The 57,671-nt window shown below is 50.1% G+C and carries 44 protein-coding genes, 3 tRNA genes and 1 riboswitch (1 of these 48 cut by a window edge); of the genes, 39 read left to right on the top strand and 8 right to left on the bottom strand.

Features of this window, described 5'->3' with window-relative positions; genetic code table 11:
• Nucleotides 1-111: 111 nt before the first annotated feature.
• From BMW43_RS02970 to BMW43_RS02880, 19 genes are all read left to right on the top strand, one after another.
• On the top strand, nt 112-1,086 hold the full coding sequence (locus BMW43_RS02970; RefSeq protein WP_091743909.1) for a 2-hydroxyacyl-CoA dehydratase family protein: 975 nt from the start codon (nt 112-114) through the stop codon (nt 1,084-1,086).
• 6 nt (nt 1,087-1,092) lie between these two features.
• Complete coding sequence (locus BMW43_RS02965) at nt 1,093-1,857, top strand: acyl-CoA dehydratase activase (RefSeq protein ID WP_091743908.1); 765 nt, start codon at nt 1,093-1,095, stop codon at nt 1,855-1,857.
• A gap of 1 nt (nt 1,858) precedes the next feature.
• The gene (locus tag BMW43_RS02960; protein WP_091743907.1) at nt 1,859-3,526 is read left to right on the top strand and encodes a hydantoinase/oxoprolinase family protein; all 1,668 of its coding nucleotides are present in this window, start codon (nt 1,859-1,861) and stop codon (nt 3,524-3,526) included.
• 5 nt (nt 3,527-3,531) lie between these two features.
• Entirely contained in the window at nt 3,532-4,857 is a 1,326-nt protein-coding gene (locus BMW43_RS02955; protein ID WP_091743906.1) for a histone deacetylase family protein, read from the top strand.
• 14 nt (nt 4,858-4,871) lie between these two features.
• A complete protein-coding gene (rph, locus tag BMW43_RS02950; RefSeq protein WP_091743982.1) occupies nt 4,872-5,612 on the top strand; it encodes a ribonuclease PH in 741 nt (246 codons plus the stop codon).
• Nucleotides 5,609-6,199, top strand: coding sequence for an XTP/dITP diphosphatase (locus BMW43_RS02945; protein ID WP_091743905.1), 591 nt, complete (start codon nt 5,609-5,611; stop codon nt 6,197-6,199). Before rph ends, BMW43_RS02945 begins: the two co-directional genes overlap by 4 nt.
• Nucleotides 6,196-6,675 (top strand): metallophosphoesterase, encoded by a 480-nt coding sequence (locus BMW43_RS02940; RefSeq protein WP_091743904.1) that lies wholly within the window; start codon nt 6,196-6,198, stop codon nt 6,673-6,675. The genes BMW43_RS02945 and BMW43_RS02940 overlap by 4 nt, the downstream gene beginning before the upstream one ends.
• 58 nt (nt 6,676-6,733) lie before the next feature.
• Nucleotides 6,734-6,908: riboswitch (Lysine riboswitch) on the top strand.
• Nucleotides 6,909-7,018: 110 nt separating this feature from the next.
• Entirely contained in the window at nt 7,019-8,263 is a 1,245-nt protein-coding gene (locus BMW43_RS02935; RefSeq protein ID WP_091743903.1) for a diaminopimelate decarboxylase family protein, read from the top strand.
• Nucleotides 8,264-8,779: 516 nt separating this feature from the next.
• Nucleotides 8,780-9,622 (top strand): fumarate hydratase, encoded by an 843-nt coding sequence (locus tag BMW43_RS02930; RefSeq protein WP_091743902.1) that lies wholly within the window; start codon nt 8,780-8,782, stop codon nt 9,620-9,622.
• Nucleotides 9,623-9,637: 15 nt separating this feature from the next.
• Nucleotides 9,638-10,195 carry a Fe-S-containing hydro-lyase gene (locus BMW43_RS02925; protein WP_091743901.1) on the top strand — a complete coding sequence of 186 codons (558 nt, stop codon included), beginning with the start codon at nt 9,638-9,640 and terminating at the stop codon, nt 10,193-10,195.
• Nucleotides 10,196-10,259: 64 nt separating this feature from the next.
• Complete coding sequence (locus BMW43_RS02920; RefSeq protein ID WP_091743900.1) at nt 10,260-10,880, top strand: succinate dehydrogenase/fumarate reductase transmembrane subunit; 621 nt, start codon at nt 10,260-10,262, stop codon at nt 10,878-10,880.
• 77 nt (nt 10,881-10,957) lie between these two features.
• Complete coding sequence (gene sdhA, locus BMW43_RS02915) at nt 10,958-12,709, top strand: succinate dehydrogenase flavoprotein subunit (protein WP_091743899.1); 1,752 nt, start codon at nt 10,958-10,960, stop codon at nt 12,707-12,709.
• A gap of 18 nt (nt 12,710-12,727) precedes the next feature.
• On the top strand, nt 12,728-13,486 hold the full coding sequence (sdhB, locus tag BMW43_RS02910; protein WP_091743898.1) for a succinate dehydrogenase iron-sulfur subunit: 759 nt from the start codon (nt 12,728-12,730) through the stop codon (nt 13,484-13,486).
• Nucleotides 13,487-13,677: 191 nt separating this feature from the next.
• A tRNA-Pro gene (locus BMW43_RS02905) sits at nt 13,678-13,754 on the top strand.
• 15 nt (nt 13,755-13,769) lie between these two features.
• Nucleotides 13,770-13,843, top strand: a tRNA-Gly gene (locus BMW43_RS02900).
• A 16-nt stretch (nt 13,844-13,859) separates the two neighbouring features.
• Nucleotides 13,860-13,935, top strand: a tRNA-Arg gene (locus BMW43_RS02895).
• A 320-nt stretch (nt 13,936-14,255) separates the two neighbouring features.
• Complete coding sequence (locus tag BMW43_RS02890; protein ID WP_091743897.1) at nt 14,256-16,241, top strand: methyl-accepting chemotaxis protein; 1,986 nt, start codon at nt 14,256-14,258, stop codon at nt 16,239-16,241.
• 463 nt (nt 16,242-16,704) lie between these two features.
• On the top strand, nt 16,705-17,604 hold the full coding sequence (locus BMW43_RS02885; protein ID WP_091743896.1) for a DUF535 family protein: 900 nt from the start codon (nt 16,705-16,707) through the stop codon (nt 17,602-17,604).
• A gap of 318 nt (nt 17,605-17,922) precedes the next feature.
• Nucleotides 17,923-18,513 carry a DUF2238 domain-containing protein gene (locus BMW43_RS02880; protein ID WP_143050558.1) on the top strand — a complete coding sequence of 197 codons (591 nt, stop codon included), beginning with the start codon at nt 17,923-17,925 and terminating at the stop codon, nt 18,511-18,513.
• 301 nt (nt 18,514-18,814) lie between these two features.
• On the opposite strand, the gene BMW43_RS02875 is transcribed toward BMW43_RS02880, so the two are convergent.
• Nucleotides 18,815-19,525 carry a DUF421 domain-containing protein gene (locus BMW43_RS02875; RefSeq protein WP_091743894.1) on the bottom strand — a complete coding sequence of 237 codons (711 nt, stop codon included), beginning with the start codon at nt 19,523-19,525 and terminating at the stop codon, nt 18,815-18,817.
• A gap of 20 nt (nt 19,526-19,545) precedes the next feature.
• Nucleotides 19,546-20,064 carry a hypothetical protein gene (locus BMW43_RS02870; protein WP_091743893.1) on the bottom strand — a complete coding sequence of 173 codons (519 nt, stop codon included), beginning with the start codon at nt 20,062-20,064 and terminating at the stop codon, nt 19,546-19,548.
• 724 nt (nt 20,065-20,788) lie between these two features.
• Here BMW43_RS02870 and BMW43_RS02860 point away from each other — a divergent pair.
• Nucleotides 20,789-21,928 (top strand): two-component system sensor histidine kinase NtrB, encoded by a 1,140-nt coding sequence (locus BMW43_RS02860; protein ID WP_091743891.1) that lies wholly within the window; start codon nt 20,789-20,791, stop codon nt 21,926-21,928.
• Between the two features lie 55 nt (nt 21,929-21,983).
• Here BMW43_RS02860 and ppx read toward each other — a convergent pair whose 3' ends face one another.
• Entirely contained in the window at nt 21,984-23,510 is a 1,527-nt protein-coding gene (gene ppx / locus BMW43_RS02855; RefSeq protein WP_091743890.1) for an exopolyphosphatase, read from the bottom strand.
• Between the two features lie 147 nt (nt 23,511-23,657).
• Here ppx and BMW43_RS02850 point away from each other — a divergent pair, with 147 nt between their 5' ends.
• Nucleotides 23,658-25,208: a Ppx/GppA phosphatase family protein gene (locus tag BMW43_RS02850; RefSeq protein ID WP_091743889.1), complete on the top strand. Its 1,551-nt coding sequence runs from the start codon at nt 23,658-23,660 to the stop codon at nt 25,206-25,208.
• Nucleotides 25,209-25,213: 5 nt separating this feature from the next.
• Nucleotides 25,214-27,307, top strand: coding sequence for an RNA degradosome polyphosphate kinase (locus BMW43_RS02845; RefSeq protein ID WP_091743981.1), 2,094 nt, complete (start codon nt 25,214-25,216; stop codon nt 27,305-27,307).
• A gap of 2 nt (nt 27,308-27,309) precedes the next feature.
• Here BMW43_RS02845 and BMW43_RS02840 read toward each other — a convergent pair whose 3' ends face one another.
• Nucleotides 27,310-27,768, bottom strand: coding sequence for a DUF441 domain-containing protein (locus BMW43_RS02840; RefSeq protein WP_091743888.1), 459 nt, complete (start codon nt 27,766-27,768; stop codon nt 27,310-27,312).
• A 487-nt stretch (nt 27,769-28,255) separates the two neighbouring features.
• Here BMW43_RS02840 and htpX point away from each other — a divergent pair, with 487 nt between their 5' ends.
• From htpX to larB, 9 genes are all read left to right on the top strand, one after another.
• Nucleotides 28,256-29,122: a zinc metalloprotease HtpX gene (htpX, locus tag BMW43_RS02835; RefSeq protein ID WP_091743887.1), complete on the top strand. Its 867-nt coding sequence runs from the start codon at nt 28,256-28,258 to the stop codon at nt 29,120-29,122.
• Nucleotides 29,123-29,474: 352 nt separating this feature from the next.
• On the top strand, nt 29,475-30,722 hold the full coding sequence (locus BMW43_RS02830) for a DUF445 domain-containing protein (RefSeq protein WP_091743886.1): 1,248 nt from the start codon (nt 29,475-29,477) through the stop codon (nt 30,720-30,722).
• Nucleotides 30,723-30,741: 19 nt separating this feature from the next.
• On the top strand, nt 30,742-32,022 hold the full coding sequence (locus BMW43_RS02825) for a DUF445 domain-containing protein (RefSeq protein ID WP_091743885.1): 1,281 nt from the start codon (nt 30,742-30,744) through the stop codon (nt 32,020-32,022).
• A gap of 87 nt (nt 32,023-32,109) precedes the next feature.
• Nucleotides 32,110-33,726: a peptide chain release factor 3 gene (locus BMW43_RS02820; protein WP_091743884.1), complete on the top strand. Its 1,617-nt coding sequence runs from the start codon at nt 32,110-32,112 to the stop codon at nt 33,724-33,726.
• A gap of 87 nt (nt 33,727-33,813) precedes the next feature.
• Nucleotides 33,814-34,671 carry a hydroxyethylthiazole kinase gene (thiM, locus tag BMW43_RS02815; protein ID WP_091743883.1) on the top strand — a complete coding sequence of 286 codons (858 nt, stop codon included), beginning with the start codon at nt 33,814-33,816 and terminating at the stop codon, nt 34,669-34,671.
• The gene (locus BMW43_RS02810; protein WP_091743882.1) at nt 34,668-35,480 is read left to right on the top strand and encodes a CYTH domain-containing protein; all 813 of its coding nucleotides are present in this window, start codon (nt 34,668-34,670) and stop codon (nt 35,478-35,480) included. The genes thiM and BMW43_RS02810 overlap by 4 nt, the downstream gene beginning before the upstream one ends.
• A gap of 87 nt (nt 35,481-35,567) precedes the next feature.
• On the top strand, nt 35,568-36,941 hold the full coding sequence (gene larC, locus BMW43_RS02805; RefSeq protein ID WP_091743881.1) for a nickel pincer cofactor biosynthesis protein LarC: 1,374 nt from the start codon (nt 35,568-35,570) through the stop codon (nt 36,939-36,941).
• Nucleotides 36,928-37,773: an ATP-dependent sacrificial sulfur transferase LarE gene (gene larE, locus BMW43_RS02800; protein WP_091743880.1), complete on the top strand. Its 846-nt coding sequence runs from the start codon at nt 36,928-36,930 to the stop codon at nt 37,771-37,773. The genes larC and larE overlap by 14 nt, the downstream gene beginning before the upstream one ends.
• Nucleotides 37,770-38,516 (top strand): nickel pincer cofactor biosynthesis protein LarB, encoded by a 747-nt coding sequence (gene larB / locus BMW43_RS02795; RefSeq protein WP_091743879.1) that lies wholly within the window; start codon nt 37,770-37,772, stop codon nt 38,514-38,516. Before larE ends, larB begins: the two co-directional genes overlap by 4 nt.
• Before the next feature lie 69 nt (nt 38,517-38,585).
• Here the strand turns inward: larB and ppdK are convergent, their stop codons facing one another.
• The 3 genes from ppdK to ccpN are packed head-to-tail and all read right to left on the bottom strand — an operon-like array spanning nt 38,586 to nt 42,727.
• Complete coding sequence (ppdK, locus tag BMW43_RS02790; RefSeq protein WP_091743878.1) at nt 38,586-41,243, bottom strand: pyruvate, phosphate dikinase; 2,658 nt, start codon at nt 41,241-41,243, stop codon at nt 38,586-38,588.
• The gene (locus BMW43_RS02785; protein WP_091743877.1) at nt 41,244-42,056 is read right to left on the bottom strand and encodes a pyruvate, water dikinase regulatory protein; all 813 of its coding nucleotides are present in this window, start codon (nt 42,054-42,056) and stop codon (nt 41,244-41,246) included. It abuts the gene before it with no gap.
• Between the two features lie 17 nt (nt 42,057-42,073).
• On the bottom strand, nt 42,074-42,727 hold the full coding sequence (ccpN, locus tag BMW43_RS02780; RefSeq protein WP_177173439.1) for a transcriptional regulator CcpN: 654 nt from the start codon (nt 42,725-42,727) through the stop codon (nt 42,074-42,076).
• A 503-nt stretch (nt 42,728-43,230) separates the two neighbouring features.
• Between ccpN and BMW43_RS02775 the strand changes: the two genes are divergently transcribed.
• The gene (locus BMW43_RS02775) at nt 43,231-44,280 is read left to right on the top strand and encodes a M48 family metallopeptidase (protein ID WP_091743876.1); all 1,050 of its coding nucleotides are present in this window, start codon (nt 43,231-43,233) and stop codon (nt 44,278-44,280) included.
• A 134-nt stretch (nt 44,281-44,414) separates the two neighbouring features.
• Here the strand turns inward: BMW43_RS02775 and BMW43_RS02770 are convergent, their stop codons facing one another.
• The gene (locus BMW43_RS02770; RefSeq protein WP_091743875.1) at nt 44,415-46,541 is read right to left on the bottom strand and encodes an EAL domain-containing protein; all 2,127 of its coding nucleotides are present in this window, start codon (nt 46,539-46,541) and stop codon (nt 44,415-44,417) included.
• 426 nt (nt 46,542-46,967) lie between these two features.
• Between BMW43_RS02770 and BMW43_RS02765 the strand changes: the two genes are divergently transcribed.
• From BMW43_RS02765 to BMW43_RS02735, 7 genes are all read left to right on the top strand, one after another.
• On the top strand, nt 46,968-48,143 hold the full coding sequence (locus tag BMW43_RS02765; protein ID WP_091743874.1) for a glucose-1-phosphate adenylyltransferase: 1,176 nt from the start codon (nt 46,968-46,970) through the stop codon (nt 48,141-48,143).
• 37 nt (nt 48,144-48,180) lie between these two features.
• Nucleotides 48,181-49,263 (top strand): glucose-1-phosphate adenylyltransferase subunit GlgD, encoded by a 1,083-nt coding sequence (glgD, locus tag BMW43_RS02760; RefSeq protein ID WP_091743873.1) that lies wholly within the window; start codon nt 48,181-48,183, stop codon nt 49,261-49,263.
• A 79-nt stretch (nt 49,264-49,342) separates the two neighbouring features.
• Complete coding sequence (locus BMW43_RS02755) at nt 49,343-51,772, top strand: glycogen/starch/alpha-glucan phosphorylase (protein WP_091743872.1); 2,430 nt, start codon at nt 49,343-49,345, stop codon at nt 51,770-51,772.
• Nucleotides 51,773-51,918: 146 nt separating this feature from the next.
• Complete coding sequence (locus tag BMW43_RS02750; RefSeq protein ID WP_091743871.1) at nt 51,919-53,079, top strand: glucose-1-phosphate adenylyltransferase; 1,161 nt, start codon at nt 51,919-51,921, stop codon at nt 53,077-53,079.
• A gap of 38 nt (nt 53,080-53,117) precedes the next feature.
• The gene (gene glgD, locus BMW43_RS02745) at nt 53,118-54,221 is read left to right on the top strand and encodes a glucose-1-phosphate adenylyltransferase subunit GlgD (RefSeq protein ID WP_177173438.1); all 1,104 of its coding nucleotides are present in this window, start codon (nt 53,118-53,120) and stop codon (nt 54,219-54,221) included.
• A 190-nt stretch (nt 54,222-54,411) separates the two neighbouring features.
• Entirely contained in the window at nt 54,412-57,018 is a 2,607-nt protein-coding gene (locus BMW43_RS02740; RefSeq protein ID WP_281246112.1) for a glycogen/starch/alpha-glucan phosphorylase, read from the top strand.
• A gap of 180 nt (nt 57,019-57,198) precedes the next feature.
• Nucleotides 57,199-57,671 carry the 5' portion of a glycogen/starch/alpha-glucan phosphorylase gene (locus BMW43_RS02735; RefSeq protein ID WP_091743869.1) on the top strand. Its footprint extends 1,984 nt past the window's final position, so the window shows 473 of its 2,457 coding nt (coding positions 1-473); its start codon is at nt 57,199-57,201; the stop codon falls past the right edge of the window.

Raw genomic sequence — 57,671 nt, 5'->3', positions numbered from 1 at the left:
AACAGCCCGGCGTGCCGGGCCTATGGTATGAAAGACCGGAAAAAGAGGATAGACTAGACTATCCTCTTTCTTATCTCCCGGCGGGGAATTTGCAACTAGGAGAGTTAGGGCATGGCAAATATTGCGATTACGACTACCGTTCCCGTTGAAATCATTTTGGCGGCCGGATATATTCCGGTGGATTTGAATAATATCTTTATTACCAATCAGCAAGCCGTTCGGCTGGTGGAGGCGGCGGAAGAGGCCGGTTATCCCCGCAATTTGTGCGGCTGGATCAAGGGTCTGTATTCGGTCGTGCTGGAGGGGGATTTTGAACAGGTTATTGCCGTTACCCAGGGTGACTGCAGCAATACTCATGCCTTAATGGAAACCTATGAACTGGCCGGAATAGAGACCATTCCCTTTGCCTATCCCTTTGACCGGGACTATGATTTGCTAAAACTGCAGATGGATAAATTGATAACCCGTCTGGGCACCGACTGGGCTGCGGTCGATCAGGTGAAAAAACGGCTTGATGTTATACGGAAAAAGGTGGCGAAGCTGGATGAACTAACCTGGCAGGATAATGTAGTGAGCGGCTTTTATAATCATTTATATCAGGTTTCCTGCAGTGATTTCAACGGCAACCCCGATGAGTTTGAAGCCGATGTGGACTGTTTTCTTAAAGAGGCAAGGCAGGCGGCGGAAAGAACGGAGGATGTCCGGCTGGCCTATATCGGTGTGCCGCCGATTTTTACCGATCTATACGGGTATATTGAGCAGCAAGGGGCGAGAGTGGTTTTTAACGAAGTGCAGCGCCAGTTTTCCATGCCTTTTGAAGTACAGGACATTGTGGAACAATACCGGCTTTACACCTATCCATACGGCGTATTCGGCCGGATTCGTGATATCCGGGCGGAACTGGAACGCCGCAATATTGACGGCATTTTGCATTATGTGCAGAGTTTTTGCTACCGTCAGATTGAAGATATGATTTTCCGGGAAAAGCTCGATATACCGGTGTTGACGATCGAAGGTGATAAACCGGGTAAACTGGATGCCCGGACTAAACTGCGCATCGACAGCTTTCTGGAAATGTTGAGGTGAGTGATTATGCTGTGCGGGATTGATTTAGGCAGCCGCAGCGTCAAGCTCGTCCTGGCTGACGAAGCCGGCCTTCAGGATAAGCACGTGTTTGAAACCGTTCAATTTTATCGTGAATACGGTACCCGTAAGGAAGCGGGGCTGGTGATTGATTTTGCCGCTTTAGGGTTTGAACGGGTGGAGGCTGTAGTAGCCACCGGCTATGGGCGCAATACCATACAAATTGCCGGAGCCACCGTGATACCTGAACTGAAGGCCCATGCCCTGGGGGCGGTATACCAGACGGGTCTGACTGATTTTACCCTGCTTGATCTGGGTGGTCAGGACAGCAAGGTGATTAAGGTGAAAAAAGGTAAAATGATTGACTTTGAAACAAATGACAAATGCGCGGCCAGTACCGGCCGTTACTTGGAAAACATGGCTGCCGTGCTGGGCATAGATGTTGCCGAACTAAGCCGGTATGAGGCTGACCCGGTAGAGCTGAACGCAACCTGCGCGATTTTTGGCGAGTCCGAATTGATTGGCCGTATTGTGGAAGGTTATAGCACAGCGCAACTGGCAGCAGGCGTCAATTATTCCATTGTCAGACGGATAAAACCGATGTTAAGGGCCTTGGTTGGCGACACGCTCGTATTTACCGGCGGTGTGGCTCAGGGCAGCGGCATTCGGAAGATGCTCGAGCGGGAACTGGGCGTGCCTGTGGTTGTTCCGGCGTTCCCCCAGCTTAACGGGGCTATCGGCTGCGTCTGCCATGCTCAGGAAAAGAGGCGGTAATATGCTGGTGGGAATTGATGTAGGCGGTACGTTTACCGATGCGGTTATTGTGAAGGACAGACAAGTGCTTGTGCAGACCAAAGTACCGACAACTCATGGGAATTTACTGTCGGGCATTCTTGCGGTGCTGGATCAGGTGCTGGAGGGAATGGATCGCCGGGCGATCGAGCGGATTTCCCTTTCGACCACCATTGTGACCAATGCTTTGATCGAAAATAAAACTGATCAGGTGGGGCTTGTCCTAATTCCCGGTCCGGGGTTGGATATTGCCGGGTATGTGCCGCAAGAGCCGGTTATCTTAACCGGTTATACCGACCACCGCGGCCGGAAACGATTAGCGCTGGCCGAAAGCGAGCTGGTTGAGGCAGCGCAAAAGCTGGCGTCCTATAAGGTATTGGCTGTGTCCGGCAAATTCGCCGTGCGTAATCCCGAGCAGGAAATGCTGGCAGCCGGTACGCTTAGGAAAGCCAATCATCCCCGCCATATAAGCTTGGGAGCCGGAATGGCCGGAACGCTGAATTTTTTGCGGCGGACCAATTCCGCTTATTACAATGCGGCGGTGTGGCGGGTATTTCGAGAGTTTGCCCAGGCGGTAGAAGCCGCCTTGCTGCAGCGGGAGATTACGGCGCCTGTTTATATCCTGAAAGCCGACGGGGGAACATTGCCTTTGGCGGCGGCCAAAGAATTGCCGGTTGAGTCCATCTTTACCGGTCCGGCGGCCAGTGTGCTGGGGATCATGGCTTTGGCGGCGCCGGAAGTACCGGCGGTATCGCTGGATATTGGCGGTACGACGACCGATATTGCCTTATGGCAGGAAGGAAGGCCCTTATTTGCCTCCCGGGGAGCGGCTGTTGCCGGCTATCCTACGGCCGTGCGCGGTTTTCGGCTGAGTTCGGTGGGAATTGGCGGTGACAGTCTGGTTCGCCGGGAAAATGGCGAATTGAAAATTGGACCAATGCGTCAAGGGGCGCCCATGGCCTTGGGCGGACCGGCGCCTACCGTCAGCGATGCCCTGGTTGTGGCTCAAAAAGTGCAGCTAGGGAACACCGGGCAGGCCCAAGCCGCTATGCAACAGGTAGCGGTTGCCGGTCAGACGCCCGCTGCAGCGGCAGAAGAAGTGCTGACAGCGACGGCCGGGTGTATCTGCCAGGCTATTAAGCGGATGCTTGCCGAGCAGGCTGCCGAACCGGTATATCGGGTAGCAGATATTGTGCATGGCGAATTGTTCACGCCCCGGTTATTGATCGGTGTCGGTGGCGCCGCCGGCGGTCTGGTACCGCTGGTTGCCGATTCGCTGGGGCTGGAATGTCACATCCCTGACGGGGCGCAAGTGGCCAATGCCATTGGTGCTGCTGTAGCCCGACCGACGCTGGATATTACTTTCCGGGCCGATACTGAGCAAGGCTATTATACGGTGGCGGAAATGGGCGAGCGTGGCTCACTGACTGTCAAACCGTTCGGTATGAGCGAGGCCCGGCGACTGGCTGAAAAAAGTCTGGCCGAACGGGCCGCGCAGGCAGGAGTTGACCTGGCCGACAGTGAAGCTGTCTATGCGGAAGAATTCAACATGGTCAGAGGCTTCCATACGGCAGGCAAACTGATTACGTTGCGTATGCAAATTAAACCGGGAGTTTTAAGTACGATTGACGGCATAAGCGACCGGAGGTAAGGGAAATGGATAAAAATAAGCTTGGGTTAGTTTTTTTTCCGGCCTTTGACTGGGCGATCAGTCCAAGCCATCCGGAACGGGAAGAACGGCTCTTATATACGCGGGACCAGATACTGGAGGAGGGACTTTTAGACTTGCCCGGTATTGTGGAATATAAGCCGCGCATGGCAGACTTGAAGGATATCGAAATGGTTCATATCGGAGTACCCGACCTTAAGTCGCTGCTGACTGATGCTCATTTAGTCGCTGCCGGCGGCGTGATGACGGCAGCCGATGCGGTCATGCGGCAGGAGGTGAAACGGTCCTTTGCGCTGGTCCGGCCGCCGGGACATCATGCCATGCGGGTGGTACATGGTATCCGGGGTTTTTGCACCATTAATACGGAAGCTGTCATGGTAGAATATGTGCGCCGGCGGTATGGCATACGACGGGTTGCTATTGTGGATACCGATGTTCATCATGGTGACGGAACGCAGGATATTTTCTATCATGACCCGGATACGCTATTCATCTCATTTCATCAGGACGGACGCACTTTATATCCGGGGACCGGCTTTGTCGAGGAAGCCGGCAGTCCGGCGGCGTTTGGCACAACAATCAACCTGCCGCTGCCGCCGGGAGCCGCCGACGAGGATATCCACTATGTGTTGGATCAGGTGGTGCTGCCAATCTTGAATGATTTTAAGCCGGACATGATTATTAACTCGGCCGGGCAAGATAATCATTACAGTGACCCACTGGCCAACATGGCTGTTACGGCGCAGGGCTATGCCCGTCTGGCCGACAAGCTTAAGGCTGATATGGCCGTATTGGAAGGCGGCTATTCCATTGAGGATGCGCTGCCGTACGTCAATGCAGGAATCATTCTGGCTATGGCGGAATTGAATTATCATAAGGTAGTTGAACCGGATCCCTTGACTAATAAGCGGCAGACCAGCGATTCGCAACGACAGGCGTACGTTCGAAAATTGACGGAACACTGGCTGAAGGTTTGGCCGCGCCGGGAGGAACTTGCCCGGCAATTATGCAAAGAGTCTGGGGAGTTTTGGCACCGCAGCCGCAGCATCTATTATGACGAAAGCGGCATTAGCGAGAGGCAGACGGAAAAAGTACGGCTTTGCCCCGACTGTTCAGGCTATTTTACTTTGGGGACAGCGGTAGAAGGCTGGCAGGAACGGGACCGGTCGGCTTTTGCCGCCGTAATAACGAAGGATGCCTGCCCGGCTTGCCGCCGTGCCGCCAAGGATGCGGTGCTGGCGGCGAAAAAGCGGGGAGAATACCGGTACTATTTGCTACAGGATAAGCAGCACTGGGAACTAGAAAAATTATGATGGCGGTGACGAATTTGAAACGGATTGACGGACGAAGTATGGATGAAATGCGTGTGGTGAAAATTACGCGCAATTATTTAAAATATGCGGAAGGTTCGGTGCTGATTGAAATCGGCAATACGAAGGTAATCTGTGCGGCGACAGTGGAGGAAAAAGTGCCTCCATTTATGAAGGGAACCGGTGAGGGCTGGATTACGGCGGAGTATTCCCTGCTGCCCCGTTCCACGCAGACCCGTAATATCCGTGAGGCGGCCAAAGGAAAGATTACCGGCCGTACCCATGAAATTCAGCGGTTAATCGGCCGGGCCATGCGCAGCGTGGTAGACTTGAAGGCATTGGGAGAACGGACGATTTGGCTGGACTGCGATGTTCTGCAGGCTGACGGCGGCACCCGGACAGCTGCCATTACCGGTGCGTTTATCGCCATGGTTGATGCGGTAAATACCATCTATAAGCAAGACAAGGCTTTTCCGGTCAGGGACTTTCTGGCGGCAATCAGCGTAGGCGTCATTGGCAGCGAAACAGCCCTGGATCTTTGCTATGAAGAGGATTCTCATGCCGCCGTGGATATGAATCTGGTAATGACCGGCAGCGGTACCTTTGTCGAGGTGCAGGGAACGGGAGAAAAAAGCGATTTCAGCCGCCAGCAGTTGAATGAAATGCTGAATTACGGTGAAAAAGGCATCCATGCATTGATTGATTACCAAAAGGACATTCTGGGGCCGCTGGCCTGGAAGGTAGGGCGTGAACCGTGAAAGAGATAGTGATTGCCAGCTATAATAAAGGGAAGGTCGCCGAGTTTAAGAAAGCCTTGGCTCATTTGCCGGTTACCGTGCTTTCCTTGGCCGACTTTGACCGTATTCCGGAGGCAGTGGAAACAGGCAGCACGTTTGCCGAGAATGCGGTGCTAAAAGCGCGGCATTATCAGGAATATACGAAAAAGGCCTGCCTGGCCGACGATTCGGGGCTGGCAGTGGCTGCTTTAAACGGAGCACCGGGGGTACTTTCCGCCCGGTATGCCGGAGAACAGGCTTCAGATACCCAAAATAACGAAAAGCTGCTGGCCGCTATGCAGCGGATAACTGACCGTCAAGCGCGGTTTTGCTGTGTACTGGCTTTTTTGGATACCGATGACACGCTTTTGACGACCGAAGGCTATTGTGAGGGAGTACTTCTTCAGGCGCCGCGGGGAACGGGCGGCTTTGGCTATGATCCCTTGTTTTTTATCCCGGCTTTAAACAAGAGCATGGCTGAAATTTCCTTGGAAGAAAAAAATAAAATCAGTCACCGCGGCATGGCTGTACGGCATATGGTGGATAAGATGGCGGGATATATGTCATGAAAAAGATCGGCGTTATCAGCGATACCCATGGCCGGGGCATTATGGTTAACCAAGCGGTAAAAGCGTTGCCGGATATGGATTTATGGCTTCATGCCGGGGATAACAGTCAGGACATCCGCTTTTTTGAAGGCTTAACAACGGTGCCGGTGGTGGCGGCGGCGGGAAATTGCGACGGTTATCATGCTACCGCCAAGTTAGATGAATTTTTAACCGTGGAGGGAAAAAGCATTTGGCTGACTCACGGTCATCGTTATGAAGTAAAATACGGCACACGGGAGCTGATTGAAAAGGCCCATAATCTTGCGGTCGATATTGTTATTTACGGGCACAGCCATATCCCCGATATTACCTGGGAAGGCGACTTGCTGGTTTTAAACCCGGGAAGCGCCGGCTTTCCGCGGGGCAACGTACCGACTTGCGCCCTGCTTGTGATTGATCAGGGCAAGGTTACGGCTCAGATCATTGATATCAGATAAGAATATATATTGACAGGATATAGGCATATCCTGTATGATAAATTACAAGTTTATATTATTTTGTGGTAGAGGTGCGGTCTATCAATAGTACCTGACGGAGTCTGGCGAACTGTGAAGCCAGGGAAAGGGATAGCCGCCGAAGCTGCAGTCTTGCCAGGGATTGCCGCTGGTCTTGTGTTTAAGAAATACCGGACTGTCGCTTGATGGATATCAAGGGGAGCGCTACTATCTTGCACGTGGGTAAAACTTCCTTTACCATTTCAGCGATTTGTGAGATTGTACGCAAGTCGCTTTTTGTGTTTTATGGCGGCTTCTTGTCCAACTATATTGAGGAGGTTTTAACATGGCGGAAAAGAAACTACCATTTTCTAAAGATGAAATTCACAGGATTATTGAGGAATATAAAACGCCTTTTCATATTTATGATGAACAGGCTATCCGGGACAATGTGCGCGCTTTATTGAACGCCTTTGCCTGGGCGCCTGAATTTAAGGAGTATTTTGCCGTAAAAGCGACTCCCAATCCTTCCATTATGGAAGTTTTGCGGGAAGAAGGCGTTGGGGCCGACTGCAGTTCGCTGGCGGAACTTTTGCTGGCGGAAAGAGCCGGGCTGCAGGGAGAAGAGATTATCCTTACCTCCAATGATACGCCGGCCATTGAATTTAAGAAAGCCCGTGAAATGGGTGCCGTGATCAATCTGGACGATATCAGTCATATCGATTATCTGGAAAGACATGCCGGCATCCCAGAGGTGCTTTGCTTCCGCTATAATCCGGGCCCGCTCCGGGAAGGCGGCAATGCTATCATCGGCAATCCGGAGGAATCCAAATACGGACTGACCAGAAAACAATTACTGTCGGCCCTGGCCATTGTGAAGGAAAAAGGGGTAAAACGCTTTGGCCTTCATACCATGGTTGCTTCCAATGAACTTGATCATAATTTCTTTATTGAAACCGCTCATATGATGTTCGATCTAGTGTTGGAAGTCAACCGGTCATTGGGTATCCGCATAGAGTTTGTCAATTTCGGCGGCGGTATCGGTATTCCGTACCGGCCGGAGCAGGAAGCAGTCGATCTTGAACGTCTGGGCCAGGGTATCAAGCAGGCGTATGAGGAAAAGATCGTGGCTAACGGACTGCATCCTTTAAAACTGGCGATGGAATGCGGCCGTATGGTTACCGGTCCTTATGGTTATCTGGTATCCACCGTTTTGCATAAAAAGGAAATCTACAAAAATTATGTCGGACTTGATGCCTGCATGGCCAACCTGATGCGTCCCGGACTTTATGGGGCCTATCATCATATTTCGGTAGTCGGCAAGGAAGACTGGCCGAAAGGGTATATTTACGACGTAACCGGCTCGCTTTGCGAAAATAATGATAAGTTTGCCATTAACCGCAAGCTGCCAATGATTGATATCGGCGATGTCGTGGTAATTCATGATGCCGGTGCCCATGGGCACGCTATGGGCTTCAATTATAATGGAAAGCTTCGCTCCGCTGAGTTGCTGCTGCGGCCGGACCGCAGTGTGAAATTGATTCGCCGCGCCGAAACAATTGAAGATTATTTTGCAACGCTAGAGTTTTAAAACAGAGAGTAGTGTTGAGAACGAGATTCTCGGCACTACTTTTTATCTTTTATTAGGGCATGCCTGAAAACCATCCGAAACGCCCCCTGACGGTAATTTTTACACCATACTTCGTTAACATTTTTTGCAATAGGGCCCACTATTCCTTCAAAATGTTGCCTTGTCTGGCGCAAAAATTACTCGCCACGGAACATTCCGTTAGCTCTCAGACACGCCCTAGGAAAGAACTGTGGGATTCCGATCGCTTTACGAATAGACAGTCCTAAAAAATCCGATAATATTGCCAAGAGTTTGCTTGTTTTTTTTGTTCAGAACAGAACAATAAATTGTTTACTGTTTTATGTAGATAATTGGCAAACCAATTTATCTATGGTATACTAAAGCGTAGATTGTACTGGTTAACGGTAGGTTACCTATGTGAGTGAAAATATGAACTTGCAGAAAATCCATCTAATAGGGTAGGATAAGCCGATAGACCAAGTTAACGTACAAATAAAAAATAACGGGGGGTATTGGATGCGCACGCTCGAGGTTGACCAAATTACGCAGGCAATAGCCAAGATGTGTATGGAGGCTTGCTATTATCTGCCGGAAGATGTTTACAGCGCACTGGTAAAGGGACAGCAAACCGAAGAATCTCCGCTGGGAAAAGACATTATCGGTCAAATTATTAAGAATGCCGACATTGCCAAAAATGAGGACAGGCCGATCTGCCAAGATACTGGCATGACGGTCATTTTTATGGAAATTGGACAGGATGTCCATTTTACCGGCGGCTGTTTGGAGGACGCGGTGAATGCTGGTGTAGCCAAAGGGTACACCGAGGGGTATCTTCGTAAATCCGTTGTGGCGGAACCGCTCTTTAATCGCAAAAATACTACGAATAATACACCTGCAGTACTTCACACGTCCATTGTTCCCGGTGACAAGGTAAAAATTAAACTGGCGCCGAAAGGCTTTGGCAGTGAAAACAAAAGTGCTTTAAAAATGCTTGTGCCAGCCGATGGTGTGGAAGGCGTGAAAAAGGTGGTTTTAGATACCATTATCCACGCCGGAGAAAATCCGTGTCCACCGATTGTCGTCGGTGTGGGAATCGGCGGAACGATGGAAAAAGCGGCATTGCTGTCGAAAAAGGCGCTGGTCCGTTCCATCAGTAAACGCAACGAGCATCCGGAATACGCTAAACTGGAAGAAGAACTGCTTGAATCAATTAATAAAATCGGTATTGGGCCGCAGCTTGGCGGAACGACCACCGCACTGGCTGTTAATATTGAGTGGTATCCGACTCATATTGCCGGTCTGCCCGTTTCTGTAAATATTAGCTGTCATGCTACACGGCATGCTGAGATTGAACTGTAGAGGAGGTGCTGTAAGATGAAAGAAAAAATTCGTATTACTACTCCGTTGACGGAAGAGCAGTCCCGCAAACTGAAAGCAGGCGACAGTGTACTGATTACGGGAACGATCTTCAGTGCCCGCGATGCAGCGCATAAAACGATGACGGAAGCCCTGGCCCGCGGTGAAAAATTGCCGGTGGACTGGAATAATCAAATTGTATATTATCTGGGACCTACTCCGGCTAAACCGGGTGATCCAATCGGTTCAGCAGGACCGACTACCTCGGGCCGTATGGATGCGTATACGCCGACCATGCTGGCGCAAGGGATTAAAGGCATGATTGGCAAGGGTTCGCGTTCGGCGGCTGTGGTGGATGCCATGAAAAAACATGGTGTTACCTATTTTGCGGCTGTTGGTGGCGCGGCGGCGTTAATCGCTAAATCCATTAAGAAATATGAAGTGCTGGCATACCCTGATCTGGGCCCTGAGGCAGTGGCTGCTTTGACGGTTGAAGATTTTCCGGCTATTGTGGTAATTGACTCGGAAGGCAACAGTTACTATGAAGAAGGTCAGAAACCCTATCGCAGACTGTAGAAAGAAACGGTGAATTTTTCAGGTATAGGTTTGGCCTATACGCAATATTACAGGAGGTTGAAACATGAGTAATACAGATTTTTACATTCGGCGTCTGCACTCCATTTGTGGGGTTGCACCTATCGGCGTTTTTTTGCTGGAACATATATTTTCGATTTCTACAGTTTTGGCGGGACCCCATGTTTTTGATGAAACAGTTGCCCATTTAGCGAGCATTCCCCACCCGGTTCTCTTGACCATGGAAATTCTGTTTATTGCCATTCCGCTTTTGTTCCATGGCATTTACGGCGCTTATATCGCCTTGCAGGCTCAGAATAATGTGGCAAAATACGGTTATGGCCGCAACTGGCAGTTTTATCTGCAAAGAATGAGCGCCTGGTATACCTTTGCGTTCATTATCTGGCATGTAGGTTATCTACGCGTCTACATCAAAGGGATGGGACATGGCGAAATTGGTTATGCACTTATGCACAATTATTTGAGCAATCCTGTAGTGTTTGTTTTATATGCAATTGGTTTGGTTGCTGCCATCTATCATTTTACCAACGGTTTGTTTACGTTCTGCATTACCTGGGGCATTACAGTAGGACCGCGTGCGCAAAGCATTGTGAACAAAGCGGCTTGGGGACTGTGTATTCTGCTGTCGGTTATTGGTTTGGTTGCTCTGGCCGCCTATGTGGCATAATTGGCAGGTAAATCAATAGATACGGTTTAACCAGTAGGTAATTATTGTATATTTATGATAATAAGGAGAGAACCCAAGTGAAAAAGAAAATTATTGTTGTTGGTGGTGGCTTGTCTGGGTTAATGGCTACCTTGAAGATTTGTGAAGCCGGCGGCGAAGTTGAATTATTCTCCTATTGCCCGGTAAAGCGCTCTCATTCACTTTGTGCCCAGGGCGGCATCAATGCCTGCATGGATACAAAGGGTGAAAATGATAGTACTTATGAACATTTTGATGATACCGTTTATGGCGGTGACTTCCTGGCCGATCAGACGGCAATCAAGGGCATGTGTGAAGCCGCACCTAAACTGATCAAAATGTTTGATCGCATGGGCGTTCCCTTTACCCGTACGGCCGAAGGTATTCTTGACCTTCGTAATTTTGGCGGCCAGAAAAACAAACGTACTTTGTTTTCCGGTTCGACGACCGGTCAGCAGCTCTTATATGCCCTGGACGAGCAGGTTCGGGCCTGGGAAGTAAAAGGTGCTGTTACTAAATACGAATTCTGGGAATTTATCAAAGTCATTAAAAATAAAGAAGGCGTTTGCCGCGGTATCGTAGCGCAAGATATGAACGCTATGGAAATCAAAGCATTCCGTGCCGATACGGTTATCCTGGCAACAGGCGGCCCCGGCATGGTGTTCGGCAGATGTACCGCTTCGACGATCTGTAACGGATCGGCCGTATCTGCTGTGTACCAGCAAGGCGCGCATATTGGCAACCCCGAATTTATTCAAATTCATCCCACTGCTATCCCTGGTTCAGACAAAAACCGTTTGATGTCTGAAGCTTGCCGTGGTGAAGGTGGTCGGGTCTGGGTATACAAAGATGGTAAGCCTTGGTACTTCCTGGAAGAAATGTATCCTGCCTATGGCAATCTTGTACCCCGTGACGTGGCATCCCGCGCTATTTATGATGTGTGCGTAAACCAGAAGCTGGGTATTAATGGTGAGAATAAGGTATATCTTGATCTTTCGCACATTCCGGCCGAATATCTGGAGCGTAAATTGGGCGGTATCTTGGAAATGTATTCGGAATTCGTGGGCGATGACCCCCGTAAAGTTCCGATGCAGATTTATCCGTCTGTCCATTATTCCATGGGCGGCATCTGGGTAGATACCAAACACAATACAAATATTCCTGGCCTTATGGCCTCCGGCGAATGTGACTACCAATATCACGGTGCAAACCGTCTGGGCGCAAACTCGCTGCTTTCCGCCGCTTATTCCGGCACGGTTTCCGGTCCGGAAGCTATGCGCTGGGCCAAAGAAGGAAATAAAGGTTCGGAACTTACCGATGAAGATTTGGCGAGGGCAGCAAAAGAGTGCCAGGATGAATATGATGCGATTCTCAAAATGGATGGTACGGAAAATGCTCATGAACTTCACCATGAACTTGGCGATTTAATGAACCAGTACGTTACCATTGAACGGGTAAACAAAGACCTGGATTATTGCTTCGAAGAAGTAAAGAAAATTCTTCAGCGTTGGAATAATATCGGCTTATCCGACAGAAGAACCTGGGCTAACCAGGAGGCTATGTTTGCAAGACAACTGCGCAATATGATTATTTACGCTCTGGTTGTAACTAAGGCAGCACGTATGCGTGATGAAAGCCGTGGGGCTCACTTTAAACGGGAGTTCCCCGAACGTAACGACGAACGTTTCATGAAAATAACCGTTGCGGAGTTCGATCCGGCAACCGAAGAACCTAAGATCAGCTATGGCGACTTTGATCATTCCTTGGTGAAGCCCCGTCCGCGTAACTATGCTGTTGCTAAGAAAGAGTAAGAGGGAGGTAAATTAATCATGGCAGAAACAAACAAAAAAGTACATTTTATCATAGAAAGACAAGATGGTCCTACTTCCCAGCCTTACACGGAAGAGTTTGAAGTAGACTATCGCCCGGCACTTAATGTGGTTGCGGCGCTGATGGAAATTCAGAAGAATCCTGTAACGAAGGACGGCAAAAAGACAACGGCTGTTGTCTGGGAATGCAATTGTCTCGAGAAAGTATGCGGCGCCTGCATGATGGTCATCAACGGAAAGGCACAGCAAGCCTGCGCAGCCTTGATTGATCATCTTGAACAACCGATCAGACTGGCTCCGGCAAGAACCTTCCCCGTTATCCGGGATCTTATGATTGACCGTTCGGTCATGTTTGAAAGCTTAAAAAAGGTACAGGCTTGGGTAAAAGTTGATGGCAGCTGGCAGATTCATAATGATGCTCCCCGTCAAAACCCTAAGACTGCCGATACAGCTTATGAGATTTCCCGTTGCATGACCTGTGGCTGCTGCATGCATGCTTGTCCCAATGTAAACTCGGGCTCCGATTTCATTGGACCGGCTCCGATGGTGCAGGCTCATTTATTCAACCTGCATCCTACCGGCGAGTACAATAAGGAAGACCGTATTAACGCATTGATGCAAAAAGGCGGTATCGGTAGCTGTGGCAACAGCCAAAACTGCGTACAGGCTTGCCCGAAAGACATTAAACTGACCGAATACATTGCCAAGTTAAACCGTGATGTCAACAAACAAGCTTTGTTGAACATGTTAAATAAGTAATTAAGGAATAAGAAGCACCTTCTGTTTTGCGGGAGGTGCTTCTCCTTACATATTGACAATGTAGGGTATATGTGTTATTATAATTAAGCTTAAAAGAGCGGTTTTGTTTAAAATAACCATGCGGCAATGCTGGTAAAGAGAAAAACATTGACAAAGTATTAAGAATGAAGTAAAATGTATTTTGTGATTAACGGGGCGTGGCTCAGTTTGGTAGAGCACCTGGCTTGGGACCAGGGGGTCGCAGGTTCAAATCCTGCCGCTCCGACCATATTCAAAATGTTATGCGGGTGTAGCTCAATGGTAGAGCACTAGCCTTCCAAGCTAGCTACGAGGGTTCGATTCCCTTCACCCGCTCCATATTTTTGTCATAAATGCGCCTGTAGCTCAGGGGATAGAGCAACCGCCTTCTAAGCGGTTGGTCGCACGTTCGAATCGTGCCAGGCGCGCCATATAAATTTAATGAAATGGGCCTTCCGGTAAAACGGAAGGCTTTTGTGTATTATAGGTGTTCCGGGCCTAGCGTTTGGGAGACAAAACAAGACAGTCAGTTCGACTTTTTGAACTTTAAAATATTTGGTTAGGCTGATTGACTGGTCCTAAGAGTTTTGGTAAAATAAACATATTATTTTTAGAATATTAATATTAATGGAGGATTATTATTTGCATCTGCTGGAGTAAATAATGCAACCGGCCTTTGTAGTCGGTTATTTTTATATCAGAACTGTTTCAAATAGTTAATTTTGAAGTACATAGGAAAGGGATTGGAATTATGCATATCCGTAGTTTAGGAGTTAAAGGAAAAATCATGGCTATTATGGCCATGATAGTATTGGTGGCTATCGGAGCAACCGTCGGGCCGATTTTGTATTTACAGACTGAAAAGATGTATCAAAGTTACCAAAATGAAGCGCTAAGCAGTAGCAGGGCCATGGAAGAAATGTTTAGCGAAAGTGAGCGCAAAACAAAGGCGGTAGCTAATTTGGCAGCCCTGCTGCCGGGACTCGCTGAAGCCACTTACGCTGGTGACGGGCCTAAAATATTGCAATTAATTCGGGACATACCGAAAAGTGATGTTGACTATGTTACGATTACCGATAAAAACGGTGTGGTTCTGGCCCGGACTCATTCCCCGAAAACGGGGGACAGTATTGCTAACATCTACGCAGTGCAACAGGCCATGACCGGCAACATGTCCACTACGGTGGAAAATTCCCCGGCTACGCCGTTAAGCATTCGCACTTGCCTGCCGATTCGTTTGCCAGACGGACAGGTTGTGGGGACTCTTTCCGTCAGTGTTGACGGAGCACAGCAAGCGTTAGTGGATAAAGTGAAAGAAATTTACCAGGTCGATGCGACGGTTTTCGGTGGCGATACCCGGGTAAGCACCACGGTGATGAAGGATGGGCAGCGGGCGATTGGAACCAAAGCCAGTGGAGCCGTCATTGCCAAGGTATTGCAGGAAAAAGCAGTATATACGGGAGTGGCCGATGTAAACGGCAAACCCTATGTTACAGCTTACCGCCCTATTTCGGGAGCCCAGGATGAGCCGGTAGGCATGCTGTTTGCCGGAAAGAGCCTGGAACAGTATTACGCCGATCGCAATCACCAAATTTTTGTTACTGTTATAGCGGCGTTGGCTGTGCTGGTATTCTGTCTTGGTCTATCCTACTGGCTGACTAAAGTATTTTGTGTTCCCCTGGAAAAGCTTACTATGGCCGTAAAGGCATTTAGTCAAGGCAATTTGTCGGTTACAGTCGATCATGCAGCGGCCGATGAGTTCGGCACGCTGGCCCGGGGCTTTAACAATATGGGTACTGAATTGAGAAAACTGGTCGGCATGGTAAATGGTCAGGCGGAGCAACTGGCGGCCTCCTCGGAAGAGCTTACCGCCGGGACAGAGCAATCAGCCTTAGCCTCCCAACAGGTCGCGACTTCTATTGCTCAAGTTGCCGAAGGCGCGGCTATGCAGCTTGCAGCCGTGGAAGAGAGTGTGCAGTCCATCCGCCAGATGGCGGACCTTGTTCAGCACGCGGCAGAGCAGATGGTCCAGGTTGCCGCCGAGGCGACTGAGACGTCGGCTAAGGCTACGCAAGGTGACGCTATGGTCAAACAGGCTGTGAGCCAAATGGATCATATTAAAAGCGCTGTAGGGACTTCGGCTGAACTTGTGACCGTGTTGGGGACCCGCTCGCAGGAAATCGGACAAATTATTGATACGATCAGCGGTATTGCGGGACAAACCAATTTACTTGCTTTGAACGCCGCGATTGAAGCGGCGAGAGCGGGTGAACAGGGACGGGGGTTTGCCGTCGTGGCCGAAGAGGTGCGGAAATTGGCGGAACAGTCCCAGGCAGCAGCCCAAAAGATCACCGAACTGATCAACGAAATACAGCGAGACACCGAACAGACGGTACAGGCTATGCACAACGGCACTCAAGAAGTTGGGAATGGTGCAGAAATCGTTATGGCTGCCGGTAATGCCTTTCAGGAAATCGAGCGAAGAATTTCCCAGATCAACAGCAGCGTAGGCACGTTGTCTACTTCTATACAGGAGATTAATCAAAGCAACAAGGCTGTGGTTGGCAATATTGATAAGATCGACAGTCTTAGTAAAGCAGCCGTTGCGGAAGCTGAAACGGTATCGGCCGCGACTGAGGAGCAGTCGGCGTCTATGGAGGAAATGGCGGCATCGAGCAGAGGTCTGGCAGATATGGCGCAAAATCTGATAACGGCGGTAGGAAAATTTAGTATTTAAATAGTTTTTATTGCAGATAATACAATATTACGAGAATGTTGTAACTGTTTTGTCACATTTACTTAGTATAATAAAGATGGCCAAACGATTACATATGTTGTTCCGGTAGCCTGCGACCTGCCGGAACGAGGCAAGGCTCCTTATCCACCCCCAAGGATAAGGAGCCTTGTTTATATTTATTTTTAATAATAATTGTAATTTTTTTTGCCTTTTTCAGGTATTTTTCAGAATTGCATGCTATAACAAATAAGCCAATCAAGAGCTGGCAACTTGGCAGCCTTAAAACGGTAGGATAATGGCGGGCTATCTCAGCCAGCCCAAAGCGGAGGAAGGAGGCTACCCTGACGACAACGAAGGGATGCCCCCAATAGACCGCCCGTATTCACTGGCTTAAGACTGATAAGGTACTGGATTTCTGTAAGGAGTAAAAACATGAAAGGCGTGCAGCCTTGGAGGTTATAGCATGAGACAGTATATTGAGATCAGTCATGAATTGTATGCGACAAATACTTTGGAGAACTATTGGCGGCGGCCTGTGTTTGTTGTTAGAGCGTTGCTTCATAACAGGCACATGCAGGAATTAATTCGCTTTTTTACCGCTGATGCTTTACTTAATCATTTGCCTTTGACCCGCAACTACGCATTTGAACAGGCGGCGAGGCACTGGTTTTATCGGCAGTCAAGTTTTTGGGGGCGAATCAAATTAATAAAAGAGCATTATTCCTTGTTTGTTTCCTTGCTTAAAAAAGATGCTTTGCAACATATCTATTCGGGTGGCAGTATCGTTCTTTGGGAGCAGGACTACAAAGGAGGACAGCTACGGCTGGAAGTATGCTTTCATGACTGCCATAAAAAGGAAGGTCTGCTGGCTATCGAATTAAAGCTGGACGGAGAGCGGATTCAGCAAGTGACTTTTTGGGGAGGTTATGAAGCCGGCCGGGAAACGGCTTTATGGATTGGCGCATTGCAGGGAGCACCGGACGGACGGCAAATGAATCATGATCTGACTAAATTTTGCTTCGGCTACCGTCCACACAATCTGGTGCTGTATGCCGTTCGTTGTTTCGCCAGAGAGTTGGGCTTCCGGCATATGTATGCGGTATCCAATTATGGGTTTTATACCGGCAATCATCTGCGGCTGGACCGCAAGCTAAAACGGTCACTGGATGTGTTTTGGCAGGAAATTGGCGGAACGTTGACTGAAGACCGGCGCTTTTTTGCTTTACCGTTAGAAGAGCCACGTAAGGATTTGAGTGAGGTCAAATCCCATAAACGGAATCTTTACCGGCAGCGTTTCGCGATGCTGGACTGTGTGGACGCTGCAATCAGCGAGGCGATTGCAATAAATTTAATGGGTCAATAAAAAGAAGTTGAGCTGTCTGGCTATGCCGGCAGCTCAACTTCTTTTTATTGGTGTGAACGCTTGTGTTTTTAATTTTGCGGCAGCCGGGCAAACTAGTGTAGTGACACGTTGACATTTCAGCTAAAGGACGCAGGATACATTTTCATCTGCAAGGCGAAGGAGTGAGGCGTAGCGGTTCCTACGCCGATTGACGACAACGAAGCAGCTGGAAATGTAGACAAGTAATTAAGCGAAATGTGGATGGGCCACTACACTAGTTAAAGATTAAATGATTAAGTCACTCCGGGAAGGAAGGGCGAAGAGACAAGGGGCGTTTGTATGGGAGAGCATACAAGGGTGAGGCTGGTTCTTACCGGTGGCTGCATACTGGCGCAGATCCTGGTGATGCTGGGACTGGCCGGGCAGGAGAATCGGGAATTTATGCGCGGAGCGGCTTGGGGTGCGATATTGCTGTTTGCCTATACCCTGTGGGAAATAAGGTGTCGGCTGTACATGAGCAATTACGTACGGGCCCTGATTGTCATCACTATTGTTGCTGACAGCTATGCCGGCGGTTATTTGGGCTATTATATGACGTCTCAGATTTTTGACAAAGCGCTGCATCTGTTTGGCACCTATTCTTTTGCGATGTTTTTTTACATATTGCTGGCTCAGTTGGTCATCCGCCAGCCGGTTAATCGCTTGTTTACCTGCTTGTTCATCATCTGCCTCGGTATATCGCTGGGAGTGGTCTATGAACTGCTGGAATTTGCGGTTGATACAATCAACCAGCCGCTTATTCCGGGGCAGGCGAGTCTCGTGGATACCGATCTGGACCTGCTTGCCGATACGGTCGGCGCGGTTATTGCCGCTATTCAGCTTGCCTATACCCGTCTGGGGCGGTATCTGGCCGGTAAGCTGTTTGCCTAGTGGTCTGTAAGCCCTAATTCTATAGTGTTCTTACAAAATCTTTTCCGCCCTGCTTTGTTGTCGTTGGCTTACCTATAGCCGACAGGCACGCCGCTGCCGCCTTGTCTCACGGAAAATACGCGCAAATTAATTTACGTTTTAAAGGTGGCGGAGCACCAGTGCTCCGCCACCTTTAAAACGGGAAGATAATGGCGAGACAAATTTTGTCAGCCAAGACGGAGGAGAAGGCATACCGCCGGTAGATTAACCGACGACAACACGGCTAACGAAATTTTGACTGTCAGCAATTTTGGACGGAGCACTAAACTGAGCCGGAGCTTTTGGTCGGGAGCGGTGTTGGGCTGATATATAGTTTTCCCTTAGAATCAATTGCTGCATAGCTGATCTTGTCGGGGCCGGTAATTCCTTTGCTGGCAAGCTGCCCGTTCAGCCAATCGAGAGAATAATTTCCCTGCAGGTTTTTGAAGATTACTTCGCCGTCCATGATCAGTTCGAGCGGAAATGTCGGGTCCGGCGAGGCCAGCTTAATATCGCTTCTGGTTACCGTCTGGTAATCGGATTTTTTTATGACGCTTAGATTGCCGGAGGTTTCCACTACGGCATACTGCACTTCGGCTGGATCCAGGATGCCTTGTTGGCGTAGCTGCCCGTTCAGTTCATCCAGGTCGTAGCGAAGTTTTCCCATGTTGGCAGTCATAATGCGGCCATTCTCAATAACCACGGTGGGAGAACCGTCAATGAGTTTGCGTAGCCGGCGGCTCCGGATGGTCAGATGGGAAATAAGATAGGTAAGCAGAACAAACAGGACTAGATCGTAATAATGACTCACTGTTTTATCCGGGTCGGCTGCGGCCACATTGGCGGCGATGGAACCGATGGTAATGCCGCTGATATATTCATATAGGGTCAACTGGCCAATTTGTGTATTACCTAAAATACGGGTAAAAACGAGCAGGCTTAAAAACACCAGCGAGGTTTGCCAGGTGTCACGGAGAAATTCTGATCCGGCCATTGTTTCACTCCTTACAGTCATCAGTCATTTGGCTGATCGTCCTTATTTTTTTGTTTAGGCAGCGGCTTCATCGCCGGAACGATCCGGTATTCCGGCTGTTTGCCGGCAGAGAGAAGGTTGCGCAGCACAAGGGCTTGTACGACACCTAAAATGGTCGCGCTGATGATATTGGACAATACCGTGTAGACCGGCAGGGGTGTGGTGCCTTCTGTTTTGAATAAAGTAGTTATGGTGTAAATAATAAACCAAACAGCCATGAAATAAAGCCAACTTTTGAATACCAGATTCCGGCTGGAAATTTGTGGTGTAAGCTGGGCGAAGGCCGTACCCAGCATGCCGCAGAAGACAATATGCCCCAGCAGGGCAAGAAAAATTTCGCCAAAGGTGAAAGGAGGTACATGCCCGTAGAGGATGATAGCCATCCAGTCGACGAAGCGCAGCGTTGTTAAATGAAACATGCCGGCGGTAAAGCCCCAGACATTGGCGGTTATACCACCGATGGTGCCGGCGAGAAAACCGTTTGTAATCCGATCTTCCATAATAAGTACCTCCTTGTTATACTGTTATAGATAGGATGGGAGTTTATTTAAAATATATTCAATGGTCCGTTTATTTTGAAGGTGTAATGCAAGCTGAATTAGCGGGGATTTTTGCACGGCGAGGCGAAGGAACGAGCATCGCGGACATATGTAAGACGATGACAACGACGAAAAGGATTTGTAAGGTAACCAAGCTGGTAAAGGTACTAGTTATGAGAGATTAGCAGTAAAGGGTGGATGGTGGATGGAGAATAAGGCGGCCTTGTGTCATAGCTGCCGGTATTTTTATGTTACTTGGGACAGGAATTTTCCTTATGGCTGCAGGGCTATGAATTTTAAGAGCCGGATACTACCCTGCAGAGAAGTGCGTCAGGCAGCAGGGGTGGATTGCTTGGATTATGTCGAAAAGGATAAGCCCTCATGATGGTGAAATAAGGATTTTACTTGGTAATTAATGTAAAAATATATAAATAATGTAATAAAAGAAGGGCTTACGCCGAAAAATGATGGATTAAATTTAGTTTTATGTAAAAATATGGATAATTTCTCTGCTTTTTAATAAGAAAAGGCCATTTTGAGGCTACCTGTTTTCGACAGAGAGGAGTTTTTTTCGCCGGATCATGTCGGTTTTTTACGAAAAGTAAATGGACTAATTTAGAAGGAGATACATTATTTTACAAGAATGTTATAAGCATTTCAATTAATTCGAATTGAGGTGCGAATCATGTATTCAGCGGAAGCGGCAGCCAGTAAGTTGGTACATTACTCTCGTGAAGATGAATATAAAGATTATTTTGAAACAACGACGACCGGAATTCTCTATCTCGACAGTAACGGGAGAATTAAAAATTTAAATAGAGAAGCAGAACGGATTTGTGGCGTTGACCGGAAGCGGGCGCTGGGAAAACAGGCTGAACAGGTGTTTCAGGATTTCGGCTACAAATTTCTGAAAGTATTTTCGCCTGCCGATTGTGACAATCTGTATACTACCAGTGTAAGAATCAATGTAAACGAGCAGGCTCTTTACCTGCATATTAATGCGTTGAAGTTAACCGGGTCAAATGGGGAAATGACAGGCATGATCGTTATTTTGCAGGATGTTTCGGCGGTTCGGGCGGCGATCAAGCAAATACAGACAACGCAGATGCTGGTTTCACTGGGAGAACTGGCTGCCGGCGTGGCTCATCATGTCAGGACGCCGCTTACCACGCTGAGCGGTTATTTACAGGTTATGCTGGGGCGTCTGGAAAACGATCAGTATACCGTGAAGCGCGATACACTGGAAGTATTGCTGGATGAAGTGTCCTATATCAATGATGTGGTGAAAGAACTGGTGCTGTTTGCCAAACCGCCGGTGAACAAAGAGCCGCAGGTAGATATTAACCGGATTTTGCACGAGGCGCTGCTGCTAACCTTTAAAGATCTGGGCGGTGAAAAGATCAATATTCATAAACAGTTGGCGACCAATCTTCCCTTAGTCGCCCTGGATGTCAATCTGGTTAAGCAGGCCGTCGTCAATATCATGCAAAACTCCCTGGAGGCCATGGCGGAGGAAGGGACGTTAACCGTGAAGTCCTGGTTGAATTCCGAATTGAACATGTTGGTCATTGGGATATATGATACGGGTAACGGAATTCCGACGGAGATCCTGTCGCGGATTTTTGAACCTTTTTACACGACCAAGCTTGACCGGATGGGGCTTGGGCTACCGATTGCCCACCGTATTATCAGTGAACATGGCGGGTTTATCCATGTCAATGCCGATGAACAGGGCGGCACGAAAGTAAAGATATATCTGCCCATTGTCGATGACAGGCTCCGCCGGTTGACGGTGGTGCACCAGCAACTGTTAAACCTGCAATAAACAGATAAACCAAGAGGTCGCCTGACGTAGCGTCGGACGACCTCTTGGTTATTCATTATATGAAACATTCTTCGATTTCCAGTGCCAGGCCAAGGTCCTTTTTGATCCACTTGTCACATTTTTGTAATGCCTGGCGTTCGATCGGAGCCGGTTCGCTTAAGTACAGCTTGAGAACGGCGGCCTTCGCTTTTATCAAAGCCTGTACCGTTTTGACCAGACCCATCTGGGTGACGTCCAAGCATTCGGCGATGGCCAGCAGCATGGCTAGCTTCCGGGCAATATGCCAGTCTCCTTCATCTAAAAATTCACTATAGATTCTATTGCGGTAGTATTTGGCGGAGGTGCCGTTGTGCCAGCCGGCAATGACGGCAGCCAGTATTTGCTCCCGGTGTGTCAAACCGAATAGACGGGCATTTTCAATTAGGTATGAACTATGGCGGGGATGATCATAGTAATTGATAGTGATGCCGATGTCATGCAACAGGGCTGCCACCTTCAGCAGTTTCTTGTCACCGGAACGGAGTGCCAGATGATCCTGCCAGCCGTCAAACAGGGTTTCGGCCAGGGATGCTATATGATAGGCGTGGTTTGGGTCGCCTTCGTGAGCCAGAAGGACGTTATGGGTACTATGCTCCAGAATATTCTTCATGATCGGAGGCTGCTGATATTTGGCTTGATAGTATTGCAAAAACAGCCCTTCCCGGACACCGCAGCCGCTGATGACCAACTGGGGGGCCTGGGTTATGTCGAGCAACCCTTTGACGATGTTAACACCGGCGATAATGATGTCGGCCCGCTCACTGCTAAGTCCGGGCAGTTTGCGGCGCTGCGCCAGGCTGGTCTTGTCAATCAGTTCCAGGATTTGATCAAAGGATAGAGGGCCCAGGCGGTAATTATGTACTTTGGCGAAGGGATAGTTTTTAAGTCTTTGGTCTATTTTAGCAATATTGCGGGCAGTGCCGCCAATGCCGACCAAGGGAGCGAAGGTTTTCTTCAGCCAGGGCAGGCTGGCGAGCTGAGCCTGGATGAAGGCCTGTAATTCAGCAATTTTGGCATCATTGACTTTGTCCTGCAGACCGAAGCGTTCGGTTAGTGTAACGGCACCAAAGGGCAGGCTGATGCTTTGCTTGATTTGCCGGTTTTTCACCAGAGTCAGTTCTGTACTGCCGCCGCCCAAATCAAACAGCAGGCCGTCCGTAAGATCGATGGTGTTCATTGCGCCGATAAAGCCCAGTTCTGCTTCCAGTTCACCGCTGATTACATCCAGCAGGATACCGGTTTCCTTTTCCGCCAGGGCGATAAACTGATCGCCGTTTTTGGCATTACGGACAGCGGCGGTGGCGACGCCGATGATCTTGTCCACCTGAAATAACTGACACATGTGAGCAAAAATTTTTAGGGTGCTTAAAGCCCGGCCAATGGCTTCGGGCTGTAAATGCAAAGTGGCATTCATGCCTTCGCTTAACCGTACCGACTCTTTTTGATTGTAGACCAGATTATAGGCACCTTTTTCATAAATATGCATGACAATAAGGCGGGCGGAGTTGGAGCCTAAATCAATGATTGCAATCCGTTCTGTCACAAAGATCACTCCTATTGCAAAATGTATTGTATTTCCGGTTTATAATAATTTTACTAAATTTACAAAAGTATAACATAAAATTGTATAAGGCAGAGAGGGGTTTCGACACCGGTATGTCGAAATTACATTTATTATGGAGGTGAGTCCATGTCAGGAAAGGCTCCTGATCTGTTTGCCGCCGTGCATATCGGATCGGAACAAATTAGTTTGCAAATTGTGGAATATAAAAGCCTACAGGATATTAAAGTGATTGAGAGGGCCAATTATCAAATGGTCCTGGGGGAGGAGACCTTTAAGACCGGACAGATCAGTTTCAGCGCGGTCAGTGAACTGTGCGAACTGCTTAAGGGCTACCGGCGTTTGCTGGCGGAATACGGTGTTACAGAATACCGGCTGGTGGCTACGACAGCCATCCGGGAAGCCGATAACCAACAATATATTATTGATCAGATCCGGGTGAAAACAGGCTTTCGCGTAGAAGTGGCCGGGATGACCCAGGAAATTTTCTATAAATATGTGGCGCTCTATCGCCGGATGCAGGAGGCTCAATTAGCCAACCGGACAGATGCGGTGCTGTTTGTAGATATTTCGTCAGGCGGTTTAGGCATTACCTTATATAAACAGGGCGCTTTAATTTACCAGCAGAATCTCCATATCGGCATTTTGCGTATTAAGGAAAGCTTTGAAAAGCATCAGCGGGAATCGCTGCATTTTCATAAAGCCCTGGAAGAATTTATCTATAGCGTCATTGCGCCGGTTCAGGAAGAGCTGGGCAGGCATCAAATTAAGTATTTGGTGCTGTCCGGTCTGGAAACCAATCTATTGCTGAGCATCTTGGGGCGGGAACCGCAGGAAGCGGTATCTTATATCAGTTTACATGATTTTTACCAATTATATAAGCAGGTTGTTAACTTAAATTTATTGCAAATCATTGATATCTTCAATCTGGCTGAAAATAAGGCCGATATGGTGCTACCTACTATTATACTATACCGGCAGATTATGGCGCTGACCGATGTGGAACAAATTGTTATCGCCAACGACCAGTTTATTGATGGAATTACCACTTTGTATATTGCAGAAAATACAAAAGACGTCTGGTTACATGATATTGAGGCGCAACTGGTCAGCTTGGCACGGAGTTTTGCCCGCCGGTATCGCTACAACGAAGCGCATGCGGAAAAGGTGGAAGAAATCGCGCTGATTATTTATGACCGGATTGTAAAGCTGCATGGCATGGGGAAACGGGAACGGCTGCTGCTAAAAGTGGCGGCTATTTTGCACGACATCGGTAAATTTATCAATTTGCGCCGTCATTATCTTTATTCCTACCGGTTGATTCTGTCTTCGGATATATTGGGCTTTAGCGAGGAAGAAAAGATTATTATGGCCAGTGTGGCCTACTATCACTCCAAGGGAACGCCGTCGGATTTTGAAAGCGGCTTTAACAGCCTGACCAAAGAGCAGAAGGTGACGGTGGCTAAGCTGGCGGCTATTTTGCGGCTGGCTAACTCGCTGGATTGTACACACCGGCAAAAAATAGTGAAAAGTACGGCTTCCTTTAACGAGGAGATGTTGATTGTCGCTGTAGAGGCAAGAGAGGATATTTCGCTGGAAGAGTGGACTTTTGAAGAGAAAGCGAGATTTTTTGAAAATGTCTTTGGCATCCGGGCAATTTTAAAGAGACAGGCAGGTTGATAACGGTGCTTACTAAACATGAAAACTTTATTAACCGGGAATTAAGCTGGTTGAAGTTTAACTCCCGCGTATTGGGCGAAGCTAATGATAAACAAAAGCCACTATTGGAGCGGTTGCGCTTTTTAGCCATTACCAGTTCCAATCTGGATGAATTTTTTATGATCCGACTGGCGGGGCTCAAACACCAGTTGGAAAGCGGAATCAATAAGATGGATGCCGCCGGCCTTACTGTCAGGGAACAGATTGACTTAATCAGCGAGTCGGCTCATGACATGGTGCGGGTTCAATACCGGTTTTTGAAAGGTACGTTAAAGGATATCGAAGAGCATCATATATATTTCCGTGATATTGATGATTTTAACGGCAGGCAGAAAGAATGGCTCGATGATTATTTTCACAACACGGTCTATCCGGTTATTACTCCCATGGCGGTTGATGCCAGCCATCCGTTCCCGTTTTTGGCGAACCGGACGTTAAATCTGGCGGTTACCCTGGTAAGGGATGACGAGACCAGCATGGCAGTTATCCCCGTGCCAAGGGGGCTGCCGCGCATTGTGGCAGTGCCGGGGACTGACGGTAAACAGGAATTTGTTTTCCTTGAGCAGATTATGATGAATTATGCCCAGAATTTATTCTACGGTTATAAAATAAAAGACATTGCGGTGTTTAGAATTACGCGCAATGCCGATTTGTCCATTGATGAAGACGACGTAAAGGATTTATTGATCGAGGTGGAAAAGTCCCTGCGTCAGCGTAAGCGGGGACAGGCGGTGCGCTTGGAGATCGCCAAACGGGCTAATCCGGCCCTGCGCAGCTTCCTGATCAACGCGCTGAAAATTTCGGAGCCCGATGTGTATGAAATAAACGGACCGATTGATTTGACCTGCATGATGAAGTTTGTCGATCTGCCCGGCTGTGACACACTGCGTTATACGCCGCTGGTGCCGCAGATTCCCGCCGATCTGATTGATCAGCCGGATTTATTTGCCGCCATCCGTAAAAAGGATATTTTGCTGCACCATCCGTATGAAACCTTCCGGCCGGTTGTTGAGTTTGTCCGACAAGCGGCAGCGGACCCCAAAGTACTGGCTATCAAGCAGACCCTGTACCGGGTCAGCGGCAACTCGCCGATTGTATTGGCACTGGCCCAGGCGGCGGAAAATGGCAAGCAGGTGACCGTGCTGGTGGAACTTAAAGCCCGCTTTGACGAGGAAAACAATATATTGTGGGCCAAACGCCTGGAAGAAGCCGGCTGTCATGTTATTTATGGCCTGGTTGGTCTGAAAACACACGCAAAAATGATTTTGGTTGTTCGCCAGGAGGACAGCGGTATTAAACGGTACGTTCACATGGGAACAGGCAATTATAACGATACCACGGCGAAAGTATACACCGATATGGGGCTGTTCACCGCCAACGATCAGTTTGGTGCCGACGCCTCCGGTTTTTTTAATGTGCTGTCCGGTTATTCCGATCCACCGGTATGGAATAAAATCGTCGTGGCGCCGCTGGGGTTAAGGGATAAGATTGAAGCGCTGGTTGATCGTGAAATTGAGTTCGCCAAGCAGGGGAGTCCGGCGCGAATCATCGTCAAGATGAATGCCTTGCTGGACAAGGAAATTATTATAAAATTATACGAGGCTTCCCTCCATGGGGTGAAAATCGACCTGATTATCCGCGGCATCTGTGCGCTCAGGCCGGGGATGGAAAAGGTAAGTGAAAACATCACCGTACGCAGCATTGTCGGAAGGTTTTTAGAGCACAGCCGTATTTTTTATTTCTATAATGACGGATTGGAACGGGTTTATCTGTCCAGTGCCGATTGGATGCCCCGCAACCTCAATGACCGGGTGGAATTGTTCTTCCCGGTTGACGATGAGGCCCATGTGGAACGGATCAAAGAGATGTTGGACCTGATGCTTAAGGATAACCGGAAAGCTTATGTCATGAAAACAGACGGAACCTATCGTAAGGTGGATAAGCGGGGGAGAGAGATTAATTGTCATGAAGTGTTGATGGAAGCGGCCCGCAAAGCCGCCAAAGTGCCGGAAATACCGTTGGAGCAACGGTTAAAACCGATGTACCGGAAGGATTTGTAGTTTCATCCTTGCAGTATTTTGAGCAGACTCATCAGCAGGGAAAGCAGCCCGGCAGCAATCAGCGGACCAACGGCGATGCCCTGGAAGAAAGCAACGCCGATTACTGTGCCTAATACGAGGGATGTCACCGTTTCCGGCGAGGCTTTGACCAGTGTGATACCTTGGCCGGCAGCCCAGGCCACAAATATGCCGATAGCAATAGCAGACAGTCCTTGGAAATTGCCGAAGGAGGCGTACATGTCGCGCAAACTTATTTTTCCCGAGGCCAGCGGCGCGAGAATGGCAATGGTTAACAGGGTGATTCCCCAGTTCAGACCTTTACTTTCCAGCAAAGGGAACCAGGCGGTCAGTCCCAGCAGTTTCAGGATAAGCAGGACGGCGGCAGCAAGGGCGACCGATTGATTCTGGCCGATTACGGACAAGGCCAGGATGAGAAGTAGGGGAATATTGTCCCAGGACATATGGATCACTTCCTTTGTGTATCGTGAAATCAGTAGTTCCCTAGTGGTTCGCCAACTTTGAAAGTGCAAATTAATTTGCGGGAATTTTTTCGTAAGGCAAGGCGGAGGAGACGCACCTATCGAACATAGGTAAGTCGACGACAACGATGCCTTGCGGAAAAAGGACCGTAAAGGAATTGTATTTTCAGAGTTGGTGGACCACTAGTATCATATTACAAGGCGGCCTTATCTGCAACGGGAAGCACCTGTTTGCCGGCAGCATTGTCCGCAATCGGTGCTTTACAAAAGCGGGAAAGTTTGTTATACTGTAAGTAATTCAATAGAAGCGAACCTTAGGGGAGTAGCTTGTAAGAACAGCATCAACAACCGATGACCATCATCTGGTGTTGTTCGTTGGATAATACCCAATAAAGCAAGACCTTTGGTATGATCATCGTCATACCAAAGGTCTATTTTTATAGTAAAATAGAAAATGGAGGAAAATGATATGAACTCACTGAAAACGACAATTTTACTGGCGGCGCTAACCGGTCTACTACTCGCCATCGGCAATATGTTTGGCGGTACGCACGGCATGCTTCTTATGTTCATTTTTTCAATCCTCATGAATTTTGGCAGCTATTGGTTCAGTGACAAGATTGTTCTCAAAATGTACAATGCCCGTGAGGTGGACGCACAGAACGCCCCTGATTTAATTCGTTTGGTGGCCAATCTGGCCAAAAAAGCGGCGCTGCCGATGCCGAAGGTGTACATTATTGATACCAATACACCCAATGCCTTTGCAACAGGCCGCAATCCGGAGCATGGTGCCGTAGCGGTGACCACAGGCATTATGCAGGCCCTTAACCGGGAGGAACTGGAAGGCGTGGTAGCCCATGAACTGTCCCACATTAAAAACCGTGATACTCTGATCAGCACTGTTGTTGCCACAATTGCCGGGGTCATTTCGATGATCGCCAATATGGCGCAATGGGCGGCAATCTTTGGTACCGGCCGCAGTGATGATGACGATAACGGGATTGGCGGCATTGTAGGGCTTGTTTTCTTGGTGGTATTGGCTCCTCTGGCAGCGACCCTGATCCAACTGGGCGTATCCCGCACCCGGGAATATCAGGCTGATAAAACCGGTGGACTCATGTCCGGCAACCCGTTGGCTTTAGCCAGCGCCCTGCAGAAAATCGAATACTATGCCAAGAATGCGGCGATGCCCGCGGCGACGCCGTCTACTTCGCATCTTTTTATTATCAACCCGCTCAGTGGCGCAGGTTCCTGGATGACCAGCCTGTTTAGCACTCACCCGTCTACGGCGGAACGGGTTGCCAAGTTGCAGCAATTGGCCAGCCAGATGCGCTAACATAGTGATTCCCTAATCTCTCTGGAGATATTTCATTTTTAAAATGAAATATCTCTTTTTTCTGGGCTGTTGCCGGAAAAACTAGGGAAGCGCTGATTTTATGAGCCTGTCGGCCTGGCGAGAGATTTTTTCGTCTGGCAAGAAAGTAAGACCGCAGGAATAGCGGTCCCTATTTCAAGGTTTTGCTGACGCAGCCAGACGGAAAAAGATCCGTCAGGACGCGCAGTGCGAATAAATCAGTGGTTCTCGAAGGAACAGGACATATTATATGGATATAAGGACGTCTTTGATAGGAAAAGCGCCCGGCGGCGAGAAATAATGATAAGAAGCTGTAATAAAGCGAGGGTGTTGGATGAAATCCATGAAGCATAAAGCTAACCTGTTATTGGGAATTACTTTGTTAATTTGCCTGGCAAGTTATCCGTACCGGCATACTCTGGGCGGCGGTTTGCTGTGTGCCGTAGCCAGTGCTGCGTTGGCCGGCGGGCTGGCCGACTGGTTTGCCGTAACAGCGTTGTTTAGAAAGCCGCTGGGCTTTCCCTGGCATACGGCGATGATCCCTCGTAAGCGGGAGCAAATGTTTCACGCCTTTTCCGTTATGGTGCAGGATGACCTGATGACAGGCAGCAATATGGCCAGAACACTGCGTGATTATGACACTACGGCGGTTATTCTGGAATACTTATACAGGCAGGATGGCAAGCGGCAGGTAGAAAAGCTGCTTCGTCTGGCACTCTTGACCTTGGCTCAGCAGGGGAAAGCCCGCCAGACCGCGCATTTGTTGAATCAGTTGGTGCAAAAGAATCTGTCAACCCTTTCCCTGGCGGAACCGCTTTTGATGGGAGTTGCCTGGCTGCTGCGCCGTAAATATGATGCTGCCATAGTTGTTTTTGTCCTGGAGGAAGTTAGCCGCCTCATCCGGCAACCGCAGTTTTTGTCGATGCTGGCTCCCCTGTTGGCCCAGGTTCAACAAAGCTATGAAAAGGAAAAAGTCCGGCGGAAGGTATTCGATCAGTTGTTCCAGCTATCGGCGGAGCAGGCTGGCCGAGCCATCCAACGCGCTTTGACCGCCCTGCTGGAGGCCATGAAGCAACCGGAGCACCCGGCGCGACGACTGCTGCATAACTGGCTGCGTCAAAAGATGCGGCAAGTCCAAAGAGACCGGACTTTGCGTCATCAATTGGATAACTGGCTTAAACAACGACTGGTTGAGAGCCGGCTGGGCGAGCAGCTATTTCCGGCGCTACAGCGCCTCTTGCAGGCTGATGCGGTAGACAGGCAGCGCCTGCTATGGGAACTGGGGCGGTTGTCACGGTACCTGGAACAAATACTGGAGGAGTTCGCCGGCAATGAGGCGGCCAGAGCGGTGGCCGATCAGATGATAAAACAAAGGCTATGCTGTTTTGTGGAACGGCACGGAGCGGACATCGGCCGCTTGATAAAAAGCAGTCTGGAGCAATTCAGCAATGATTGGCTAATTCGCTTCATTGAGGATAAAGTCGGCCATGATCTTCAGATGATCCGGATTAATGGTTCCCTGGTGGGCGGGCTGGCCGGCGGTCTGATTTTTCTGATTGACCGGGCGGTGGATTTTTTTTGATAGGGTGAGAATATTGGCTATGCCGTATAAGGATAGGGCTAACTGGATATTGGGATTGCTATTTGTTTTATTTTTGCTGATTCGTGTCGTTAAACAGTCTATGCCGGGCGTTTTTTGGCTGGAGCTATGTTATGCCGGTCTGGAGGCTGCTTTAGCCGGTGGCATTGCCGATTGGTTTGCCGTGACGGCTTTGTTCAGAAAGCCGCTGGGCTTTCCCTGGCATACGGCCATTTTATTGCGCAACCGCCAGCGAATGATTGACGCCATCGCCGATTTTATCGAACGCGACTTGCTCAGCGTTGCCGCTCTTAAGCAGCGGCTGGCTCAAACATCGGTTACGACGGTGTTGATCGCTTGGGTGGAACGGGAGGAACGGGAGCAGCCCATCCTGACCGATTGGCTGCTCCGGCATCGCCGGCAGCTCGTTGTCTGGCTGCATTCTTCCTTTATAACCCAACTTCTGGAAAACATGATTAAACAGGCGGCAACCGATAGCCTGCAACTGGCGCCAACTGCCAAACAGGCAGCAGGTTGGATGGTTGAACAGGGCTATTATCGCCATTTCTTCGATTGGGTAGCTGCCGAATTATTGAGTTTGGTCCGTTCCGATAAAAGTAAGGACGCCATCTACCAATATTTACAGGAGTTCAAGGCAAGCAAGGAGCGGTCGCTATTTGGCAAGACCGTCATTTGGCTGGGAGAGCAAACCGACAGTATTAATCTGGAGGAGGCTGCCACTGCGGTGCATGCCGAGCTGGTGCTGGCCGTCGAGGAATTTGCCGGCGGCGAAACACCGCTGCGAACTTGGCTGGAAGAACAGGTGATCGACTTGGCGGAAGCGTTTCAGCATACAGCAGAGTGGGATGAGGCGGTAGAGCATTGGAAAGTAGCCGTGCTGACCCAGCCTGACGTTTACCAAACCGCCGTTAAACTGATCCAGGCCCTGGTAGCCGACTCACTTACGCCGCGATCGCCTGTGCATAGATGGCTGCTTTGGCAAAGCGGCCGTTTGTGGCGCCAGTTTAAGCAGGATGTCCCCTTAAGGAAAAGGCTGGACCGGGAAGCCCGTCGATTGTTAAACCGTATGCTGGAAAGCCGGCATGAGCTGATTGGTTTGGTAATCAGGCAAGCGCTGGCTTCCTTTAGTGACGAACGATTGAGCCGGTTTGTGGAAAGCAGGGTAGGCAATGATCTGCAGTGGATAAGGATTAACGGTTCAGTGGTTGGCGGTTTGGTTGGCATCGTACTTTTTTTATTTCTGCATTTTCTTTATGAGCCGTTGCTGGCGGTGTTTCATTAAAGCTTCCATAATATATTTATTTGACAATTTTACTGCCTGTTACTATAGTAGTAGTAGCAATTGAAATGGGAGGATTCTAGCTGGATAATGAATGAATTAATCGAAGAGACAAGAAAGCGGCGCACCTACGCCATTATATCTCATCCTGACGCCGGTAAAACAACCCTTACGGAAAAATTACTGCTGTACGGAGGTGCCATTCGTCTAGCCGGATCGGTAAAGGCCCGTAAAGCGCAGAAACACGCCGTTTCCGACTGGATGGAAATTGAAAAGCAAAGAGGAATTTCAGTTACCTCCAGTGTGCTGCAATTTGATTATAACGGATACCGGATTAATATTCTGGATACTCCCGGGCATCAGGATTTTAGTGAGGATACTTACCGCACCTTGATGGCCGCTGATAGTGCCGTCATGTTGATTGACGTGGCCAAAGGCGTTGAAGAACAGACGAAAAAACTGTTCTATGTCTGCAAACAACGGGGCATCCCGGTATTTACCTTTGTCAACAAGCTTGACCGGTATGGGAAAAATCCTTTTGAGTTGATGGAAGAAATTGAGAATGTGCTGGGTATACGGGCTTATCCGATGAACTGGCCGGTTGGCGTGGACGGCGACTATCAGGGTGTGTATAATCGTAAGCTGGCCCGGATCGAGCTGTTTGAGGGTAAGGGCAACCATGGCAGCACGGCCATGGCGTCCAAAGCCGGAGATGTTCATGATCCGGAATTTAAAGCACTCTTGGGGGAAAGCATACATAACGCTCTTTGTGAGGATATTGAACTGCTGGATATGGCGGGCGATCAGTTTGATTTTGCCAAGGTTAAGTCGGGTGAGCTGACCCCCATGTTCTTTGGCAGTGCCATGACGAATTTTGGGGTTCAGAGCTTCCTGGAAGAGTTTCTGCAGTTAGCGCCGGAACCGGCGCCGCGCTTGTCTTCCCAGGGCGAGATCAAGCCTGATGGGGAAGAATTTTCTGCCTTTGTTTTTAAAATCCAGGCCAATATGAATCCGGCCCACCGTGATCGCCTGGCCTTTATCCGGATTTGCTCCGGCAAGTTTACCCGCGGCATGGAAGTGCTGCATGTGCAGTCCGGCAAACCGATCAAGCTGGCTCAACCGCAACAGTTTTTGGCGCAGGAACGGGCTATTATTGAGGAAGCCTATCCCGGTGACATCATCGGCTTGTTTGATCCGGGCGTTTTCGGTATCGGCGATACTTTATGCCCGCTTGGCCGCGACTTTACCTTTCAGGATTTTCCGGTGTTTCCGCCGGAGCAGTTTGCCCGGGTGCAGGCGAAGGATACGATGAAGCGCAAGCAGTTTGTCAAGGGAATGACTCAGCTTACCCAGGAAGGCGCCGTGCAGGTTTTCCGGCAGCCCGACAGTGCGGTGGAGTCCTTTGTCATTGGCACGGTAGGCAGCCTGCAGTTTGAAGTACTGGAATACCGGTTGAAAAACGAGTACGGCGTTACCATCATCATGGACCGGCTTCCCTTTGGCGTGGCCCGCTGGCTGGCCGGCAGTGAAGCGGATATCAAGGCTATTAAGAGCATGGACAGCGGTTTGCTGGTCCAGGATATTAAAGACCGCCCAGTGGCTTTAATTAACAATGAGTGGTCGCTGAACTGGATTGTGGAACGCAATCCGAATATACGGTTTTTGACGGTACCGGAGGATTCACGCAGCATTGAAGAGGGAAATTAAAACACGTCCTAGAGAAAAGGTATGCACAGGCGGTTTTGTCTGGTGTACGGTAAGACAGTATGAAGGGAATGAGAGGAGGCTGGTTTCATGTTGAAGGATTTATGGGCTGTCCGGGAGGCGGTAAGAGAAAAAAATCCACTGGTTTATAACATTACCAACACAGTGGTGACTAATTTTACGGCAAATGTCCTTTTGGCGGCAGGCGCTTCACCTATTATGTCGGAGGGGGCTGCGGAAGCAGAGGACCTGGCGAGAATTTGCAGCGTGCTGGTATTGAATATCGGGACATTGCATACCCGGCAGGTGGGGTATTGTCTAAAGGCCGGTGAATATGCCAATAAGTTTCAAAAGCCAGTTATCCTCGATCCGGTGGGAGTAGGAGCCACCGCCTATCGCAATATCACTGCCGGGCAAATTTTGCAGGATGTCCGTCTTGCTTTGATTCGCGGCAATTACGGTGAAATCGGCTTTATTGCCGGGACGGCCGGGCAAGTCAAGGGGGTTGACAGTGCAGATTCCGGTCTTGACTTGACGGCGGTGAAAAAAATGGCTCTGGAGTACTCGACACTGGTGGTTGCCACCGGTGCCACCGATTATCTGACTGATGGACAGGCGGTGATGACCAATGCTACGGGACATGAACTGCTGCAACTGGTAACTGGTACCGGCTGCGCCTTAACATCGCTTACCGGTGCTTTTCTGGCTGTGGCGGATGAACCGCAGCTAGGTGTATTAGCCGCTTTGGCCTTTTATGGCGCTGCCGCCCAAAAAGCCGCAGAAAATAGCAAGGGGCCGGGCAGTTTTATGCCGAAGTTTTTGGATGCATTGTATAATTTAAGCTATAAAGAATTTAAGAAAGCGGCCGAAGACAGAGTGGCTCTGCTGACGGAGGCTGCCACAGCCCCGGCGCCGCTGGAACCGTTAACTGTGGAAGGCGAGTTGTGAACGAAAGGCTGGCAGAAGGAATCATGACAAGCGACACGGAATTGGAATTAAAGCTGCGGTTTAGCGAAGCAGCCGGCTGGGAGACATTGCTGAAGGATGATTTCTTACGGCAGATGGCTGTTGAGCCGGAGTGGCGGCGGGATATGCTGCAGGCCGTTTATTATGATACCGCAAGTGGTGAACTGCGTAAAAAGCGGTTGACCTACCGTATCCGGCAGGAGTCGGGACAATGGATGGCTACGGTCAAGGGAGGCGGTACAGCGACGGGTGGATTGCACCGGCGGCAGGAGTGGAATGTTCCGGTTGACGGTCCGGCGGTAGATCTTACGGTTTTTAAGCACAGTCCGGCCGGAGCTTTGCTGGCGGAAGCCATTGGGGCTGCGCAGCTAGTCCCGTTATGCAGCACTGTGTTTGAACGGCACACACTATATATCGAGCGGGCCGGACATACCGGGATCGAAGTGGCGGCCGACCGGGGCGAGATTGTTGCCGGCGGCAAACGGGCTCCTATTCTGGAACTGGAGCTGGAGCTGAAAAGCGGGCAGCCGGCCGAAGTGCTTCGGCTGGGGGCTGCTTTAGTCCGTCGCTACCCACTGGTGCTGGAATCGAGCAGCAAATACCACCGGGCTCTGGTTCTGGCCGGCCTGGCGGAAACACCGGAGTTGCCGTCGCCGGAGCAACGGACAGCGGCCATGCTTATACATTTGCAGGCCTTACTGGATGACTGCGCCGGACATCCACTGACGACGCGTGGCGTCCTGCAGGCGGAAATAGCCTCACTTTTGGATTTATGGGCTAAATTGCTGTAAACTGGAAGACCTGCACGGTTATCTAAACCGGCAGGTCTTTGGCTTAACGATAAAGCGGGAGTTTCCCGGAGCAAAGGAGGACTTGTGGTGCGAATTTTATACTATGACTGTTTTTGCGGAATTAGCGGCGATATGAATCTGGCGGCTTTGCTGGACCTGGGTGTGGATGAGGGGTATTTGCGCCAGGAACTGGCCAAGCTGGAGCTTGGCGGCGAATATGTTATTACTGTAGAACAGGCGATGAAACAGGGTATAACCGGTACGCAGGTGAAGGTTCATTTGACGGCGGAACCTGAACCGGCCCAGGCGGATGAAACAGGAGATCGGCATAGCCATAATCAGGGACATGGCGATCATCACCACCACCACGATGATGATGATCATCATCACCATGGACATGAGCATCACCATCATGAACAGGAAGAGCATGCCCATCATCATCATAGCTCGTCAACGGCTGCCGGGGAAGGGGACAAGCCCCACGTACACCGGAATCTGTATGATATTGAGCAGATCATCAATAACAGTCGCTTAAGTGAGCGGGTCAAAGCACTAAGTTGCCGGATGTTCCGGAAGATTGCGGCGGCGGAAGCCAAAGTTCATGGCAAGACGGTGGAAGAGGTTCATTTTCATGAGGTAGGGGCGACCGACTCGATTGTCGATATGGTTGGCGCCGCCATTGCGCTGGATTATTTACAGGTGGACAAGATTCTGGCATCGACGGTGCAGGTAGGCGGCGGTTTTGTGAAATGTGCCCATGGGGTTATGCCGGTGCCGGCGCCGGCGACAGCGGAGCTTTTGCAGGGAATTCCGGTCAAGTCCGGTCTTGTTCCTTTTGAGACGACTACGCCGACGGGGGCGGCCGTTTTAGCGGCTAATGTGGACCAATTTACCGATGAAATCGATTTTATCATTGAGAAAACAGGCTATGGCATTGGTCACCGGGATATGGATATCCCCAATGTTCTCCGGGTGTATCTGGGCCGCGACGATAGCCGAAGTGCGGCTAAAACCGGGCAGTGGATATGGGAGACCAATTTGGACGACATGAGTCCCGAACAATACGGTTACGTAGAGGAACGGCTGTTTGCCGCCGGTGCACTTGATGTATGGAAAAGTCCGATTGTCATGAAAAAGGGACGACTGGCCACGACGCTCAGCGTACTGGCCGAGGCTGCCAACGAACAGGCGGTGCTGGACCTGCTGTTGCAGGAAACGACGGCCCTAGGCGTGCGCAAATACCCGGTGGAAAAAATTATGCTGGACCGTGAATTCGAGACATTGGATACCTGCTACGGCCAGATCAGTGTGAAGAAGGCCTATTATGGTGGAAAATTGGTTAAATATAAGCCGGAATATGAGGACTGCCGGCGCTCTGCCGCCGCGCACGCTGTGCCGCTGACGTTCATCTACCGGGAAGTAGCAAAGCTAATGGAGGAAAAGGGCTATGCCAGCAAGTGAAAAATATAAAGAGCTTGTAGCTCTGTTGCAGCAACTGGGCAAGGTGGTGGTGGCCTTTTCCGGCGGAGTGGACAGCACCTTTTTGCTAAAGGCGGCTTATGAAACGCTGGGAAATAACATGAAGGGCCTAACCATCCTTTCGCCGTATATTCCGCGGTGGGAAATAAAAGAGGCTAAAGAATTGGTCGGTAAAATCGGTGCTGCCCATGAAATACTGGAAGTACCGCTATTAGATACAATCCGGTTTAATCCGGAAAATCGCTGCTACCTGTGTAAAAAGGCTGTGTTCAGTCTGATCCAGGCCAAAGCCAGGGAAGAAGGCTTTACCTATGTGGTTGACGGGACAAATTTTGACGATACCGGTGATTACCGTCCTGGATTGCAGGCGTTAAAAGAATTAGGCATCCGCAGTCCGTTGCTCGAAACCAGGCTTACCAAGGCGGAGATCCGGCAGTTATCCCGGGATATGGGCTTACCCACCTGGGATAAACCGCCCTATGCCTGCCTGCTAACCAGAATACCTTATGGGAATGAATTGAAGACTGACGATTTTGCCAAAATCGAAAAGGCGGAAACTTATCTCATGAGCATAGGGTTTCGGGCGGTACGAGTCCGCTGTCATGGTGAAATCGCCCGGATTGAGGTGCCCCGCGGCGACCGCGGCAAGCTGTTTGATGTGCCGCTGCTGGACCGGATTGCCGGACAGTTGAAGGAGTACGGGTTCCGGTACGTTTCGTTGGATTTGGAAGGATACCGCATGGGCAGCCTGAATGAACAACTGGGTTCGGCAGTTCTGCCAGGGAGCAGTAACGGTAAGGAGGCGGCAGGATGAACAAAGAGGAGCTAAAGCACTTGCTGCAATTGGTCCACGACCAGCAGGTAAGTGTGGAAAAGGCTCAGCAGGCGTTGGAGGACTTGCCCTTTACCGAGCTTGGTTTTGCCACGATTGACAATCACCGCGAGCTTAGAGTGGGGTATCCGGAGGTTATCTATTGCGAAGGTAAGACGGTGGAGCAGGTACGGGAAATTGTAGCCTTTATGCTAGACCGGGATGTTACCATCCTGGCTACCCGGGCTAATGAAGCGATGTACCGGGCGGTAGCGGAACTGACGGAAGAAGCGGCTTATAATCCGCTGGGACGGACGATTACCGTCCGGCGTAAGGCTGCAGAGCAGACGGACAGCTATATTGCCATTGTGGCTGCCGGTACGTCCGATCTGCCGGTGGTGGAAGAGGCGGCGGAAACGGCTTTAGCCTTGGGCAATCGGGTGGAGAAGATCACTGATGTCGGTGTGGCCGGCATTCACCGGCTGTTTGCCAAAATGGAAATCATCCGCGGCGCTAAAGTTATTATTGTGGTGGCCGGTATGGAAGGCGCGCTGGCCAGCGTGATCGGCGGCATGGTGGATAAACCGGTTATTGCCGTGCCGACCAGTGTGGGCTATGGTGCGAACTTTGGCGGGTTGGCGCCGTTGCTTACTATGCTGAATAGCTGCGCCAGCGGAGTGACGGTTGTCAATATTGACAACGGCTTTGGCGCCGCTTACAGCGCCAGCATCATCAATAAACTGTAAAAGAACAACCCCCTTTTGTCCCGTAAGCGTCCGGGGACAGAAAGGGGGTTGTTCTTTTTTATACGGGGATTAGCGGGTGCCCAGGTTTTCTCCCTGGCTGACTGCGGCTTGTGCAGCCGCCAGCCGGGCGATAGGCACCCGGTAGGGCGAGCAACTGACAAAATCCAGGCCTAGTTGATGGCAAAAGACAATTGAACTGGGTTCGCCGCCATGTTCGCCGCAAATACCGGTGATCAGGTCGGGGCGGGTTTGCCGTCCTTTTTCCACTGCCAGCTTCATGAGTTGGCCCACGCCTTTGCGGTCAAGGGCGATAAAGGGATTTTCCTTCAATATTTTCTGTTCCAGATAGTAGGGCAGGAATTTGCCTTCGGCGTCGTCACGGCTAAAGCCCATGCAGGTTTGGGTCAAGTCGTTCGTGCCAAAGCTGAAAAATTCCGATACTTCCGCCAATTCGTCGGCCAACAGGGCGGCCCGGGGAATTTCGATCATAGTGCCGCAGCTGTAGTGGAACGAAGTGCCGTAGGCGGCAAAGACTTCCTGGGCAATCGTTTTAATCCGGTCGTTAAAGAAAATTAGTTCGGCCTTGTCGATGGTGAGCGGTATTTCCACTTCAGGCAGTACGGTATAGCCTTCTTTCGTCAGGCGGGCTGCCGCATTGAAGATGGCGCGGATCTGCATTTCGTAGATTTCCGGGAAGGTAATGCCGAGGCGGCAGCCACGGTGTCCCAGCATGGGATTGAACTCGTGCAATTGTCGTATCTTGCGCAGCAGGGAATCTTTTTCGGTCAGCAATTGGGCATTTTTGCCGGAGGTGCGCAGTTTCGTCGTTTCTACCAGCAATTCTTCCAGACTGGGCAAAAATTCATGCAGCGGCGGGTCTAACAAACGGATGCAGACAGGAAGCCCCTCCATGGCCTGAAGTATGCCGTAGAAATCATTCTCCTGAATCGGTAACAGGTGGGATAACGCATCCTGGCGTTCTTCCAGGCTTTCGGCCAGGATCATCTGTTGAACGAAGGGGAGCCGGTCGGCACCCATGAACATGTGCTCGGTACGGGTAAGACCGATGCCGGTTGCGCCGAAAGCGCGAGCTTTGGCGGCATCTTCGGGAGTATCGGCATTAGCCCTGACGCTCAGTTTTTTCACTTCATCGGCCCAACCCAGCAGCGTAGTGTATTCTGTTGAGAGTTCCGGATCTTTCATCGGCACCTGACCGGAGATGACTCTGCCGGTAGCACCGTCGATGGAGATGACGTCGCCGGCCTTGATAGTCAGGCCGCCTACGGTAAATTCCTGTTTAGCGTAATCAATTTTTATTGATTCGCAGCCGCAGACGCAGGGTTTTCCCATGCCGCGGGCCACTACCGCTGCGTGACTAGTCATGCCGCCCCGACTGGTCAGAACGCCTTCGGCGGCGATAATGCCGTGAATGTCGTCAGGCGTTGTTTCCATGCGTACCATGAGGACATTGATGCCGAGCTTGGCAATCTTTTCCGCTTTGTCGGCGTCAAAAACCACCTGACCGGAGGCCGCTCCCGGTGAAGCTGGCAAACCCTTGGCAATGACCGTAAGCTTGGCTGAACTGTCAATCTGCCGGTGCAGGAGTTGATCGAGCTGTTCCGGTTCCACCATCAGCAGCGCTTCTGTTTTGCCGATAAGATTTTCCTGAACCATGTCATGGGCAACTTTTACGGCTGCCTGGGCGGTACGTTTGCCGTTACGGCATTGGAGCATATAGAGCTTGCCCCGTTCAATGGTAAACTCAATATCCTGCATATTTTTATAATGATTTTCCAGTGTCTGGACAATGTTCACAAATTGGCCGTAGATTTCCGGCATGTCCTGTTGTAATTGGGCAATTGGCTGCGGTGTGCGGATGCCGGCTACCACATCTTCTCCCTGGGCGTTCATCAGATATTCGCCGTACAAGATGTTTTCGCCGGTGGAAGGATTGCGGCTGAACGCAACGCCCGTGCCTGAGTCGTTGCCCATATTGCCGAAAACCATGGATTGCACATTGACAGCCGTTCCCAGGTCATGGCTGATTTTATTCAAATTACGGTAGATAATGGCCCGTTGGTTGTTCCAGGATCTAAAGACCGCTTCGACCGCCATAAAGAGCTGGTCCAGCGGGTCTTCGGGGAAGGAGCGTCCGGTCTGGTTTTCCACCAGCTCCTTATACTTGTCGATGACGTTACGCAGCGACTGGGCCGACAGCTCCTGGTCGTATACAACGCCGACAGTTTCTTTTTCCTTGCTCAATATGTACTCAAATTCATGCTTGGGTATTTCCAGCACGACATCGGAAAACATCTGAATGAAACGACGGTAGGAATCATAGGCAAAACGCAGATTGTTGGTGTTTTTGGCCACACTCTGGACCGTTGTTTCGTTAAGACCGAGATTTAAGATGGTGTCCATCATGCCAGGCATAGAAAATACGGCGCCTGACCGTACGGAAACCAATAGTGGGTCGCCCGGATCACCCAGTTTCTTACCGGACTTGCTTTCGACGAGTTTTAGCTTTTCCAGGATTTCTTCCCGCAAGCCATCAGGGAAGGACCCGCCGACCCGATAATAATCCCGGCATGCTTCTGTCGTGATGGTCATTCCACAGGGTACCGGCAGACCAAGATTGGTCATTTCCGCCAGATTGGCACCCTTGCCGCCAAGCAAAGACCTCATGTCGGCGCGTCCTTCGGTGAACATGTACACATAGTTTGACATTTACATCGCTCCTTTACGGTAGTAATCCAGCAGTTTGGCTGCTGTTTCTTCCATTGCTTTATTGGTTACGTCAATAATAGGGCAACCTATTTTTCGCATAATCGAAAGAGCATAATCAATTTCGTAAAAGATCCGTTCCGGACTGGCGTAGTCGGCAGCAGGAGATAACCCCATCGTTTTTAACCGCTCTTTGCGTATTTCCAGCAAGAGAGGCGGTCTGATTGTCAGGCCGACAATTTTATTGGTCGGAATCTGGTAAAGCTCATCAGGCGGTGTTACGTCGGGCACCAGTGGGACATTGGCCATTTTGATTCCTTTATGGGCTAAATACATGCATAAGGGTGTCTTGGATGTCCGGGATATGCCAATCAGTACGAGATCGGCCCGTAGCAGGCCACGCGGGTCCTTGCCGTCGTCAAACTTGACGGCAAACTCAATAGCTGCTACTTTATTGAAATAATCTTTATCCACTTTACGGATAATTCCCGGTTCATTTTTCGGCTGCAGACTGGTTACCTTGCTAAAAGCGTTTAGCAGTGGTCCCATAATATCTACGTGAGCCAGATTGAGTTCATGTAGCTTGTTTTCCAGATAGGACTTTAGCTCCGGGCCTACCAGCGTGTAGACAACGATGCCGCCGACCGCCTCCACTTCGGATAACACCTCGTCCACCTGCTCCTCCGACGCCAGGAAAGGAATGCGCCGGATGTCCACACGCCCTGAACCGAATTGGCTGATGGCTGCCTTTACCACGATTTCGCCGGTTTCGCCGATTGAGTCAGACAGTATATATACAATTGGTATTGTGTTCATGATTCAAATATGCCTCCTTATATGCTATAACCGGTATCGGCCAGTTGGACAAAGAGCCTGGTTATATTGGTTTTAGTGAAACGTCCTACAACTTGTAATTTTTCTGTTTTGTCAACAACAACAACCTTGACTACCGGCAAAGCATCCACCTGATGGTTCAGGAGCTTTTTTGCGGCGTCCAGCACCGGCTCATCCGGGGTGGTGACAATAATATTCGGCATACGGGTCATGGCCACTTTTACGGGCAGTTCGGTAAGATTTCTATCACCCATACTGGCTTTCAGAAGGTCTTTGCGGGAAACCACGCCTTCCAGGAAACCTCCCTCGGAAACAATCATAATAGTACTGACATCTTCGGTAAACATCGTTACGATGGCATTATAGACCGAACAGTTCTCCCGGATGACAACCGGTAAGGAATGAGCATCACTGATTTGGATATTGCCTAATATAGTGGCAATATAGTCGGAAGGAGTCTTGTGCGTGTAGTAATAGCCGACCCGTGGCCTGGCTCCCAATAGACCGGACATGGTCAGTACGGCCAGGTCAGAGCGCAAGGCTGCCCGGCTGAGGCCAAGTTTATCGGCGATATCTTTCCCGGTAATAGGACCGGATTGTTTTACTATTTCTAAGATATTGGACTGTCTGACTGTTAAATCGATGACGGTCACCTTCCTTTCTGAAATATGGCGCGATATTAAAAGATAAATCATTAATAATAGTACCACGATTTTGTTCATGTGGCAATAAAAGGAATAAATTTTTATTTATTTACATAAATAATTAGCTTTAATAGCGGCTTTATTTGACTAATGGTGTAGTTTTTAGGGGAATTATAGTATCTTTGTGATGACCGAGGCATTAGAGAGCGTTTTTAAACTAGCCCCAATGTCCTCTGCCGGTGCCTTTTATGCGATATTTCGGTACCCTTTTTTAAAAAGAGGGACCCCTATTCCTGCAAAAAATGTTGCATTGTCTGGCACAAAAATCACTCGCCAGGGATCATTCCGTTAGTTTGAAAACATGCCTCAGGGGTCGTGTGGCAGGATTTTTCTGCTTTGGCGAGAATATTAAGATTAATATAGAATGCAGTTGGCGGCAGGTGAGGGGGCTGCTTCTCTCTACAGCGTGCACCAAATGGCTGCTTTTAATTCGGTTCCCCCAGGAGGTAACGATGGTTCGGTTGGGAGTGCGCCTGATTTTCAGTTTTTGTCTGGGTATCTTGATCTTCCTGCAAGGGGTTCAGTTTCCGGTGGCTCAGGCGGGAACGCTAATCAGCACCAAGGATGAGATTGAAATGGGCCGCAACGTGGCCAAACAGGTGGAAAAGCAGTATGGATTGCTGGATGATCCGGCTCTGCAGGAACGGGTCGACCGGATCGGCCGGCGTCTGGTTGCCGTGTGTGACCGTCAAGACCTGCCGTATACGTTTAAAGTGCTCAATTCAAAAGAGGTTAACGCTTTTGCCGTACCGGGCGGTTTTATTTATGTCTATAAAGGCTTGATTGACCTCATGCCTTCCGATGAGGAACTGGCCGGAGTTATCGGACATGAGATCGGGCATATTGTCAAGCGCCATAGCGTGCGCCAGATTGAAAAGGGACTGGGTATGAATATTTTATTCGGCGTGCTGTTTGGCGACAGGGGGGCGTTGCTGCAAAATTTGGCCTACAATGCGATTATGGCCGGCTATAGCCGTTCTGATGAACGGGAAGCCGATTATTTGGGATTCGTACATACTTACCGGGCCGGTTACAATCCCTATAGCATGTTGATTGGCTTAGAGAAATTGGCCACTATGGATCAGAAATATCATTACGATTTGTTTTCCGACCACCCGGAGGGGCAGGCCCGGATCAAGGCGGTGGAAGGGTACATAAAAGATCAGAATATATCCCCGACCGTTAATGAGGGGGCGGACGGGAAGGAGGCGCAAGTGGTGGACGGCGATTGGTCGCTGCCGCCGATTACGGCCGAATATGCCGGGTACAAACCGGCATACCGGGCTTATTTCGTAGCCGGGACATTGTTCCGGCTCAGGCAACTGCCCGACTATAATCCCGATCAATATATTCTGGATCATGACGAAAATGGCATCACCGTATATTATGATGACCGTTCGGTCATTACGCTGACGTCGCAGGATGCGGCGGCGCAAAATATGTCGGTCATGGATTTGGCGGCCGAGTATTTAACTAAATTGAGAAGCTGGCGTCAGACATAACAAAGGGGAGCCGGCCTGATTGACGATCAGGCCGGCTCCCCTTTTAGCTTGCCAGGCAGGCTGGCTATGTTGGTGTGGAAAAAATGAGTAGGAGCTTTTGCAGAAGCGGTAGGTTGTGAAGTTGTTTTTTGGGGTTAGTGGGGATGCCGGCGTACAAAGTCGGGAATTTTGCCGGCCGGCAGCGCCGGGCTGTACAAATAACCCTGATAGCGCAGGCATCCCAGTTCTTTTAACAGGTCCCGCTGCTTGTCGGTTTCCACATATTCTACAATGACATCGATGTTCAAGGAGCTGCATAATGAGACAATGGAGGTAATAATTTCCTGATAGCTTCTGTCCTCCAGCACATCGTGGCTAAGCGAGCGGTCGATCTTAAGCGTATCGACGGGAAAGTATTTAATATATTGGAGCGAGCTGTGGCCCATACCGAAATCGTCGATCGCAATGCGGACGCCGCAGCGATGGAGGGCCTCCAGTGTGGAAAGGGAGCGTTGATCATTGCTTAACGCGAATTTCTCGGTTATTTCTATTTCCAATTCGTGCGGGTCCAACTGATTTCGATCAATGGCGACGGCGATATCTTCCAGCAGGTTTTTCTGATAAAGCTGCAATACCGAGACGTTGATGGACAGGCGCAGCGAAGGGAGTCCTTCCTGCTTCCAGGCTCTTAGCTGGTTGCAGGCTGTGTCGATGATCCATTTTCCCAGCCGGTCAATGATGCCCGCTTCTTCAGCCAGCGTAATAATGACCGGCGGCGGTATCCTGCCATAGGCCTCGTGGGTCCAGCGCAGCAGGGCTTCGACGCCGATGACCTGACCGGTGGCATCGACCTGGGGCTGATACTCCAGGAACAGCTCGTTTTTTTCCAATGCCTGCAGCAGATCACGGGCCAGCGAACGGGCCATGGTACCCTGGCGGTCATTTTTTTCCAGCAAATGCTGGGGAGTAGGTGTATTCCAATAATCGGCGGTTTGGATTAAGGAAATAAAAGAGTTGTGAATTTCGGTCTCTTTCTTTTTCTCGGCTTCTTTAACAAAAGGCAGGTAGATAAACAGTCCTAACAACAGATTTGCCAGTTGTAGCAAAGCTCCCTGCCAGGATGCCGTGACCCAGTAACCGCCGAACAAGGCCGGGGTGGTCCAGGTGGCGTAATAGCTGGGGGTGGGAACCAGACCGGCACTAATCACGGCATAGGAAATAAAGGTTAATAGGGCGGGAACCAGGAGAAAGGGGAGGAAGTAAAGCGGATTCATTACAATCGGCAGGCCGAACAACAGGATTTCATTGATATTGAACAAACCCGGGATAAGAGAAAGCTGGGCGATGCGCAGGGTACTTTTGTGCTTGGCAATATACAGGAGGCAGACAATCAGGCAGAGGGTAGCGCCGGAGCCGCCCAGAAAGACAAACTGATTGAAAAAAAAGTCGGTAAATATTTCCTGCGGCGGCAATCCGGCCGAGACCGCCGCCTGATTAGCCAACCCGGCGGGAGAGTAAACCTCGCGCATAACGGGAAACAGCAGGTCATTGCCATGGATGCCGAAAAACCATAGGATTTGCACCAGCAGGACAAACAGTAAGGCCCGGCCCAGCGGCCAGGTTATGTAGGTAAACAGATGACTGAGCTGCGTGCTGAGATAAGCGTGTATGTCGTACACTGCCAGCTGGTGCAACAGAACTTTGACGGCAAAGCAGCCGGCAAGCAGCAGCAGGTAGGGGATGATGGCCGAGACGGCCTGGCCGATGATCAGTGATTCTTCCTCATCGGCCAGCAGGGAGATATTGATGGCCGGCAGCGAACAAAGATAAAGAAAGGCTTCGGTCATGACAAAGGCTGTAATGATGGCCAAGAGCAGACCGCTTTTTCCCAGCCAGGGGCCGCCCACCTCAGCCTGGGCGAAAGGCTGCAGCAGCAGGATGAAGCAGGAGAGAGAGACAAACGAGGCAATCAGGGGATGCAGTTTTCCCTGACTGTTACGGGGATGGCTTTCCGCTAAAAAGTAGCTGATGGCTGCAACGAAAAGAATGGATATGATGGAAAACGAACTGTTTATCAAGGCCTGACCACCGCGGTACCAGGAAGCTCCGAACAGGGAAGTCATCCACTGCTGAAAAGACAGCCCAGGGAAAAAAGTGATCATGGTGGCAAAGGAACCGGCTACGGCAGCCGGGGAAATAACGATCAGACTGCGGCGGACTGCCAGGCAATAACGGTTTTTAGCCAATTTCTCCGCCAGGGCATGAATCCATAATAGGTGCATCGGTAAGGCCTCCTAGGGAACCACTGATTTATTCACACTGCACAGCCAGACGGATCTTTTTCCGTCTGGCTGCGTCAGCAAAACTTTGAAATAGGGACCGCTATTCCTGCGGTTTTACTTCCCTGCCAGCCGAAAAAATCTCTCGCCAGGCCGGCAGGCTCATTAAATCAGCGGTTCCCTAGTAAATTGACGCCAGTAAATGGTTGATTCAGGTAAATTACAACATTATTCTACAGAATATGTTAAAATCCTCTGTTTGGCCCGGACGGCACGCTGTCCGGCTTTATTTATTTGTCATAGCGCCAGCACCTGCGGCATAGACATTGTATGTACGGGCGCAGCGAGCCTTGCGCCTGTTGCGTAAACGCCTGACAGAATTTCATTCAGCAGGACGGTACGATGATAATGACTGAGAGGAGTAGGTGCATGTCAAGTCAAGAATGTGTGGCCATGATACTGGCAGGCGGGCAAGGGAGCCGTTTGGAAAGTTTAACGAAAAGGACGGCAAAGCCGGCGGTGCCGTTTGGCGGGAAATATCGGATTATTGATTTTGTGTTGAGCAATTGCCGGAACTCCGCCATATATACTGTGGGCGTACTGACACAGTATCAACCGCTGGCGCTGCATCGTCACATCGGCTCAGGCAGTGCCTGGGATTTGGATAAAAAGCATGGTGGTGTAGCTATCCTGCCGCCCTATACCAGGGAGCGGAGTGCCGAATGGTATAAGGGAACCGCCGATGCCATTTACCAGAACATTCACTTCATCGAGGCACACCGGCCCGCCTATGTTCTGGTGCTTTCCGGCGATCATATTTATACAATGAATTACCGGAAAATGCTGGAGGAGCATAAGAGAAAGCAGGCGGCGGCAACCATTGGCGTCATCCGGGTTCCCTGGGAGGATACGGGGCGGTTTGGCATTATGCAAGTAGATGAAGCCGGCCGGATTACCGAATTTCAGGAAAAACCCTCACAGGCGAGCAGTAATCTGGCTTCCATGGGAATCTATATTTTCACCTGGGATAAACTGCGTCGCTATCTGGAACGCGATGCATTGACCGAACGGTCGGAGCATGATTTTGGCAAAAACGTCATACCTGCCATGCTGGCGGAAGGTGAAAATATGCAGTCGTATACCCATGCCGGCTACTGGAAGGATGTGGGGACGGTAGACAGCCTTTGGGAAGCTAATATGGATTTGCTGGGACCCAACCCGAAGCTTGATTTACGGGACGGCCGCTGGCCTGTTTATTCGCCGTTTAAAATCCAGCCGCCTCATTTTATCGCCGCATCGGCCAGGGTAACCGATTCGTTAATCAATCAGGGCTGCACCATTTTAGGCGAGGTGGAGCACTGCGTAGTCTTTTCGGGAGTCTATGTTGCAGAAGGGGCCAAGGTGAAAAATTCCGTACTTATGCCTGATGCCTATATCGGTGCACAGGCTCAAATCAACCGGGCCATTGTCGACAGTCAGGCCAGGATCGGCAGCGGTGTCCAAATAGGCAGCGAAGGAGAGCCGATTGTGATTGCCGGTAAGGCGGGGAACGAAGCGCGAGGACATCAACCGGAAGCTGCTCTGCCGCGGAAGCAGGTAGGGTAGCCGGCAAGCAAAAAGCAGTTCAATAAAGGAGCGGATTATGGAAAATGTGATGGGGCTTATTTCCTTCGGCCGGCAGCAGGCGGCACCGGTTGAAATGAGCGGAATACGACATGTCGCGGTGCTGCCGTTTGGTGGTGAGTACCGGGTAATTGATTTTGTTTTATCCAGTATGGTCAATTCCGGTATAGAGAATGTCGGAGTATTGCTGCAAGGGCAATACCGGGCGGTTATGAATCATTTGCGTTCCGGCCGGGATTGGCAGCTGGCCGGGAAGCGGGGTGGGTTGCTTTTTTTACCGCTCCGCAATGAGGGAGACAGCGATGTAACCGGGTTTTACCACAATCTGGACTATATTGAAGCCAGCCGTCAGGATTATATATTGTTAGCAGGCGGCCATTTGGTCTGCAGCCTTGACTATCGCCGGGTAAAGCATTTTCATCAATTGCACAAGGCTGATGTAACTCTGGTGGTGGGAGATAAAGGTCTGGCGGAAAAAATAGCGGGAGACACGGCTTTGCTGCTGGACGCAGATGGTCGCGTCCGGGGACTTGCCACCCAGGGAATGGTTTCACTGGATATGTGCCTGATGAGTAAGTCTTTATTTTTAGAGTTGGTGAGCGCCGGCTGCCGGGGTGGTGCTTACGACACCATACTGGACGGAGTTTTGCAACAAACAGGCCGGCTGCGTGTATACGGCTACCGGCATAAAGGCTATGTGGCCGGCATCGGTTCGGCGCAAAGTTACTACCGCCACCATATGGAGCTTCTGACCATTGAAAAGTGGCAGCAGTTTTTCGCCGAGGCAGGCATGACCTATACCTGCGATCAGGAGGAACCGCCGGCCGTTTATTTGACGGGAGCCCGGGTACGAAATGCCATTGTGGCCAGTGGCTGCCTGATTGGTGGTGTTATTGAAAATAGCGTCATTTTTCATGGTGTGACAGTAGAGCCTGGGGCGATTATAAAAAACAGTATCGTTATGCCTGGCTGTCATATTACAGGTGACGTCCGGCTGGAAAATGTGATCTGCGATCAGGATGTGCGTATTTCCCGGGGAAATTGCCTGAAAGGAACGGGCGGGCTGGCTATGGTCGTTTCCGGCACGGCGCTGTCGCAGTAAGCAGAATCTGGTGCAAGAACCACAGCGGCGAAGCGGCGGCGTCAGGCCGGTCTGCTTGGCAAGGAAAGGAGAGCGGGACGTGAATTTTGATAAAGCCGGATTTAAGAACAGTTTTATTAATCAGTTGCAGTCCATGTATGGCAAGGGGCTGGAGGAAGCCGATCTATACGAACAATACATGGCTTTTGGCGCTTGTGTCCGGGAAGTGATCAGTCAAAATTGGATACGGACCAGGCAGCAATACCGTTCAAAAAATGAAAAACAGGTTTTTTATTTTTCCATGGAATTTTTGCTGGGCAAATTATTGGATATGTACTTAATCCATCTGGGGTTGAAGGAACCCTGTCGCCAGGCATTGGCGGAGCTTGGCATTGATTTGGCGGCGCTGGCCGAGGCGGAACCCGACGCCGGGTTGGGCAACGGCGGGCTTGGACGGCTGGCGGCCTGCCTGCTGGATTCTATGGCCGCCATGCATTTGCCCGGTCATGGCTGCGGTATCCGCTATAAATACGGTCTGTTCGAACAAAAAATCGTTGATCATCACCAGGTGGAACTGCCTGATAACTGGCTTAAAAACGGCTATATCTGGGAATACCGCAAAGCCGATAAAACAGTGGAGGTCCGGTTTGGCGGCAGGATTACTCAAATTATTCAGCCCGACAAATGGATGTTTGTTCACGAAGATTACGAACCGGTTCTGGCCGTCCCTTACGATATCCCCATTGTGGGTTATCAGAACCGGACGGTGAACACCCTGCGGCTCTGGAGCGCGGAACCGGCGGCCATTGATTTTGACCTGTCATCCTTCAACCGGGGCGATTATTCACGGGCTGTGGAGTACCGTCATTCAGTCGAACGCATTTCCAAGATTCTTTATCCTGACGATACCCACTATGAGGGCCGGCTTTTACGCTTAAAACAGCAGTATTTTTTTGTCTCGGCCGGTTTGCAAAGTATTTTACACTGCTTTAAGCAACGGGCGCTGCCCTGGCGAACCCTGCCGGAGAAGGTCGGTGTGCATATCAACGATACTCATCCGGCGCTGGCCATCCCGGAATTGATGCGCCTGCTGATAGATGAGGCGGGACTCGGGTGGGAAGAGGCCTGGAACATTACCGTCAATACCATATCCTACACCAACCATACCACTATGCCGGAGGCGCTGGAAAAATGGCCTGTCGACATGCTGGAGAAGCTGTTGCCGCGGATTTATCTGATTATCCAGGAAATTCATGAACGGCTATGCCGGACAGTATGGGATAAAACACAAAGCTGGGATGCTGTGAGTGAGATTGCGATTATCGCCGACGGGCAGGTCCACATGGCCAGACTGGCGGTTGTCGGCAGCTACAGTGTCAATGGCGTCGCCCAGATTCACAGCGAGATTTTGAAAAATCATACCTTTGCCGGCTTCAGCCGGCTGTACCCGTATAAATTTAATAACAAAACCAACGGGATTACCCATCGCCGCTGGCTGATCAAGTCCAATCCTGCATTGGCGGAATTGATTTCCCGGACTATCGACAGCAGCTGGATCAAATATCCCTGTGATTTAATCCAACTGGTAAATTACGCCCAGGATGAAAGCCTGCAGCAACAGTTTGCCGCTATTAAACGTCAGAATAAGCTGAAACTGGCCCAGTTTATCAGTAATAAATACGATATTCAGGTGGATGTAGATTCGATTTTTGATGTGCAGGTAAAACGTCTTCATGCCTATAAGCGGCAGATTCTCAATGTATTGCACATTATGCATCTATACAATAAATTGCGGGAGAACCCCCAACTGGACATGGTGCCGCGAACTTTTATCTTTGCCGGCAAGGCGGCGCCCGGCTACTATATTGCCAAGCAAACCATCAAGCTCATTCATGTGCTGGCGGAAAAAATCAATCATGACACCGCCATCCAGGGAAAGCTTAAGGTGGTGTTCCTGGAAAACTACAGTGTCTCTCTAGCCGAAATGATTATTTCGGCCGCCGATGTGAGCGAGCAGATTTCCACTGCCAGCAAGGAAGCCTCCGGCACAGGCAATATGAAATTTATGATGAACGGCGCCATTACCATCGGTACGATGGATGGGGCCAATATTGAAATAAAACAGGCGGTAGGTGATGCCAATATCGTCATTTTCGGCCTGACTGCCAAGCAGGTGTTTGATTACTACCATTACGGCGGTTATAGCGCCTGGGATATGTACCACAATGATCCGCGCATCAAAACCGTTATGGAGCAGTTGGTCGACGGCTTTTTCCAGGAGGAGCGGGAAGAGTTCAGACCACTCTATAATGATTTGCTGCATAATAACGATGAGTTTTTTGTGTTAAAGGATTTTGCCGCCTATTGTGACGCGCAACGGGTGGTGGAGAATAAATTCCGCCATAGCCGGGAATGGCAGAAAATGGCGCTGATGAATATTGCCCACTCGGGCATTTTTTCCAGTGACCGTATGGGGTCGGAGTATTCGGTGGGAATTTGGAAGATTAAGCCCGTTATTATAACTGGTTAGCATTGTAATGTGGCCGGCCTGTACGCCGGCCACATTTTTTGGCAACGCCTGTTTTTGTCCGGCCGGTATAAAGCGGCTGTGAAAAGGCAAAATAAACGCTAGATAGGAATCCGGATAGTTTGATGGAAGGGGGAATCGGCTGGTTCATGCGCAAAAAGGAATGTGTGGCCCTGCTACTGGCCGGAGGACAGGGCAGCCGTCTGGGGGTATTAACGAAACGGCTGCCTAAACCGGCGCTGCCCTTTGGCGGCAAATATCGCATCATTGATTTTACTCTAAGCAATTGCCAGAACTCGGAAGTAGATGTAGTCGGAGTTTTAACACAGTATAAACCACTGGCGCTTAATAGCTACATTGGAACAGGCAGTGCATGGGGCTTGGACCGGAGGGGGGGCGGTGCGTTTATTTTGCCGCCTTTTGTCAGGAACGGAGGTGGACAATGGTATCGCGGTACGGCCGATGCCGTCTACCAGAACTTGAATTTTGTCAATTCTTTTTTGCCTGAGTATGTTTTAATTTTATCCGGTGATCATATTTACAAGATGGATTACAGCTTGCTGCTGGATTACCATCGTCAGCAAAAGGCTGATGTTACGATTGCCGCCATCAAGGTTCCCTGGACTGAGGCTTCCCGATTCGGCATTATGAACGTGACGGAAGATAGCCGGATTGGTGAGTTTGAGGAAAAACCGCGCCAGCCGCGAAGCAACCTGGCGTCAATGGGAATTTATGTGTTTACTTGGCGGACACTGGAGAAATATTTGCTGCGGGACAGCCAGGAGGCTGCCTCATCCCATGATTTCGGCAAGGACTTGCTGCCCAGGATGTTGGCTGAAAACCGCAGGCTGTACGCCTATCCCTTTACAGGATATTGGAAAGATATCGGTACGGTGGATAGTTTCTGGCAGGCTAATATGGATTTATTGAAAGACAACCCTGAATTTGATCTTTATGATGAAGAGTGGCCGCTCTACTCCGGACACTCCCTGCACCCGCCCCATTACATCGCACCGGCCGCCAAGGTTGCCGCTTCGATTATCAGCGAAGGCTGCAACGTTTTTGGCACGGTGGAGAACTCGGTGCTTTTCCCCGGTGTGACGGTGGCTAAATCGGCTTGTGTAAAAAATTCCATCGTCATGCCCCGGACCGATATTGGCAGTGAGGTGGATATTCAACATGCCGTTATCGGGGCAAATTGTGTCTTTAAGCAGGGGTGCCGGATTGGACAAGCTGATATGACAGCCGGCATTACCCTGACCGGCAGCCATATGTTCTTTCCCCGCGCCACCGTATTTAATCAGCAATAAAGGCCGGCGGATTCCGACCGGCAGCTAGGAGAATGTATATGGACATTCTGGGAATTGTCAGTCTGGACAGCAGCGAATCCTTGCTGGGAACGGCAGGTGAGCAGCCGCCGCGGGCAGTTTTGCCCTTTGGCGGTAAATACCGTCTGATTGATTTTATTTTATCCAACATGGTGCATTCCGGTATCGCCCATGTAGGGGTGTTTATGGAGCGGCCTCATCCGCTCCTGTTTGAACATCTGCGGTCGGGCCGGGACTGGGATCTGGAGCGCAAGCAGGAAGGTTTGCGGGTGTTTCCCTGGTCTGTTGCCCTCTCGGGGGAGCACGGCGGCGATGTCGGCGGCTTGCGGCGGCAGCTGGAATGGATCAAGCGAAGCCGGCAAAACTACGTTGCTTTTAGCGGCGACAGCATCGTCTGTCCGCTTGATTATGGCGAGGTGCTGCGATTTCATCAGGACCGGGCGGCTGATATAACTGTCGTCTATGCCGGACAATCCTGGCGCGGCGAAATGCCTGACGATTTTTTAAGGCCCGTTTGCGACTCGGACGGGCGGATCAGCGCTTGGGACGATACTGTAAGCGGAACGCCTGACAGTTCGCTGGCCACAGGGGTATTTCTGTTAGATAAGGAATTGTTTGTCGCTCTGCTGGAGGGAAGTGATATAGCGGCGGAACAGGACTTTATCCACCACTGCCTGCTGCCGCAGATGTCCCGGTATCGCTGCTATGGGTTTGGCGTTAATCATCATGTGTTTCCGGTATATTCCCTGCCGAGCTACTATCAGGCCAATATGGCCTTGCTGGAGCCAATGGTCCGGCGGGACCTGTTTGTCCCGCTCCGGGCTGTTTATACCCGGACCGGCGATGAACCTCCGGCGAAATATACCACTCAATCGCAAGTTGCTCACTCGCTGATTGCCGGCGGTTGCCGGATTGAGGGTGTGGTTGAAAATAGTGTTTTATTTAGAGGCGTGCAGGTGAGCCGGGATGCGGTCGTTAGAAATAGTCTGGTTTTACCGGGAACCCGGATTGAATCGGGAGCGGTTGTTGATTATGCGGTATGTGACAGCCGGACGGTTGTTGCTGCCGGACAGCAGTTGGCCGGAACCTGGCAAAATCCGCTGCTGGTACCTTGCGTTACTTAAAGTAAAGAATAAGTTTGCAAGGATTTTTTGTTCCCTTAAAGACAGCGGAGCTGTGCATAGCGGTCTATGCAAAAGCGACGACCGAGGGGGAGCGGAAAAATCCTGCAAAATGATTCCCGGCATTTAGGTGACGAAAGGTACTCAGGTAGCAAAATTTCAGATAGCTTAGATCGTAAAGGAGGCGCGGTAGATGGATATGGAAAGGAATTTGAGCGGCCGCCCGTCAATAAAACCGGGAGTCAAACCGGGAACGGCTGTCCTTGATGCCGCTCAGGCCGGACCGGCCGATAGCGGGATTACGGTGGAACAGTTCAAACAGGATTATCGAAATAAAGTGGAGCGGATGTACGGCGATGGACTGGAGCGGGTTTCCGATCTGGACAAATACAATGCCCTGGTCTCGCTGGTCCGTGACTATCTGGCCGAGCCCTGGTTAAATACCAAGGAGAAGTACCGGCGGACAGGGGCGAAGCAGGTATATTATTTTTCCATTGAATTTTTACTGGGTCGTCTGTTAGGGTCCAATTTGTATAATTTGGGGTTGAATGAAGTCTGCCAGCAGGCGCTAAGTGAACTAGGACTGGACTTACGTACGCTCCGGCAGGTTGAAGAGGACCCCGGCCTGGGCAATGGCGGTCTGGGCCGGCTGGCAGCCTGTTATCTTGATTCCATGGCTTCACTGGGGTTACCGGGTCATGGCATGGGAATGCGTTACCGCTATGGTTTGTTTGAGCAGCGGATTGTTGACGGATACCAGCGTGAATATGCTGATGACTGGCTGATGGACGGGTTCTACTGGGACGTGCGCAAGCCGGCAGAAGCTGTTGAGGTTAGGTTTGGCGGCAATGTCCGGATAAAAAGCAACGGCAAAACCCAGTATATTCACGAGGGTTATGAAACGGTGCTGGCCGTTCCTTATGATGTTCCGGTCGTCGGCTATCGCAACGGTATGGTCAATACGCTTCGCCTCTGGAGTGCCGAAGCCAGGTTAAGTGAAGTGGTTTGCGCCCCCCAGGGCGGCAGCGACTGCCAGAAGGCGGTGGAATACAGCCAAACGGTGGAGGAACTGTCCAATATACTTTATCCTGACGATTCAACCTATGAAGGTAAGGCGTTACGGCTGAAACAGCAGTATTTTCTGGTATCTGCCGGCTTGCAGAGCATTATTCGCAATTACCGGGAAAATAACGGACATCTGCGGGAGTTTCCGCACAAAATAGCCATTCACATTAATGACACTCATCCGGTGCTATGCATCCCGGAGCTGCTGCGGATTCTGCTGGACGAAGAACAGCTTACCTGGGAAGAAGCCTGGAACATTACCGTTCAGACCATGTCGTACACCAATCACACCATTTTACCGGAGGCGCTGGAAACCTGGCCGGAAGATCTGTTTCGCACCGTACTGCCCCGACTTTACCTGATTGTCCGGGACATTAACGAATACTACTGCCGGTCTTTGTGGGAAGCCTATCCCGGTGACTGGGACAGAATCAGCCGGATGGCTATCATCTCCTATAACCGGATTCATATGGCTCATCTGGCAATTGTCGGCTGCCACAGCGTAAATGGTGTGGCCGAGCTGCATACCGATATATTGAAGAATAAGATTATGAAAGAGTTTTGCGATTTCTCTCCTGCCAAGTTTAATAACAAGACGAATGGCGTAACCCAGCGGCGTTGGGTATCCCTATGCAATCCGGCGCTGGCGCAGCTCATCACCGATACCATCGGCCCGCGCTGGGTGGAGCACCCCCAGGAACTGGCTCAACTGGAGCGGCATAGCGCGGATACGGCTTTTCAGCACCACCTGCTTAAGGTTAAGCTGCAGAATAAGGTGGCCCTGGCTAAATATGTGAAAGAAAAGCATGGGATTACCTTAGATGTCAATTCGATTTTCGATTCCCAGGTCAAAAGAATCCATGCTTATAAACGGCAGACCTTGAATGTGCTGCATATCATGGCTTTATACAATCGCCTGAAGGAAAATCCTCTGCTGGATATTGAGCCTCACACCTTTATTTTCGGCGGCAAGGCGGCTGTCAATTATCATATAGCCAAAAACACTATTAAATTGATTAACAGCCTGGCCGATCTCGTTAACAACGATAAAAGCATCCGGGATAAAATAAAAGTGGTCTTTCTGGAAAACTACAATGTGTCCCTGGCTGAACTGATTATTCCGGCCACCGATGTCAGTGAACAGATTCCAACTGCCAGTTATGAAGCCTCCGGCACGGGGAACATGAAATTTATGATGAACGGAGCGGTGACCATCGGCACGCTGGATGGCGCCAACATCGAAATAAAGCAGGCTGTAGGCGAAGATAATATTATCGTATTTGGCCTGACCGCCGAAGAGGTGCTTGCCTACTACCGCGGCGGCGGTTACAATCCCTGGGAGGTGTATCAGGACAATGAGCGGCTCAGACAGGTGGTCGATCAGTTGATCAACGGTTTTTTCCCTGCCGCCGGCGACCTTTTCCGTGGGCATTTTGACAGTCTGCTGCACCAGGGAGATCACTTTTTCGTGTTGAAAGATTTTGCCTCCTATGAAGCGGCTCACCAGGTTCTAGACGAGCGGTACAAGGACCGTCCGGTCTGGCTCAAGATGTGTAGCGCCAATATTGCTCATTCCGGCAGGTTTTCCAGTGACAGAACGTTTGCCGAGTATGCCACTGATATTTGGCATATCAGACCGGACACGCTTCCTTTTTCGGCTAGTGAAAAACAGATAAGGGAAGCGGTCAAGGTTAAAAAAAATGTCCGTATACCCGAAGGCTATCCTTACCAATAAACTAAATGGGGCAATACAAAGGCTGCACAATTGTGCAGCCTTTGTGCCCTATGTAACATTATCGTAAATAGAAGGATTTTCCTGGGCTGTAGCGAAGATTTATCAGTAATATTCCATTAGTCATACTATAATTCCAAACAGAAGTCGAAGGTACATATTGCTGCGGCTGGAGGGTTAATCATGGCTAGAGAGACGAAGAAGCATTTGCGGGAGACGGAAAAATTCAAGCTGGATTTTTTGTACAAGTTACAGACTTTACATGGCAAAGAACTGGAAGAAGCGAGTAATAATGATAAGTATACAGCGCTGGTCGGTGTGCTGCGGGACCGGATCAGTCAGAACTGGGTGGCTACCAACCGGGATTACAGTGAAAAGAGCCGTAAGCAGGTATATTATTTTTCGATGGAATTTCTCTTAGGCAAGCTACTCCCCATGTACCTGATTAATATGGGAGTTCATGATGTCTGCCGCGACGCGCTGGCAGAACTGGATATTGATATAGATAAACTGACGGAAGCCGAGCCTGACGCCGGCTTGGGTAACGGCGGTTTAGGCCGTCTGGCGGCCTGTTTTATGGATTCCATTGCGGCCATGAAGCTGCCCGGTCATGGCAACGGAATCCGTTACCGCTATGGCCTGTTTGAACAAAAAAT

It is taken from the genome of Propionispora vibrioides (assembly GCF_900110485.1).
GTDB lineage: Bacteria > Bacillota > Negativicutes > Propionisporales > Propionisporaceae > Propionispora > Propionispora vibrioides.
Note: the sequence above shows the minus strand (reverse complement) of the source record. Positions and strands in the feature narration are given on the sequence as shown.

Bases quoted from the DNA above. Each gene is read 5' to 3' on its own strand.
- BMW43_RS02890 (WP_091743897.1), top strand. From the start codon at position 14,256: ATGCATATCCGTAGTTTAGGAGTTAAAGGAAAAATCATGGCTATTATG.
- BMW43_RS02930 (WP_091743902.1), top strand. From the start codon at position 8,780: ATGCGCACGCTCGAGGTTGACCAAATTACGCAGGCAATAGCCAAGATG.
- BMW43_RS02840 (WP_091743888.1), bottom strand. From the start codon at position 27,768: ATGTCCTGGGACAATATTCCCCTACTTCTCATCCTGGCCTTGTCCGTA.
- htpX (WP_091743887.1), top strand. From the start codon at position 28,256: ATGAACTCACTGAAAACGACAATTTTACTGGCGGCGCTAACCGGTCTA.
- BMW43_RS02920 (WP_091743900.1), top strand. From the start codon at position 10,260: ATGAGTAATACAGATTTTTACATTCGGCGTCTGCACTCCATTTGTGGG.
- BMW43_RS02775 (WP_091743876.1), top strand. From the start codon at position 43,231: ATGGTTCGGTTGGGAGTGCGCCTGATTTTCAGTTTTTGTCTGGGTATC.
- glgD (WP_091743873.1), top strand. From the start codon at position 48,181: ATGGAAAATGTGATGGGGCTTATTTCCTTCGGCCGGCAGCAGGCGGCA.
- BMW43_RS02830 (WP_091743886.1), top strand. From the start codon at position 29,475: ATGAAATCCATGAAGCATAAAGCTAACCTGTTATTGGGAATTACTTTG.
- BMW43_RS02820 (WP_091743884.1), top strand. From the start codon at position 32,110: ATGAATGAATTAATCGAAGAGACAAGAAAGCGGCGCACCTACGCCATT.
- BMW43_RS02825 (WP_091743885.1), top strand. From the start codon at position 30,742: ATGCCGTATAAGGATAGGGCTAACTGGATATTGGGATTGCTATTTGTT.
- BMW43_RS02770 (WP_091743875.1), bottom strand. From the start codon at position 46,541: ATGCACCTATTATGGATTCATGCCCTGGCGGAGAAATTGGCTAAAAAC.
- BMW43_RS02750 (WP_091743871.1), top strand. From the start codon at position 51,919: ATGCGCAAAAAGGAATGTGTGGCCCTGCTACTGGCCGGAGGACAGGGC.
- glgD (WP_177173438.1), top strand. From the start codon at position 53,118: ATGGACATTCTGGGAATTGTCAGTCTGGACAGCAGCGAATCCTTGCTG.
- BMW43_RS02785 (WP_091743877.1), bottom strand. From the start codon at position 42,056: ATGAACACAATACCAATTGTATATATACTGTCTGACTCAATCGGCGAA.
- BMW43_RS02740 (WP_281246112.1), top strand. From the start codon at position 54,412: ATGGATATGGAAAGGAATTTGAGCGGCCGCCCGTCAATAAAACCGGGA.
- ppdK (WP_091743878.1), bottom strand. From the start codon at position 41,243: ATGTCAAACTATGTGTACATGTTCACCGAAGGACGCGCCGACATGAGG.
- BMW43_RS02960 (WP_091743907.1), top strand. From the start codon at position 1,859: ATGCTGGTGGGAATTGATGTAGGCGGTACGTTTACCGATGCGGTTATT.
- BMW43_RS02880 (WP_143050558.1), top strand. From the start codon at position 17,923: ATGGGAGAGCATACAAGGGTGAGGCTGGTTCTTACCGGTGGCTGCATA.
- BMW43_RS02965 (WP_091743908.1), top strand. From the start codon at position 1,093: ATGCTGTGCGGGATTGATTTAGGCAGCCGCAGCGTCAAGCTCGTCCTG.
- BMW43_RS02850 (WP_091743889.1), top strand. From the start codon at position 23,658: ATGTCAGGAAAGGCTCCTGATCTGTTTGCCGCCGTGCATATCGGATCG.
- BMW43_RS02765 (WP_091743874.1), top strand. From the start codon at position 46,968: ATGTCAAGTCAAGAATGTGTGGCCATGATACTGGCAGGCGGGCAAGGG.
- BMW43_RS02870 (WP_091743893.1), bottom strand. From the start codon at position 20,064: ATGGAAGATCGGATTACAAACGGTTTTCTCGCCGGCACCATCGGTGGT.
- BMW43_RS02860 (WP_091743891.1), top strand. From the start codon at position 20,789: ATGTATTCAGCGGAAGCGGCAGCCAGTAAGTTGGTACATTACTCTCGT.
- thiM (WP_091743883.1), top strand. From the start codon at position 33,814: ATGTTGAAGGATTTATGGGCTGTCCGGGAGGCGGTAAGAGAAAAAAAT.
- BMW43_RS02925 (WP_091743901.1), top strand. From the start codon at position 9,638: ATGAAAGAAAAAATTCGTATTACTACTCCGTTGACGGAAGAGCAGTCC.
- BMW43_RS02875 (WP_091743894.1), bottom strand. From the start codon at position 19,525: ATGGCCGGATCAGAATTTCTCCGTGACACCTGGCAAACCTCGCTGGTG.
- BMW43_RS02935 (WP_091743903.1), top strand. From the start codon at position 7,019: ATGGCGGAAAAGAAACTACCATTTTCTAAAGATGAAATTCACAGGATT.
- BMW43_RS02940 (WP_091743904.1), top strand. From the start codon at position 6,196: ATGAAAAAGATCGGCGTTATCAGCGATACCCATGGCCGGGGCATTATG.
- larB (WP_091743879.1), top strand. From the start codon at position 37,770: ATGAACAAAGAGGAGCTAAAGCACTTGCTGCAATTGGTCCACGACCAG.
- sdhB (WP_091743898.1), top strand. From the start codon at position 12,728: ATGGCAGAAACAAACAAAAAAGTACATTTTATCATAGAAAGACAAGAT.
- larE (WP_091743880.1), top strand. From the start codon at position 36,928: ATGCCAGCAAGTGAAAAATATAAAGAGCTTGTAGCTCTGTTGCAGCAA.
- BMW43_RS02955 (WP_091743906.1), top strand. From the start codon at position 3,532: ATGGATAAAAATAAGCTTGGGTTAGTTTTTTTTCCGGCCTTTGACTGG.
- BMW43_RS02885 (WP_091743896.1), top strand. From the start codon at position 16,705: ATGAGACAGTATATTGAGATCAGTCATGAATTGTATGCGACAAATACT.
- BMW43_RS02970 (WP_091743909.1), top strand. From the start codon at position 112: ATGGCAAATATTGCGATTACGACTACCGTTCCCGTTGAAATCATTTTG.